The sequence below is a fragment of the Arthrobacter sp. ISL-72 genome (assembly GCF_018613755.1).
Lineage (GTDB): Bacteria > Actinomycetota > Actinomycetes > Actinomycetales > Micrococcaceae > Arthrobacter.
In genome coordinates this window covers 400545-458215 of sequence record NZ_JAGGPP010000008.1, presented here as the reverse complement: position 1 = coordinate 458215, position 57671 = coordinate 400545, and the positions used below count along the sequence as shown (strand labels likewise).

The following is a 57671-nucleotide window of genomic DNA, read 5'->3' as shown; positions in this document are numbered from 1 at the left end:
TCCAGGTCCAGGTGCGCGTCGTCGAGCAGGAGCGGGCCAAGGGTGACGCTGCGGACCAGGACACCATCCACCGTGCCCTGGAGACCATCGAAATCACCGCCACCAACGCCAGGGACATGATCAAGTCCTCCGGTGGTGCCGACGAGCCCGTCAGCGGAACCATCATCGACTAGAGTGGAGCGGGTGAGCTCGGCATTGAAGAAGGACCACCTTCGCATCGCATCAGTCAACGTGAACGGCCTCCGTGCCGCCTACAAGAACGGTATGGCGGAGTGGCTTGAACCCCGCGAGGTGGACATCCTCTGCCTGCAGGAGGTCCGGGCTCCCGACGCGATTGTCCGTCAGCTCCTGGGCGACGGCTGGTTTATCCTGCACGAGGAAGCCGAAGCCAAAGGGCGTGCGGGCGTGGCCATTGCCTCCCGCGAAGAGCCGCTGGCCACGCGGTCACATATCGGCGATGACTACTTCGCCACCGCCGGCCGCTGGGTCGAGGCGGACTTCCGGGTCAGGGACTCCGCCGGTGCCGCAGCCCAGCTGACTGTGGCAAGCGCCTATGTCCACTCCGGCGAGGCCGGAACCCCGAAGCAGGACGACAAGTTCCGCTTCCTGGACGTTATGGCCACCCGCCTCCCGGAGCTGTCGAAACACAGCGACCACGCCCTGGTGGTGGGCGACCTGAACGTCGGCCACACGGAACTGGATATCAAGAACTGGAAGGGCAACGTCAAGCGTGCCGGCTTCCTGCCCGAGGAACGTGCGTACTTTGACCGGTTCTTCGGCGAAGAAATCGGATGGAGGGATGTCCACAGGGGCCTGGCCGGAAACGTCAACGGCCCCTACACCTGGTGGTCCCAGCGCGGCAAGGCCTTCGACACCGACACAGGCTGGCGCATCGACTACCACATGGCCACCCCGGCACTCGCCTCCGCCGCCATTTCGGCCGTGGTGGACCGGGCACCGTCATGGGACACCCGCTTCTCCGACCACGCACCGCTGGTAGTGGACTACCAGCTCTAGATTTAAGGTTTCCACGAATGACTTCCTCTTCAACCGTGACTGACGCCGGCGTGTCAGCCGCTGCCTCCGTTTCCGCAGTCGTCGGGACAACGGAGGGCGCCCGCCACCGGGTCCTCTCCGGCATGCAGCCCTCCGCGGACTCGCTCCACCTCGGCAACTACCTGGGCGCCCTGGTGAACTGGGTGAAGATGCAGGAAGAATACGACGCCGTCTTCTTCATCCCGGACCTGCACGCCATCACGGTCCCACAGGATCCCGCCGAGCTCGCACGGCGCACCAGGATCACAGCCGCCCAGTACATTGCCGGTGGCGTCGACGTCGAAAAGTGCACCCTGTTCGTGCAGTCCCAGGTGCCGGAACATGCGCAGCTGGCCTGGGTGCTGAACTGCATCACCGGGTTCGGCGAGGCATCACGCATGACCCAGTTCAAGGACAAATCCCTCCGCCACGGTTCCGACCAGGCAAGCGTCGGGCTGTTCACGTACCCGATCCTGCAGGCGGCGGACATCCTGCTGTACCAGCCGCAGGGCGTTCCCGTGGGCGAGGACCAGCGCCAGCACGTTGAACTCAGCCGTGACCTCGCAAACCGGTTCAATTCGCGCTTTGGCCACACCTTCACGGTTCCGGAGCCCTTCATCCAGAAGAGCGCCGCCAAGATTTACGACCTGCAGAACCCGACGGCCAAGATGTCGAAATCCGCAGAGTCGCCGGCCGGGCTGATCAACCTACTGGACGACCCGAAGCAGATAGCCAAGCGGATCAAGTCGGCCGTGACGGACGCCGAGACGGAAATCCGGTTCGACCGCGAATCCAAGCCCGGCGTTTCGAACCTCCTGACCATCTACTCGGCGATCACCGGCCAGACGGTCGAAGCGATCGTCGCCGCTTATGAGGGCAAGATGTACGGTCACCTCAAGGTTGATCTGGCAGAGGTGGTCACCGAGCGGCTGACCCCGATCCGGGACCGCGCCAACGAGCTTCTGGCCGACCCCGCCGAATTGGACAGGCTCCTCGCACACGGTGCGGACAAGGCGCGCGATATTGCCTCCGCCACCCTGCGGGACGTGTACGCAAAGGTGGGGTTCCTTCCCTACGCCGGCAGCCAGGGAGTCCACTAGCCCTATGTCATCCGTCAGCAAAGTCACCGACAATGAAAACGTCCGCTCCGCCTACCGCGGCGGGGGAACCTTCGTTGAGGCCGATGACGCTGCCGTGGGCCGCGGTACCGCCCCAAGCGACCGGCAGGTCCGCACTGACGGAATGAGCGTCGGCGTCATCCTGGGATTCCCGCCGGACATTGCCGCGGAGCTGCAGCGCTGGCGGGCATCGTTCGGCGACCCCATGGCCGGTGTCATCCCCGCACACATCACCCTGGTGACCACCACGCCCACCTTGGACTGGGAAGCCACGCGCAGCCACGTCCGCGAAGTGGCCCGCCGGCAGGAGCCGTTCACGGTGACCATCTCCGGGACCGGCTCCTTCCGGCCGGTCTCGCCGGTGGTCTTCCTCAACGTCGAAGAGGGCTTTGAACACTGCGTGAACCTCCACGAACAGCTGCAGACTGGGCCCCTTGAACGGGACCTGCCGTTTGCGTACCACCCGCATGTCACCATTGCCCACGACGTGGCACCGGAAAGCCTGGACGAGGCCGAAACGGTGCTGAAGGATTACCGCGTCACGTTCCCGGTGGTTAGCATGGGGCTGTACGAGCACGACATCAACGGCATTTGGCAGCTACGGGAAGAGCTCGATTTTGGCATCGAAACTGACCACGAGCGAGGCACGTCCGGCGACGGGGACTGAACCTCCGCTTCCCACTGAGCGCGACCGGCTAAAGCTGGAAGTAAGCCGGAAGAAGGTCGAGTGGAGCAAGGTCCGCCGCTCCGGCGGCGGCGCCGTGCCCGGGCTTCTGGCCATGTTCCAGTGGCTTCTTGCCCGCGTGAATGCCTTCCGTCCCGTGCGGGCGTTCCAGCACTACAACCTGCAACACGGGCCGCTAATGGCCGCCGGCATCGGCTTCAACATGTTCTTCTCCATCACCGGCCTGCTGACCACCGGCTTTTCGGTGGCGGGGCTGCTGCTGCGCGGGCAGCCGTCGCTCCTTGACCGGATCGTCAGCAGTGTCGCGGCAAATGCTCCGGGGCTGGTGCAGGTGGACGGCGGCGAAGGCCTGGTCAATCCGCAGGACCTGCTGAACCCCGACGGCCTCGGCTGGACCGCGGTAATTGCCGCCGTGGTCACCGTTGTGACCTCCCTGCGCTGGATGGCCGGCGTCCGCGAAGGCCTTCGGGGCGTGCAGCGGGTTGGCCCGCTGAGGATGAACCCGGTGGTCCAGAAACTCCGCGACGCCGGGACGTTGCTGCTGCTGGGCGTTGCGCTGGTGCTCAGCGCCGGCGCCTCCCTGATTTTCGGTACCGCGGCCGGGTGGGTCACAGAGCAGCTGCAGCTGGACCCCGTGGTGGCCTGGCCGCTGACAACCTCCATCAAGGTGGGCGTGCCGCTGGCGCTGGGCTGGATGACCGCCTTCATCATGTTCCGGCTCGCAGCCGGACTGAAACTTACCCGGCAGGCCCTGCTGGAGGGAACCATCCTGTCCGCAGTGGGAACCACCGTGTTGCAGATCTTCAGCACGGAGCTGCTCGCCAACGCCGGCCGCAACCCGATCCTGGCGCCGTTCGCGATCATCATCGGGCTGCTCATCTGGTTTAACCTCGTCAGCCAGGTCTACCTGGTTGCAGGGGCCTGGTCCGCAGTCCGGGAGGAAGACCTGAAGAACGCCCCGGCCGCCAAGGTGACCGGCTGGGGCGCCCGCCAGGTCCAGCCCGGAAAGACGCCGGTGGAACGGGACCGGACGTCCGCTACCGTCCGGCGTCGAGGTACTGATCGGCCCACGCGGAAATAATCAGCGCCGCGCGGGCGGCCTGGCCCTTGCCGGTCAGCAGGTGGTCGCTGCCTTCCAGCGAGACGAAGCTGCGCGGGTGCCGCGCCGTCTGGAAGATGGTGCTGGCGTTCTCGATCCCCACCGTGTTGTCCGTGGGGGAGTGCAGCACCATCAGCGGTTTGTGCAGCTGTTTGATGCAGTCGGTGAGGTCTGCATTCTCCAGGTCCTCGACGAAATGGCGGCGGATTTCCACGCGCTTGCCCCCCAGGTCCACCTCCGCGCTGCCTTCGCTGAGGATCCGGTCCAGCGCCGAGTCAAAGACATGGGCCACGTGCTTGGGCGAGAACGGCGCTCCCACGGTGGCAACGGCGTCGAGCTCGGGGATGTGCCGGGCCGCGGCCAGGACAGCCGCACCGCCGAACGAATGCCCCACCAGCAGGGACACCGCCTTGCCTTCGGCCCGCATGAACTCCGCAGCCTTCACAGTGTCGGCCACCTTGTGGCTGAATGAGCCCTCGGACCACTGCCCTCCGGAGTCACCGAGGCCCACATTGTCAAAGCGCAGCATGCCCACGCCGTTGTCCGCCAGCGCCTTGCACATCCGGGACGCGGCGGGGCCGTCCTTGCCCAGGGTGAACCCGTGCGAAAAGACACCCCAGCCCTTCACTGTGCCTTCCGGGACGTCGATGATGCCGGAGAGGAGCTCGCCGGTGGATCCTTCGAATCTGACTTTTTCGGAGCGGGACAATTGCGTCCCCTTTCGTTGTGGCCATCAGTTTGTTAAACAACGACGGCGCCGCTCACCGTACGTTCCCGTACGTGGTGAGTGACGCCGTCGGCCGTTACGTCCGTTGGTGAACGGTAACTAGATCTTGCGGGAGAGGATTGCCTGCTTGACCTCGGCGATTGCCTGGGTCACCTGGATGCCGCGGGGGCATGCTTCGGAGCAGTTGAAGGTGGTGCGGCAGCGCCACACGCCTTCCTTGTCATTGAGGATCTCCAGGCGCATGTCGCCGGCGTCATCACGGGAATCGAAGATGAAGCGGTGGGCGTTCACGATCGCTGCCGGGCCGAAGTACTGGCCGTCGGTCCAGAAAACCGGGCAGGAGGACGTGCATGCAGCGCAGAGGATGCACTTGGTGGTGTCGTCGAAGCGCTCACGGTCCTCGGCGGACTGCAGGCGTTCCTTGGTGGGCTCGTGGCCCTTGTTGATCAGGAACGGCATGACCTCGCGGAAGGACTGGAAGAACGGCTCCATGTCCACGATCAGGTCCTTCTCCACCGGCAGGCCCTTGATGGGCTCAACGGTGATGGGCTTGGACGTGTCCAGGTCCTTCAGCAGGGTCTTGCAGGCGAGGCGGTTGCGGCCGTTGATGCGCATGGCATCGGAGCCGCAGACGCCGTGGGCGCACGAGCGGCGGAAGGAGACACTGCCGTCGATTTCCCACTTGACCTTGTGCAGGGCGTCCAGCACGCGGTCGGTGCCGTACATGGTCAGTTTGTAGTCGTCCCAGGTGGCCTCTTCCGAGATCTCCGGGTTGTAGCGGCGCACGCGCAGGGTGACGTCGAACGTGGGGATCTCCCCGCCGCCGCCGACGCCGGCGGGCAGCTCGATCTTGGAGGCTGGTTCAGCGATTTCAGCGCTCATCTTAGTACTTCCTCACCATCGGCTCGTAGCGGGTAAAGACAACCGGTTTGGTGGCCAGGCGGATGCCGGCAACTGATTCAGCCGATCCGTCAGCAGGGGCGTGGTCATCCTTGTACGCCATGGAGTGCTTCATGAATTTTTCGTCGTCGCGGTCCGGGAAGTCCTCGCGGAAGTGGCCGCCGCGGGATTCCTCACGGTGCAGGGCTGCAACCGTCATGACCTTTGCCAGTTCCAGCAGGAAGCCGAGTTCAACGGCCTCGAGCAGGTCCAGGTTGAACCGCTTGCCCTTGTCCTGGACGCTGATGTTCTTGTAACGCGCCTCGAAGGACTCGATGTCCCGCAGGACCTGGTTCAGGGTTTCGGCCGTGCGGAACACCTGCATGTTGGCGTCCATGGTGTCCTGCAGTTCCTTGCGGATCTGGGCCACCTTTTCGGTGCCGGTGCCGTTGCGGGCAATGTCCAGCAGCTCGATCGTGTACGCCTCGGGGTTCTCCGGGAGCTCCACGAAGTTAGCCGTCTTGGCGTATTCCGCGGCTGCGATGCCGGCGCGCTTGCCGAACACGTTGATGTCCAGCAGGGAGTTGGTGCCCAGGCGGTTGGAGCCGTGCACCGAAACGCAGGCAACCTCACCGGCGGCGTACAGCCCCGGCACCACGGTGTCGTTGTCCTGCAGGACCTCGGTGGTGATGTTCGTGGGGATGCCGCCCATGGCGTAGTGCGCCGTCGGGAACACCGGAACAGGCTCCGTGTACGGCTCCACACCCAGGTAGGTGCGGGCGAACTCGGTGATGTCCGGCAGCTTGGCGTCAATGTGCGCCGGCTCAAGGTGGGTCAGGTCAAGAAGGACGTAGTCCTTGTTCGGGCCGCAGCCGCGGCCTTCACGGACTTCGTTGGCCATCGAGCGGGCCACGATGTCGCGGGGCGCGAGGTCCTTGATGGTGGGGGCGTAGCGCTCCATGAAGCGCTCACCTTCCGAGTTGCGGAGGATGGCGCCTTCACCGCGTGCGGCCTCGGAGAGGAGGATGCCGAGGCCGGCCAGGCCGGTCGGGTGGAACTGGAAGAACTCCATGTCCTCCAGCGGAATGCCGCGGCGGAACGCGATGCCCATGCCGTCACCGGTCAGGGTGTGGGCGTTGGACGTGGTCTTGAAGACCTTGCCGGCGCCGCCGGAGGCGAACACTACGGACTTGGCCTGGAACACGTGCAGTTCACCGGACGCGAGGTCGTAGGAGACGACGCCGGCAACACGCTTCTGCTTGTACGGGGTGCCGTCTTCGCGGACGGCGTCTTCCTCGACCGTCAGGAGGTCAAGGACGTAGTACTCGTTGTAGAACTCCACGTTGTGCTTGACGCAGTTTTGGTACAGCGTCTGCAGGATCATGTGGCCCGTGCGGTCCGCTGCATAGCAGGCCCGGCGGACCGGGGCCTTGCCGTGGTCGCGGGTGTGGCCGCCGAAGCGGCGCTGGTCAATGCGTCCTTCCGGCGTGCGGTTGAACGGCAGACCCATCTTTTCGAGGTCGAGAACCGCGTCGATGGCTTCCTTCGCCATAACTTCGGCTGCATCCTGGTCCACCAGGTAGTCGCCACCCTTAATGGTGTCGAAGGTGTGCCACTCCCAGTTGTCTTCCTCGACATTGGCCAGTGCCGCACACATGCCACCCTGCGCCGCACCGGTGTGCGAGCGGGTGGGGTAGAGCTTGGTCAGTACTGCTGTGCGCGCGCGCTGACCGGATTCGATCGCGGCGCGCATGCCAGCGCCACCGGCACCGACGATGACGACGTCGTACTTATGGACCTGCATACCAGACGCTCTTTCTCTCAAAATTCGCTATAAAACCACGGGCGGGCGGAGCCCGCACCGTAAAACCGTTGCCCGGCACAGAGTGCGGGCGCAGCTGATCCCCTCGGGGAAAGGAGCCGCTTAGGCTGCGGGGCAGAAGCCGCCGGGCAGCGGTATGCCGTTGACGTCCAGCGGGCAGGGGTTGAAGGTGAAGATCACCAGGGTGCCCAGGATGATGATGACGGCGGTTGCGGCGTAAAGCACGATCTTCAGCCAGAAGCGGGTGGAGTCCTTCTCGGCGTAGTCGTTAATGATGGTGCGGACGCCGTTGGTGCCGTGCAGCATGGCGAGCCAGAGCATGGCCAGGTCCCAGAACTGCCAGAACGGATCGGCCCACTTGCCGGCCACAAAGCCGAAGTCGATGGCGTGGATGCCCTCGCCCACCAGGAGGTTGACGAAGAGGTGTCCGAAGATCAGGACTACCAGGACAACGCCGGACAGCCGCATGAACAGCCAGGCAGCCATTTCGAAGTTGCCCTTCGACGCGCCGCTGCGGCGGTACTTCGGGGCGATCAGTCCCGCGCCGGGCCTGCCGTTGCCGTCTTTTCCACTGCGCGGGCTCTGAATCTGGGTAGCAGTCATGGCTTAGTGACCTCCGAGGGCAAGGGAAAGGTGGCGGATGGAGAAGCCCACCATGACGATGACCCAGAGCACCAGGACCGTCCACAGCATCTGGCGCTGGTACTTCGCGCCCTTCTTCCAGAAGTCGACGGCGATGATCCGCAGGCCGTTAAAGGCGTGGAAGACGATCGCTGCGACAAGGCCCGTTTCCCCCAGGGCCATGAGGGGGTTCTTGTAGGCGCCGATGACGGCGGTGTATGCCTCTGGGGACACGCGCACCAATGAGGTGTCCAGCACATGGACCAACAAGAAGAAGAAAATCACAACACCGGTAATGCGGTGTCCAACCCAAGACCACATGCCTTCACGGCCGCGGTACAAGGTGCCAGCTGGTTTTGTCGGCACTGAATAAACCTCCCTGCAACACAGCGGCGCTGGCATGGGATCCACGCGGGGGGAACGCCTGCTGCGAGAGCACTCGTAAGCTCAAGCCTAAATCTAGGCTTCGCTCACAGCTTATTCAATTTAGGAACTCCTTGGTGTCCCGTGCCTGCGCGGTTTTTGTCCATTTTTGAGACGAACGCCACATCGGTGCTGCCGCGCGGGCGGTTCGGAGGCCTCAACTGCCCTGATGCGGGCAGCTGTCAGCTAAAGTAGGCCCTGATGACTACAGACATAGTGACAAGCCGGGATTCACCGCTGGACCGCTTTATTGCGGTAATTCCTGCAGGCGGAGTGGGGACCCGCCTCTGGCCCCTGTCACGTGCAGCAGCCCCCAAATTCCTTCACGATCTCACGGGTTCCGGCAGCACGCTGCTGCGGGCAACCTATGACCGCCTGGAACCGCTCGCCGGACGAGGCATGCTGGTGGTTACCGGCGTGGCCCACCGGAACGCCGTGTGCAGCCAGCTCCCCGAAATCGGTGAAGCGGATCTGGTGCTCGAAAGCGAGCCCAAGGACTCCGGTGCAGCGATTGGCCTCGCAGCAGCCATCCTGTACCAGCGGGACCCGGAAATCATCATGGGTTCGTTCGCCGCGGATCAGGTGATCAGCCCGGACGAGCTGTTCCAGGACGCCGTTCGGGAAGCAATCCACACGGCAGCGGCGGGCAAGATCGTCACCATCGGCATTAAGCCCACTCACCCCTCCACCGGTTTCGGATACATCCGCTCGGGGGAGAACCTTGCCATTGCCAAGGCCCCGAGCGCGCAGTCGGTGGTTGAGTTCGTCGAGAAGCCCAGCGAGGACGTTGCCCAGCAGTACGTGGACAGCGGGGAGTACGTCTGGAACGCAGGCATGTTCGTGGCGCCCGTGTCATTGATGCTGAAGCACCTCGAAGCGAACCAGCCTGAACTCTTCAAGGGGCTCACGGAGATCGCCGAGGCATGGGACACTCCGGAGCGTGACGAGGTCACCGCCCGGCTCTGGCCCACGCTGCCGAAGATCGCCATCGACTACGCGGTGGCGGAGCCTGCCGCCGCGGCCGGGGACGTCGCCGTCGTGCCCGGCACCTTCCGCTGGGACGACGTCGGGGACTTTGCGTCCGTGGGCCGGCTCAACAGCGCCAGGGAAGTGGACGACGTCACCGTCCTCGGCGAGGGTGCCCGCGTGTTCACCGAGAACGCCAGCGGCGTGGTGGTCACGGACACCAAGCGCGTCATTGCGCTGATCGGCATCAAAGATGTGGTTATCGTGGACACTCCCGATGCCCTGCTGGTGACCACCATGGCGAACTCGCAGCGGGTCAAGGCCGCCGTCGATGCCCTCAAGGCCAGCGGCGACACCGACGTCCTCTAAACCTGACGTGCCCTGACTCAGCCCAGGCTTCCGGCTTCCGCCGGACAGCCTGGGCTGAGCTGTTTCAGGCGGAGGCCGGCTCCCGGATCCGTAACCCGCAGACCCTGATGCGGGTATTCCCGGCACCGTCGCTAGAGTTGGATAGTGCGCAATTACACTACTGAAGCCGAGCCAACCGCCCTGGTGGCGCCGTGGCTGGAGCCGCTGCTGCCGGAACTGATCGATTTCCGCCGTGACCTGCATGCGCATCCGGAGCTGTCCTTCAAGGAGTTCCGGACCACCAACAAACTGGCGGAGCGGCTCGAAGCGGCCGGGCTGAAACCGCGGCGGCTCGAAGGCACCGGGCTGACTGTCGACGTCGGTGCGGGCCCCATTGCCACGGCCCTCCGCGGCGATATCGACGCCCTTCCCATCATTGAGGAAACAGGGCTCCCGTTCGCGTCCAAGAACCACGGCGTCACGCACGCGTGCGGCCACGATGTCCACACCACCACCATGCTGGGCATCGCCCTGGTGCTGCACGGCATGCATGAGGAGTCCCCGCTCGGCGGCACGGTCCGCATCATTTTCCAGCCGGCCGAGGAAACCATGCCGGGCGGAGCGCACTCCTGCATCGAGCAGGGCGTGCTGGAGGGGGTGCCGCGCATCCTGGCCCTGCACTGCGATCCGCGCATCGAGGTGGGCAAGATCGGCACCCGGATCGGTGCCATCACCTCGGCTTCGGACACCATCAGGATCGAGCTTTCCGGCCGTGGCGGCCACACCTCCAGGCCGCACCTCACCGAGGACCTCGTCTTCGCGCTGGCGCAGATCGCCGTCAACGTGCCGGCCGTCCTGTCCCGGCGCGTGGATGTGCGCAGCGGCGTCTCCGTGGTCTGGGGCCACATCTCCGCGGGCTCGGCGCCCAACGCCATTCCGGGCACGGGGTACATGGCCGGGACCATGCGGTGCCTGGACCGCGACGCCTGGCACAGCGCCGGTGAACTCCTGGACGAAGTGGTGCACCAGGTTGCCGAGCCGTATAACGTGGACGTCCGGCTGGAGCACACGCGCGGCGTTCCCCCTGTAGTCAACTCCGAACACGAGACCGCGCTCATCGAGGCGGCCGCGCGTGCCGAGATCGCCGAAAGCGCCGTTGTCCTCACGCCCCAGTCCATGGGAGGCGAGGATTTCGCCTGGTTCCTGGCCGAGCTGCCCGGAGCGATGATGCGCCTCGGCACCAAGACTCCCGGCGGCGAGGAGTACGACCTGCACCGAGGCGACTATATCCTCGACGAGCGTGCGCTGGGCTACGGCATCCAGGTCCTGACCGCGGCAGCACTCCGCACCATCCGCGACCTCTAAGAAGCGCACCCCTTCAGCGCGAACGAACACTTAAGCCCTGCTCTTTAGCGCGAACGGACAGTTGGGGCCCCGAAATCGGGGCCCCAACTGTCCGTTCGCGCTTCTTGCGGGGCCCCATGTGTCCGTTCGCGCTCTTTATTGCGTGGATGAGTTGTGCACAATCTAATTGTGCGATATCGTTTTTCCCATGCCCGAAGCCCCCAGACTCAACGCCCCCCGCCTCGACAGGCAGGTGTGCTTCGCGCTGTACTCCGCGTCCAAGGCGGCCACCGCCGTGTACCGGCCCCTGCTGGACGAGCTGGGCCTGACCTACCCGCAGTACCTCGTCATGCTGGTGCTCTGGGAGGACCAGCCCCGCAGCGTGCGTGAACTGGGGGAGGAGCTGGGCCTGGACTCGGGCACGCTCTCCCCGCTGCTGAAGAGGCTCGAATCCCTGGGCCTGGTGGAGCGGAGGCGTTCGGCCGAGGATGAGCGCCGGGTCGAGGTCTACCTGACGGACTCCGGCACGGCCCTCAGCGCCAAGTCCAGCGCCATTCCCCAGCAGCTCGCAGACGCGGCCGGCCTCTCCGCGGCGGAACTCGACCAGCTCCGGGAGACCCTCGCCCGGCTGACCGCCGCCCTGCACTCCGTCCGCTAGGCGAAACCGGTTTTACACAGACTTTCCATTAAACAGAACGGAACCACGTGAAGACTCTCTACACTGCAGAAGCACTGGCCTCAGGCGAGGGCCGGGACGGCAACGCCCGGACCAAGGACGGCAAGCTCGATGTGACGCTGGCAAGCCCGGTGGAACTGGGTGGCAACGGCCAGGGCACCAACCCGGAACAGCTGTTCGCTGCGGGCTACGCCGCGTGCTTCCACTCCGCCCTGCGCCTCGTGGGCCGCAAGGAGAAAGCGGACCTGACCGATTCCGCCGTGGCAGCCAAAATCCACTTTGGCGCCCTCGAAGACGGCGTGGGCTATGGCCTGGCCGCTGAGCTCGAAATCGCGCTGCCGGCCCTGGACCTCGCCACCGCTGAGGCCCTCGTGGCCAAGGCGCACCAGATCTGCCCGTACTCCAATGCCACCCGCGGCAACATCAATGTAGACATCAAGATCCTGGAGGTTGCCGCATGAGCACCCGCACGGAAACCATCACACTCCCCACCGCCACGCGCGAGATCCAGCTGGCCTCCCGTCCCCACGGCCGGCCGGTACCGGAGAATTTCCGCCTCGCCGAATCGGAGCTCCCGGAACTGCAGGACGGCCAGGTGCTGGTCCGCAACCACTTCATCTCCGTGGACCCCTACATGCGCGGCCGTATGAATGACGTCAAGTCGTATTCAGCGCCGTTTGCGCTGAATAAAGCGCTCGACGGCGGCGCCGTCGGTGAGGTGATCGCGTCCAGGTCGGACGAACGCAAGGTGGGGGACGTCGTCGTGCATTCCCTCGGCTGGCGCGAATACGCGGTGCTTGATGCCGCCGCCGCCGCCCCGGCCCGAACCGATCATGCGCCGGCGTCGGCGTTCCTTGGCGCACTGGGCATGACCGGTCTGACGGCGTACGCCGGGCTGCTCAAAGTCGCCGCCTTCAAACCGGGCGAGGTGGTGTTCATTTCCGGAGCCGCCGGTGCAGTGGGTTCCCTCGTCGGCCAGCTCGCCAAGGCGATGGGTGCCTCCCGTGTCATCGGCAGCGCGGGTTCCGCGGACAAAGTGGCTCGCCTGCTGGAGCTGGGTTTCGATGGCGCTTTCAACTACAACGATGCCCCGGTGGGCGAACAGCTGGCGGCAGCAGCCGGTGAACGCGGAATCGACGTGTACTTTGACAACGTCGGCGGTGAGCATCTTGAAGCGGCTCTGGCTGCGCTGACCGTCGGTGGCCGCGTGGCCATGTGCGGTGCCATCGCCCAGTACAACTCCACTGAACCTACGCCTGCTCCCCGGAACCTCATGCAGGCCATCGGCAAGCAGCTGACGCTCAAGGGCTTCCTGGTCGGCAGCTACTGGCAGTACATGGGGGAGTTCATTGAAACGGTGTCCCCGTGGCTGGCTGACGGCACCGTCCGCTACGACGAAACGGTGGTGGACGGCTTGGAGAACGCCCCGCAGGCCTTCATGGACCTCCTCGACGGCGCCAACACCGGAAAGATGCTAGTCCGGATTTAGGGATCTGGACATGGCTTGCGGTGGCGGCTACCGATAGGTAACAAGTTCTCAACAATCTTCCGCCGCGGGTGCCGGCCCGGTATCAGGACGTGTTCTAGGCCACTACAGTAGCTGTCATCAGTGCGCCTCGGCGCAGTGCTGCGAAACCATCAGTGAAAACAGAATTTCAGTGGCAATTCGAAACGGACACTCATTGACTCCCGTCGTAGCGCCTATCTCTTTGTTCCTGGAGGAAAATTGAAGAACTCACTGCGTGCAACCCTCAAGCGCGGTTCAATGGCCGGCGTCGCCACCGCGGGCACGGCCGCTCTCCTGCTGACCGGCTGCGGGGCCGCACCGGAAGCCGGCAGCACCGCCAGCGCCACCGCAAGCGACTACACGGGCTGCATCGTGTCCGACTCGGGCGGATTCGACGACCAGTCGTTCAACCAGTCCTCCTACGAAGGTCTGAAGAAAACCGAGAAGGACCTTGGAATCAAGGTTAACCAGGTCGAGTCCAAGACCAACAATGACTTCGAACCGAACCTCCGGGCCATGGTCACCGCGGGCTGTGACCTGACCATCACCGTCGGCTTCTTGCTCGGCGATGCCACGAAGGTCCAGGCCACTGCCAACCCGGACAAGCACTTCGCCATCATCGACTTCGGCTACGAGACGCCCGTCACCAACGTCAAGTCGATCATCTATGACACGGCCCAGGCTGCCTTCATGGCGGGCTACCTGGCAGCGGGCACCACCAAGACCGGAACCGTGGCAACCTTCGGCGGCATCAAGATCCCCGCGGTCACTATTTTTATGGACGGCTACGCGGACGGCGTGAAGTACTACAACGAGAAGAAGGGCAAGGACGTCAAGGTCCTTGGCTGGGACAAGGCCAAGCAGGACGGCAGCTTCACCGGCGACTTCGAAAAGCAGGACAAGGGCAAGCAGCTGACCCAGAACTTCCTGGACCAGGGCGCAGACATCGTGATGCCCGTTGCCGGCCCAGTGGGCAAGGGCGCCGGCGCGGCTCTCAAGGAAGCCAAGGCTGCGGGCAAGGACGTGAAGCTCATCTGGGTGGACTCGGACGGCTTCCTCGCCGCTCCTGACTACAAGGACATCATGCTCTCCTCCGTCATGAAGCAGATGGGCGAAGCAGTCGAGACCGTGGTGAAGGAAGACAAGGACGGCAAGTTCACCAACACGCCGTACATCGGCACCCTGGCGAACGACGGCGTGCAGCTGGCCCCGTTCCACGAGCTGGACTCGCAGGTCCCCGCGGAACTGAAGACCGAACTTGAGCAGATCAAGAAGGACATCGTCGACGGCAAGTTGAAGGTCGAGTCGGCAGCAAGCCCGAAGGCCTGACTTCCTCCGCACAAGCGCCACCACCCGATTGGTCATTGACTTCCGGGCGGTGGCGCTTTTCGTTGCGCGTCCGTTTTCCTAACGGCATTGCTTTTCCGACGGGCTTAGCCCGCTTCGCCAAAGGCTGCAGGCACTAGGCTGGTGCTGCAGCCACATATCCCGTCCGGGCACATTTTCCGGACGCTTCGAGATTGGTCAGAGTTTTGAAACTTGAACTCAGAGGGATCACCAAACGCTTCGGCTCCCTAGTTGCCAACGATCACATCGATGTGGTTGTTGAACCCGGGCAAATTCATTGCCTGCTTGGTGAAAACGGCGCCGGCAAGTCCACGCTGATGAATGTCCTCTATGGACTGTACGAGCCCAGTGAGGGCGAAATCCTGGTGAACGGCAAGGCTGTTACCTTCCGCGGCCCGGGCGACGCGATGGCTGCAGGCATCGGCATGGTGCACCAGCACTTCATGCTGGTCCCGGTGTTTACCGTCGCGGAGAACGTGGCGCTCGGCGCCGAAACCACCAAGGCGGGCGGCTTCCTCAACCTGGACGACACCCGCCGGAAGATCAAGGAGATCTCCGACAAGTACGGTTTCGACGTCGACCCGGACGCCCTGATCGAGGACCTCCCCGTGGGTGTCCAGCAGCGCGTGGAAATCATCAAGGCCCTGGTCCGCGACGCCAAGGTGCTTATCCTGGACGAACCCACCGCCGTGCTCACGCCGCAGGACACCGACGAGCTCCTGGACATCATGCGCCAGCTGAAAAGCAACGGCACCTCGATCGTTTTCATCTCGCACAAACTCCGCGAAGTGAAGGAAGTATCCGACACCATCACGGTGATCCGGCGCGGCAAAGTGGTGGGGACTGCCCATCCCGGTGCGTCCACCACCGAGCTTGCCTCGATGATGGTGGGGCGGGCAGTCAGCCTGACGCTGGACAAGGCTCCGGCCAAGCCGCAGGAAACCACATTCCAGGTCAAGGACGTTACGGTGATCGCCCCGACCGGGCAGCACGTCGTGGACGGCATCAGCTTCGATATCGCCCGAGGAGAGATCCTTGCCGTGGCCGGTGTGCAGGGCAACGGCCAGACGGAGCTTGCGGAAGCCATCCTCGGCCTCCAGGAACGCTGCGAAGGATCAATCCTCCTGGACGGCGAGGAGCTCGTGGGCCGCAGCGTCAAGGAAGTGCTCAGGGCCGGCGTCGGCTTTGTTCCTGAAGACCGGACCGTCGACGGCCTCATCGGCACGTTCTCCATCGCGGAGAACCTGGTGCTGGACCTCTACGACCAGCCGCCGTTCGCCAAGGGCATCAGCATGAGCCCCGCAAAGATCCTGGAGAACGCCAAGTCCCGGATCGGCGAATTCGATGTCCGGACCCCGTCAGGGTCACTGGCTGCGGGAACGCTCTCCGGCGGTAACCAGCAGAAAGTGGTCATGGCCAGGGAGCTGTCCCGGCCGCTGCGTCTGTTCATCGCCTCCCAGCCCACCCGCGGTGTGGACGTGGGTTCCATCGAGTTCCTGCACAAACGCATTGTGGCTGAACGGGACCAGGGCACGCCAGTGATGATCGTGTCCACCGAACTCGACGAAGTGATCGAACTCGCGGACCGGATCGCCGTCCTCTACAAGGGCAAGCTGGTGGGGATCGTTCCGGCAGGTACCGGACGCGACGTCCTGGGCCTGATGATGGCCGGCCTGCCACCGGAAACCGCGCAGGCAGACGCCGCCCACGCCGGTACAGCCCGCGCGAGTGCCGACACGACCGGCGGACAGCCTGCCCGGACTTCCACCTCCGGTGCCGAAGGAGGCGACCATGACTGAACAGGACAGGCCCAAGCACGTGGCTGACGAAAATGCGGTGGAAGACCGCGAAAACCAGGCCCCGGCCGAAGACGCCGCGGCAACCACCGCGCTGGACACGGCCGGCGGCGCCATGCAGCCCTCGGCCGTCCCCGTCTCGGCACAGAGCGGCACGGTCCCCGGCGGGCCTGAGACCCTGGTCCGCCGGATTTTCACCGGCAGCGGCATGGTCTCCGTCCTGGCGGTCCTGCTCGCACTGATCCTTGGCGGCCTCCTCATCGCCAGCACGGACAAGCAGGTCGGGACCACGGCAGGCTACCTTTTTGCCCGGCCCTCGGACTTCTTCTCGGCCGTCTGGACCGCGGCGACGCGTTCCTATGTCGCGCTGTTCCAAGGCTCGGTGTTCAACACCCGCGGCTCGAGCGTTGCGGTGCAGTTTGCTCCGCTCATGGAGACGCTCACCATCGCCACCCCGCTGATCACGGCCGGCCTGGGCGTGGGCCTGGCTTTCCGCGCCGGCCTATTCAACATCGGCGCCCAGGGCCAGATCATCATGGCGGGCATCCTCGCCGCCTGGGTCGGCTTCGCGCTGCACCTGCCGCTTGGCCTGCACCTGCTGCTGGCCCTCGTCGCCGGCATCGTGGGCGGTGCGGTCTGGGGCGGGCTGGTGGGCCTGCTGAAGGCCCGGACCGGGGCGCACGAGGTCATCCTGACCATCATGTTCAACTACATCGCGCTGTACTTCCTGCGGTACCTGCTGAACACGCCGGCATTCCAGCGGCCGGGGGAGTCCAACCCCATCTCGCCGATCCTGGATCCCACGGCCGTGTATCCGCAGATTTTCGGGACCCAGTACAGGCTCCACCTTGGTTTTGTCCTGGCCATCGCCGCCACCGTCTTTGTCTGGTGGCTGCTTAACCGCTCCACCGTTGGGTTCGAATTCCGGGCGGTCGGCGCCAACCCCAAGGCCGCGCTGACCGCAGGCATCAACGTCCCCCGGGCCACCGTCCTGGTCATGGCCATCGCGGGTGCCTTGGCCGGCATGTCCGGCGTGGCGCAGGTGGCGGGAACCGAAAAGGTCCTGACCGACGGCGTCGCCGCCACCTACGGTTTCGACGCCATCACCGTTGCGCTGCTGGGACGCTCGACGCCGTGGGGCACCTTCGCGGCCGGCCTGCTGTTCGGCGCCTTCCGCGCCGGAGCGGTGCAGATGCAGATCCAGACCGGAACCCCGATCGACATTGTGCTGGTGGTCCAGTCCTTGATCGTTCTGTTCATCGCGGCGCCGCCGCTGGTGCGCGCCCTCTTCGGGCTCAATCCGCGCAAGAAGAAGGCCGCAACGGCCGGCATGTCCAAGAAGGCAGCCACCACCGGAGGTGCAGCATGAGCACAACAGCAACATCGCCCGTTCCGGGAAAGCCGCAGCCTGGAAAACCGCAGCCGGACACGCAAGGGGCCACCGAAAAGGCCCCCGTCCTGTCAGCGAAGCCGGTGACCTGGAAGGTGCCGGTCCTGCTGACCGTCCTCGGCGTCGTCGCATTTATCTTCTTCGGCGTCATGGGACCTAACCAGACTGCAAAGTTCGGGATCTCCTCGAGCGGTGATTTCTTCCAGCTGCCGGCCATCGAAGTGCCCGCTTTCCTGGGCGGAATAATCCTGTCGGTCCTGATGCTGGGCCTCGCCGCCTACGCGCTGTACCTCAAGACCCGGAATGAACCTTCTCCCGGCTGGGTGCCCGTCGTCTTCATCGTCCTGTTCGTGGCAGCCTTCCTGATCTGGGTGGTCGGCGGCGCGCGGACGCCCAGCATTTCGCTGGCCGGGCTCATCGCCGGGTCCGTCACGCTGGCCGTGCCGCTCGTTTTCGGTTCCTTGTCCGGTGTGCTCTGCGAACGCGTCGGCGTCGTGAACATCGCCATCGAGGGCCAGCTGCTGGGCGGTGCGTTCACCGCCGCCATGGTGGCCACCCTCACCAAGAGCCCCTTCATCGGGCTGCTGGCAGCGGCAGTGGCGGGCGCCGTCGTCTCCATGGTCCTTGCCGTCTTCAGCATCAAGTACCTCGTCAACCAGATCATCGTCGGCGTGGTCCTCAACGTCCTCGTCTCGGGGCTGACCGGCTTCCTGTTCAGCACCGTGATGCAGGCCGACAAGGCCCGGTTCAACTCACCGGGCCGGCTGCCCATTATCGACATCCCCGTGCTGTCCAGCATTCCGGTGATCGGTCCCATCCTCTTCAAGCAGTCCGTGGTGGGTTACCTGATGTACATCGCGGTGATCGTCGTGTGGATCGGCCTCTTCAAGACCAAATGGGGCCTCCGCGTCCGGGCAGTCGGCGAACACCCGCAGGCCGCCGACACCATGGGCATCAAGGTCAACGCCACGCGCTTCTGGAATGTCACGCTCGGCGGCGCCGTTGCCGGCATCGGCGGCTCCTTCTTCACCCTGGTGGCCATCGACAGTTTCACCAAGGAGATCTCGGGCGGACGCGGCTTCATTGCCCTGGCTGCGCTGATCTTCGGCCGCTGGAACCCGATCGGCGCATTCTTCGCGGCCCTGCTGTTCGGTTTCGCGGACAACCTGCAGAGCATCGTGACCATCATCGGCACCCCGGTTCCGAGCCAGTTCATGGCCATGCTTCCGTACCTGGTGACGGTGCTCGCCGTCGCCGGACTGGTGGGACGCTCCAGGCCGCCGGCGGCCAGCGGCATCCCCTACGTCAAGGGATGACGGCCGTGGACGATGTTTCACCAGGGCCGGCCGTCGACTGGGCGGCCCTTGAAGCCGCAGCCGTTTCGGCCATGAAGAACGCCTACGCGCCGTATTCAAAGTTCGCGGTGGGGGCAGCGGCCCTCACCGCTGACGGGCGGATTGTGAGCGGCTGCAACGTCGAAAACGCCAGCTACGGCCTGACCCTGTGTGCTGAGTGCGCCCTGGTGGGCAACCTGCACATGACCGGAGGCGGCCGGCTTCGCGCGTTCTACTGCGTGGACGCCGGAGGGAGGATCCTCATGCCGTGCGGGCGCTGCCGGCAGCTGCTGTACGAATTCCGGGCGCCGGACATGGAGCTCATGACCACGCAGGGAATCAAAACCATGGACCAGGTCCTACCCGACGCCTTTGGTCCCCAACACCTGGAGGAACCCCGGTGACAGAAACCGCAAACAGCACTGAACCGTTCGACGCCGTCGACATCATCCGCATCAAGCGCGACAAGGGCGTCCTGACCCCGGTCCAGATCGACTGGACCATCGACGCCTACACCCGCGGCGCGATTGCCGACGAGCAGATGGCGGCCCTGAACATGGCCATCCTGCTCAATGGCATGGACCGCGCGGAGATCGCGCGCTGGACCGCTGCCATGATCGCGTCCGGTGAACGGATGGACTTCTCGGGTCTAAGAAGGTCCGACGGCGGCGTGAAGCCTACGTCGGACAAGCACTCCACCGGGGGAGTGGGGGACAAGATCACGCTCCCGCTGGCACCGCTGGTCGCGGTGTTCGGCGTGGCCGTGCCGCAGCTCTCCGGCCGCGGCCTCGGCCACACCGGGGGCACCTTGGACAAGCTGGAATCCATCCCGGGGTGGCGCGCAGCGTTGAGCAACGAGGAAATGATGGCCCAGCTGCAGGACGTCGGGGCCGTGATTTGCGCCGCCGGGGCGGGGCTGGCCCCTGCGGACAAGAAGCTCTATGCCCTGCGCGACGTCACGGGAACCGTGGAGGCGATCCCGCTCATTGCATCCTCCATCATGAGCAAGAAGATCGCCGAGGGCACCGGCTCGCTGGTCCTGGACGTCAAGGTGGGAAGCGGTGCCTTTATGAAGGATGAGGCGCGCGCCAGGGAACTGGCCGAGACCATGGTGGCGCTGGGCAAGGACGCCAGGGTCAACACGGTGGCCCTGCTGACCAACATGAATACGCCACTGGGCCTCACCGCTGGAAACGCCATCGAGGTGGAGGAATCGGTGGAGGTGCTGGCCGGCGGCGGCCCGGAAGACGTCGTCGAGCTGACCGTGCGCCTGGCGGAGGAAATGCTGGCCTGCGCGGGCGTGCACGACGCCGACCCGCGTGCTGCGCTCAAGGACGGCCGGGCCATGGACGTGTGGAACCGGATGATCGAGGCGCAGGGCGGGGATCCGCGGGCCAAGCTGCCTGTTGCCAAGGAAAACGAAGTTGTCTACGCACCGGCCGACGGCGTCCTGGTGGAGCTGGATGCCCTGGCAGTGGGTGTGGCTGCCTGGCGGCTGGGCGCCGGCCGGGCACGCAAGGAAGACCAGGTCCAGGCAGGCGCAGGCGTGAGGCTGCACGCCAAGCCGGGGGCCGTGGTGCGGGCAGGCGAACCGCTGATGACGCTGCTGACCGACACTCCGGAGAAGTTCGCGCGCGCCAAGGAAGCCCTCGAAGGTGCCGTTGTGGTGGCGCCGGAGGGCTCCCGGCCCGCGCAGAAACTCATCATCGACCGCATCGCCTGACCGCGCGATTCTCCGGCCACCCAACTGCGGGCCGCTCCCACAGGCGGCCCGCCGCGTGGACGGGGAGAAAAAGGGTGGCCCCGGCCGTTAGGAAACTGTGCAGGCTATCAACGATTTCATACTTGCGGCGGCCGGGCAGCCCTGGGTCCTCCTACTGGTACTGGCCTGCTGCGTGATCGACGGGTTCTTTCCGCCGGTTCCGAGCGAGTCTGTTGTTGTGGGCCTGGCTGCGGTGGCCGCCACCGCTGACGTCCCCAACCCGGGGATGCTCATGCTGATTGCCGCCCTCGGAGCTTTCGGGGGTGACAACATCGCCTATCTGATCGGCCGCAGGGTGGGCACCCGGCGGTGGCGCTGGATGCGGGGACCGAGAATGCAGACCGCGTTCCACTGGGCCGGGAATGAACTCAGGAAGCGGCCGGCGTCCCTGGTGCTGGTTGCCAGGTTTGTTCCGATTGGCCGGGTTGCGGTCAACCTGACAGCCGGCGCCACCCATTTTCCGCACCTGCGTTTCGTATGGCTGACTGTGCTGTCCGCGGCGCTATGGTCTTCTTATTCAGTAGCGATCGGGCTGTTTTTCGGGCAGTGGTTCGAGGACAACCATCTGCTCGGCGCGGTCATTGCCATCGTCTGCGCCATTATGCTCGGGATCTTTGTTGACATCCTGATCAGCCGGGTGCGGGGGAGGCTTCCGGAGGAGCCTGCGGAAGAGTCCGCCTCGGGTCCTTAGCCTGGGCTCCAACCGGGGTTCACGGCCGGGGTCCTGTGCCCCGTGCAGGAAGACTCCAATGACTAGTTTTTCCCCGCGTGAACGTAGCGAATAAAGCTTCTGACATGCGACACTAATAGCGATTTCCGTCACTTAAGTAGGAGCAGGGCCCGCGTGGACTTTATCAATGAGGCAGTGCTCCATGCGGCAGGTCAATGGTGGATTTATCCCATCCTGCTGGTGTTCTTTTTTGTCGACGGTTTTGCCATGGTGGTACCCAGCGAAACGCTCATCGTGGCCCTGGCAGCGTTTTCGCGTCAGAGCGGTGAGCCCAACCTCTGGATCCTTGGGACCACGGCGCTGGTGGGTGCCATGGCCGGAGACAACATGGCGTACATGCTCGGGCGCAAGATCGGGCTCGAACGCTGGCGCTGGATGCGCAAACCGAAGGTGCAGAAGGTCTTCGCCTGGGCCCACTATGAGCTGGAGAAACGCGGCGCCGTCCTGATCTTTACGGCCCGGTACATCCCGTGGGGCAGGGTTGCGGTCAACTACGTTGCCGGCACCACGGCTTTCCCGCACCGCAGGTTCTTCGTCCTTGATGCCTTTGCCTGTTTCACGTGGGTGGGCTACTCGATCGGAATCGGCCTGTTCGCGAGTTCCTTCCCTTGGCTGCATGACAACCCGCTGCTAGGCGCCGGTATAGCCGTGGTGTTCGCAATCATCCTGGGCATCGTCATTGACCACCTGCTGCGCTGGTGGCACAAGCGGCTGGGACGCCACGATGACGTTGTCCCGGCCAACGGGGAAGGCGCGCCCGAACAGGACGCGCATTCCGAGCGCGAGGCCGTGGTCGAGGCCGCTCCGGTGGCCCTTCCCATCGTCGCCGAACTGGAATCGGGCCGCTGAAGCACGGCAGCGCCTTCCGGGTGGCGCCTGACGCCGTCCGACCCTAAGGTTGGAACGTGACTGAGCCTATTCTTGACGCTGCCCCTGCCATCGATTTCGACCTCAAGAGCCTCCCCAAGGTATCCCTGCACGACCACTTGGACGGCGGCCTGCGCCCGGCCACCATCATCGAACTGGCGGAAGCGGTCGGACACACCCTGCCCTCCACTGATCCGGTGGCGCTGGGGGAGTGGTTCCGTGAATCGGCCGACTCCGGCTCCCTGGTCCGCTACCTCGAGACCTTCGACCACACCATCGCCGTGATGCAGACCAAAGAGGGTCTCTTCCGCGTGGCCAAGGAATTCGTGGAAGACCTTGCCGACGACGGCGTGGTGTACGGCGAAGTGCGCTGGGCACCTGAGCAGCACCTGCAGAAGGGCCTGACGCTCGACGAAGTGGTCGAGGCGATCCAGGAAGGCCTGGACGCTGGCGTCGACGCCGTCGCTGAAACCGGCCGGGAGATCCAGGTGGGCCAGCTCATCACCGCCATGCGCCACGCGGACCGCGGCCAGGAAATCGCCGAACTGGCCGTCCGCCACCGCAACAACGGGGCAGTGGGCTTCGACATCGCCGGAGCCGAGGACGGGTTCCTGCCCGCGCGCTTCCGCGATGCCTTCACTTACCTGGCGCAGCACAACTTCCCCGCCACCGTGCACGCCGGCGAAGCCGCGGGCCTGGAAAGCATCCAGTCCGCCCTGGTGGACGGCCGCGCCCTGCGGCTCGGCCACGGCGTGCGCATCGCCGAGGACATCACCATCGAATTCGACGACGCCTCGGAAGGTGACGACGCCGACGACAACATCGGCATGGTGACCCTCGGCGAGCTCGCCAACTGGGTCCGCGACCGCGGCATCGCCCTCGAGATCTGCCCCTCCTCCAACCTGCAGACGGGCGCCATCGCAGGGTTCGGCGAAGGCATTGAAAGCCACCCTCTGGACATGCTCTACCAGATCGGCTTCAACGTTACGATCAACACCGACAACCGCCTGATGAGCGGCGTGACCCTCACCGACGAATTCGAATTGCTGGTGGAGACGTTCGACTACGACCTCGATGACCTCCTTGAACTGACACTCAATGCTGCCGAAGCCGCGTTCCTGCCGCTGGAGGAAAAGGAAGCCCTCGTTGAGTACATCAACGACGCCTACGCCAACCTTGCCTGACGACAATCTGGCTAAGCACAGTCCGGAGCCCGTGGAGACCTTGGTCGCCGCGGTAGCCGCCCTCCGGGAGCACTGCCCCTGGATGGGTGCGCTGACCCACGCGTCCCTGGTGGAGTACCTCCTTGAGGAGGCCTTTGAGGTGGCCGAAACCATTGAAACCGGCGCCGACGAGGCCGAACTCCGCGGGGAGCTGGGCGACGTCCTGCTCCAGGTGGTACTACACGCCCGCCTGGCCGAGGAACGGGGAAGCTTCGGCTTCGACGACGTCGTCCAGGGCCTCACGGCGAAGCTGGTCGGCCGGAACCCGCACGTGTTCCGGCCGGACGGCTCGCTGCAGGACACCTTCCCGGCCAGCGTGGACGAGATTGTCCGGAAGTGGGATTCCATCAAGCGGGCCGAGAAACCGGAGCGCGGTGACCCGTTCGAGGGAATTCCGCTGGCCCTTCCGGCCCTCGCCCGGGCGCAAAAGTCGCTGGACCGCGCCGAGCGGGCCGGCGTCGGGATGGCCGACCCGGAACCTGCGGCTGGCGACCTCGTGGGCGCGCTGGCAACTGAGGATGAGCTCGGAGAGCTCCTGTTCGGGCTCGTCGCCGCCGCCCGGACCCGGGATTTCGACGCCGAACGCGCCCTCCGCGGGGCCGTCCGGCGCTATCAGGCCGGCCACCGCCCTGCCAAGGCTGATCCGCCGCTGGCGGGATCATGACGTCCGGGTGCTGGATAGGTTTCCGTAACGCGCACCACTCTCGACTACGCTAGTCCCTGACGAGGACGTCGAATTTTTTCTGCAACATCCCCCCGTTAATCGCCCATAAGGAGCATATTCATGGCGCTTATCGATGCCATCCACGCCCGCGAGATTCTCGATTCCCGTGGCAACCCGACCGTAGAAGTTGAAGTTCTGCTGTCCGACGGCCAGATCGGCCGCGCAGCAGTGCCCTCCGGCGCATCAACCGGCGAGCACGAAGCGGTTGAACTCCGTGACGGCGACAAGGGCCGCTACCTTGGCAAGGGCGTCCAGAAGGCGGTGGACGCAGTCATCGACCAGATCGCACCGGCGCTGACCGGCTTCGACGCCACTGACCAGCGCAGCATTGACCAGGCCATGATCGACCTGGACGGCACCCCCAACAAGGGCAAGCTCGGCGCCAACGCCATCCTGGGTGTTTCGCTGGCCGTTGCCAACGCTGCTGCCGCGTCCGCTGACCTGCCCCTGTACAAGTACCTCGGCGGCCCCAACGCGCACGTCCTCCCCGTTCCGCTGCTGAACATCCTCAACGGCGGCTCGCACGCCGACTCCGATGTGGACATCCAGGAATTCATGATCGCCCCGATCGGCGCCGAGACCTTCTCCGAGGGCCTCCGCTGGGGTGTTGAGGTCTACCACAACCTCAAGTCCGTCCTGCAGGCCAAGGGCCTCTCCACCGGCCTGGGCGACGAGGGCGGCTTTGCTCCGAACCTGCCGTCCAACCGCGCCGCACTGGACCTGATCCAGGAAGCCATCACGAACGCCGGCTACACCCCGGGCAAGGACATCGCCCTGGCACTGGACGTCGCCTCTTCCGAGTTCTACAAGGACGGCGCCTACCAGTTCGAGGGCAAGGCACTCTCCGCCACCGAGATGAGCGCCTACTACGCCGAACTCGTGGCCGACTACCCGCTGGTTTCCATCGAGGACCCGCTGGATGAAAACGACTGGGAAGGCTGGAAGACCCTCACCGACGCCATCGGTGACAAGGTCCAGCTCGTCGGTGATGACCTCTTCGTCACCAACCCGTCCATCCTGCAGCGCGGCATCGACACGGCCACGGCCAACTCCCTGCTGGTCAAGGTGAACCAGATCGGTTCGCTGACTGAAACCCTGGACGCCGTTTCGCTGGCCCAGCGCGCCGGTTACACCACCATCACCTCGCACCGCTCCGGCGAAACCGAGGACACCACCATTGCTGACATCGCCGTTGCCACCAACGCGGGCCAGATCAAGACCGGTGCCCCGGCACGCTCCGAGCGCGTTGCCAAGTACAACCAGCTGCTGCGCATCGAAGAGGAACTCGACGACGCCGCACGCTACGCCGGACGCAGCGCCTTCCCGCGTTTCAAGGGCTAGCATCCAATAAAACAGCTGACCGGTGGCTATGGTTGAAAGACCATGGCCACCGGTTCTGTTTGTGCCAAGGACCGGTCCGCGGCCAGAGCTGGGCAAGCACCAGCAGAGTAAATGGGCACAGCACCGTTCATTACAGGAGTGTCATGGCCACCCGCCGTCCCAAGGTTCCCCGGGCTACGCCCGCGGTGCGTCAATCCAAGGACCCCGACGACGGCGCTGAGGTCATCCGCGCCGATTTCGGCGCCACGCGGCACCTGCCCGCCTCCGCGGAGGCCAGGAAACCGGAAGCGCCCGGAAAATCCACCGGCGGCCGGTCGGGCGACTCGGTTAAAGCCGGAGCCGCCACCGGGAAGCAGGCAACCGGCCGCCCCACCGACGGCAGGGCAACCAGCACCAGGGCACCCGGCAGCAGGTCAGCCAGCCCCAAGGCGCCGGGAAAAACCGACGGGGCCACCGGGAAGAACGCCGGAAAGAACGCCGGGAACAACACCGGGGAGAACCAGGATCCGGTACCGGCCAAGGCGTTTTCCGGCCGGATGCTGGCCCTCGCCGTCGTCATGATTGCCATCACCATCATGCTGGCGCCCACTGTCAAGATCTTCATCGACAAACGGGCCGAGATCGCCGCCCTGGAGGCGGACATCGCCGCACGGCAGGCTGAGCAGGCAAACCTGAAACTGCAGGTGTCCCGCTGGCAGGACCCGAACTACGTGAAACAGCAGGCCCGCGACCGCATTAACATGGTTATGCCGGGAGAAACCGGCTACTGGGTGTTTGGCAGCGATCTGCCGGCCGGGACCGCCAGTGGCCTGGGCGGCACTGGAACAGCAGAGGACCCGGCCAACCTGCCATGGGTGGATTCACTTTGGGAGTCCATCAGGCGTTCGGCAACAGACTAGAGGCGGTGCCCACCGCCGGCTGTCCCAAGGGGCAGCCTCCAAGGGCAGGAAGGCGGCCGCGCCAGTGGACCAGAATGCAGTAGGCGAGAACGCCCCGGGCGGAAAACCCGCGGAGGCAGAGACCGCTCCCGCGCCGTCGTACAGCCATCCCTCCGCCCGGGACCTGGACGTCCTGAGCCGCCAGTTGGGGCGGCCGGTACGGGACGTCGTCGAAATCCCTGCCCGCTGCGTCTGCGGCAATCCGCTCGTCGCAGCCACGTCGCCGCGGCTCAGCAACGGAACACCGTTCCCCACCACGTTCTACCTGACCCACCCCGTCATCACCTCGGCGGTTTCGCGGCTCGAGGCCGCCGGCCTCATGAACCACATGAACGAGCGCCTGGCCGAAGACGCCGGCCTCGCAGCCGCATACCGGGCTGCCCATGATGCGTACCTCGCGTCCCGGGCGGAGATCGGTGCGCGGTCCGGCATCGGCGCCGTCCCCGAAATCGACGGCATTTCCGCCGGCGGAATGCCCACCCGGGTGAAGTGCCTGCATGTCCTTGTGGGCCAATCCCTGGCTGCCGGTCCCGGCGTCAACCCGCTGGGTGATGAAGCAATCGCAGCCATCAGCGAATGGTGGTCGGTGGACCGTTGCTATTGCGACGGCGCCTGGGACACCGGGGGAGAGGCGCCGTCAAGGGACCTCAGCCGGCACGGACCGCAGGGGCTCCCCGACATCGTGGGACGCCCGGCGCCGGTCCGCAAGACCCAGCGGAACGCTGAAGAAAACACTGAGAACTCCACGGAGGCCGCCCAATGACCCGAGTTGCCGCCATCGACTGCGGAACCAATTCAATCCGCCTCCTCATCGCGGACGTGGACGGAAGCGCCTCCGGGCTCACCGACGTCGTGCGCGAAATGCGCGTGGTCCGGCTCGGCCAGGGCGTGGACGCAACCGGTGAACTCGCGCAGGAGGCCCTGGACCGAACCTTTGCGGCTACGTCCGACTACGCCGACCTCATCCGTGAGCACGGCGCCGGCAAGGTCCGTTTCGTTGCCACTTCCGCCACCCGCGACGCCCGCAACCGGAAGGTCTTCGTGGACGGCATCCGCGAGATCCTCGGAGTGGAACCCGAAGTGATCACCGGGGACGAGGAGGCCGCACTTTCCTTCGCCGGGGCCAGCAGTGTCCTGCCGTCCCGAGGCACCGACCCCTTGCTGGTGGTGGATCTCGGTGGCGGAAGCACCGAGTTCGTTCTCGGCGACGCCAGCGGCGTCATCGCCGCCAAGTCCGTCGACGTCGGGTGCGTCCGCATGACCGAACGGCACCTTCGCAACGACCCGCCCTCACCTCAGCAGATCGCCGCTGCGGAGGCCGACGTCGATGCCGCCATCAGTGCAGCGGGACTGACCGTTCCGCTGGACCGTACCACCGCCGTCGTCGGCGTGGCGGGTTCGGTCACCACGATCACTGCCCACGCACTCCGGCTGCCGGAATACTCGCCGGTTGCGATCCACGGCGCGGAACTTCCGCTGGGCACCGTCAGCGAGGCCTGCACTGATCTTCTGGAGATGTCCAAGGCCGAACGCGCCGGGCTTCCGTACATGCACCCGGGCCGGGTGGACGTCATCGGCGCCGGCGGGCTGGTCTGGCGCCGTGTGTTGGAACGGCTGGCGGAAGCGACCGGGGGCCGGATCACGTCGGCGGTCGCCAGCGAGCACGATATTCTCGACGGAATTGCCCTGAGCATCAGCTGATGAACACGCCCCAGGCGGATGCCGCATGCCGCCTGTGCCAAGCGCCCGCAGCCTGCCTCCGCGCTGCACCATCAGCCGCAGACCCGATTGGACCCGAATGACCAGAGCAACAACCCGCTGGGGCCGCCTGGCCTCCGCCGTGACCGCGGTGGCCTTTGCCGCCGGCAGCCTGGCCACAGGGCTGATTGCTGCACCGGAAGCCCGGGCCGATTCCTGGCGGGACAAAGAGTACTGGCTGGCGGAATCCGGCATTACCAAGGCCTGGGAGGTCTCCAAGGGCGCCAACGTCAAAGTGGCTGTCATCGACAGCGGCGTCGATGCCAAGCACCCCGACCTGAAGGGCGCCGTAGTCGGGGGAAGCGACGCCTCCGGAGCCGGAAGCGCGGACGGGCAGAAGAGCATCGGTTCCAAGCCTGAACACGGCACGCTGGTGGCCACCATGCTGGCCGGCCGCGGCCACCAGCCGCCCAAGTCCACCGCTGGTCCCACCCCCGGTGCCTCAACGGCACCCGGCCCGGACGGAATAGTCGGGGTCGCCCCGGAAGCCCAGATCCTTTCAGTGTCCACATGGCTTGGATCCGTGAATCCCGGCGGGAAGAGCGATCAGGAACAGATTCCCGCTGCCGTCCGCTGGGCCGTGGACAACGGCGCACGCGTCATCAACATTTCGCTGGGCAGCACCTCGCCGGAATGGCCGCAGAGCTGGGACGCGGCGTTCCTCTACGCCGAACAAAAGGACGTTGTCATCGTGGCCGCGGCAGGGAACCGGGTGGGTGGAAACGTGCAGGTCGGAGCGCCGGCAACCATCCCTGGCGTCCTGACCGTGGCAGGCCTGGACCGCAAGGGCGCCGCCAGCATCGATTCCTCTTCCCAGGGCATCAGCATCGGCGTGGCCGCACCGGCGGAGAACCTCATCGGCGGCATGCCCGGCGACGGCTACGCGGAATGGGCCGGCACGTCAGGGGCAACACCGATTGTGTCCGGCGTTGCGGCGCTGATCCGCTCCAAGTGGCCTGAGATGACGGCCAGTCAGGTCATCAACAGGATTGTCACTACCGCCAAAGACGCCGGGGCGCCGGGCAAGGATCCCATCTACGGCTTCGGTGTCCTCAATGCGGAGGCCGCACTTAGGGACGATGTGCCTGAAACGAGGGTGAATCCCTTGGGCACCGTCTCGGACTGGATCAGGATCCACCGCCGCGGCGAGGCAGCGGAGACCGTTCCCGCGGCCGAGCCGGGGGAGAGCCCCACCAGCGCTCCGCCCACGCTGCCCGTCGCGACGATACCGGTGGCGGAGGCCCCGTCCCAGCTGGACGCAGCCGTGCCCGCCGTGGTGGTGATCGGCTTCGGAATGCTGTTCGCAGCCATCATCGGCGGCGGCATATTTCAGCTTAGAAGAGCATCCAGAAATCCCGGAAATGCGGGCGAAGAACCGGAGAGCGGCGTGCTGGACAAAGTGGACACAAACGGAACGTAAGAGCGCGGGCCAATAGTTAGTGAAGATTTTCACAAAGTACTGTATTCTTGAATCATGGCAACAACCCCACAGCTCCAGGACCGTCCCAGGGTACTCGTCGTCGGCGGCGGGTACGTCGGCCTGTACGTAGCCCTCAAACTGCAGAACAAGATCGCGAATGCCGGTGGCATCGTCACCGTCGTTGATCCGCTGCCTTACATGACGTACCAGCCCTTCCTGCCGGAAGTTGCCGGCGGAAACATCGAGGCGCGCCACGCTGTCGTCTCGCACCGACAGCACCTGAAGCAGACGGAACTCATCCAGGGCCGTGTCACCTCCATCGACCACGCGAACCGCACCGCCGTGGTTGCCCCGTCCGATGGCGGACCCACCTTTGAGTTGCCCTACTTCGACGTCGTCCTGGCCGCCGGCGCCATTACCCGCACCTTCCCCATCAAGGGCCTGGCGGACAAGGGCATTGGCCTGAAGACCATCGAGGAGGCCGTTGCACTGCGCAACAAGGTCCTCGAGCGGATCGAAGCCGGTTCCACCATCACGGATCCCGCCGAGCGGGCCCGCGCACTCACCTTCGTGGTGGTTGGCGGCGGCTTCGCCGGCATCGAGTGCATCACCGAGATGGAAGACCTTGCCCGCGCGGCAGTCAAGAACAACCCCCGCGTCAAGCAGGAGGAAGTCCGCTTCGTCCTGGTTGAAGCCATGGGACGGATCATGCCCGAGGTCACGGCCAAGCAGGCCGACTGGGTTGTGGAGCACCTGCGCAGCCGCGGCATCGAAGTCCTGCTGAACACCTCGCTGGACAACGCAGAGGACGCCCTGAAGCTCATCAACCTGCCGGACAAGACCCCCGCCCAGGAATTCGAGGCGGACACCCTCGTCTGGACCGCCGGCGTGCAGGCCAACCCGATGGTCCGCTCCACCGACTTCCCGCTCGAGCCCCGCGGACGCGTCCGCGTTCTTCCGGACCTACGCGTGGCAGGCGATGAAGGCATCATCGAGAACGCCTGGGCCGCCGGCGACATCGCGGCCGTGCCGGACCTCACCGGCAGCGGCCTGCCGGACGGTACCTGCGTGCCGAACGCGCAGCACGCCCTGCGCCAGGCCAAGCGCCTGGCGAAGAACCTGTGGGCCTCCCGCTGGGACAAGCAGCTCAAGGACTACAAGCACAAGAACCTGGGCGCGGTTGCCGGCTTCGGCGAGTGGAAGGGTGTTGCCAACATCAACCTCCTGGGCCGCATTGGCCTGAAGGGGCCCCTGGCCTGGCTGGCCCACCGCGGTTACCACGGCCTGGCCATGCCGACGGTTGAGCGCAAGATCCGTGTCATCTTCGGCTGGATCCTCGCGTTCTTCATGGGCCGCGACACGACCCAGCTGATCGACCTGGACAACCCGCGCGGTGCGTTCGTAGCCGCCGCCACTCCGGCCCCGAAGCCTGCTGCCGCGTCTGTCGCGCCGGCGGCTGGCAAGCCGGCCGAGTCCGGCAGCAGCAGCCCGCAGAAGCAGACCGTGTCGGCCGACACCAAGTAGCCTGCAACGCCGTCGACGGCGGCCGTTCCCTCCGGGGAGCGGCCGCCGTTGTTGTTTAATGGCTCAATGACTGGTGAAAAGGACATCCTGACCCTCTTGGCGTCAATCCACCCCGTGCAGCGCGAGGGCGAGTATGTGTACGTGCTCTGGCCGTACGGCAGGCCGCTGGCCGGTGGCATCGAAGCAGCCGTGCGGGAGGCGGAAGGGCTTACGGTGGTGCTGCCACGCGCCGAAGCGGACCAGCTGGACCTTCGCTACGACTTCGTTGCCGCATGGATCACGCTGCAGGTCCATTCATCGCTCGAAGCCGTCGGACTCACTGCTGCCGTCAGTGCAGCGCTCACCGATGCCCGCATCAGCTGCAACGTCCTCGCCGGATTCCACCACGACCATCTTCTGGTGCCGGTGGCCGACGCGGACCGCGCCATGGAAATACTGCACGAACTTTCCGCCCAAAGCTCCGACCAGCCCGCGCCCCAACTGATTCTCCGCACGGAACGGCCGGAGGACAGGCCCGCGATCCTGGAGCTGACGGCGGCTGCTTTCTCGGTATCGCCCGCCACCGGGCTTCCCGTCGACGGCGAACCCGCCGAAGTCGGATTGTTGAAGGAGCTCTTCGACTGCGACGAGTACCTGCCGGAGTTCAGCATCGTTGCCGAACAAAACGGCGAAGTAGTGGGACACGTCATCAGCACCCGCGCCTGGGTGGGGGACCATGAGCTGCTGGGGCTGGGGCCGATTGGAGTTGTGCCGCGGCTGCAGCGGCACGGAATCGGTTCCGCGCTGATGCAGGAATCCGTGGCGCGGGGCAATGCCGCGGGGGAGAGGGGAATCGCCTTGCTGGGAAGCCCGGAGTATTACTCCCGTTTCGGCTTCGTGCCGTCGGTCTCCCTGGGCATCGAGCCGCCCCATGCCGAGTGGGGGGACTTCTTCCAGCTGCTGCCGCTCGCCGTCTGGCCGGGAGGCATTCATGGGACGTTTCGGTATGCAGGGCCCTTTGAGCGGCTCTGACGGGATACCATTGACCGGGCGCCCCAGTAGCCCAATTGGCAGAGGCAGCGGACTTAAAATCCGCGTGTTGTGGGTTCGAGTCCCACCTGGGGTACTTTTCTTCCAGCCGTGTCGCGTTGACGGCGCCGTTCGGGGCGCCCTCCGCCGGCCCGGATTCTTCCGCTTTTCACCGCCTGCAGGCCGTGGTTTCTCATATGCAACGACTGTTATAAGGATGTGACCATAGTCACTTATGTTCGCGGAAAAATTGCACTAGCTTGAAATCAAATCAGGAACACCTGGTATTCGCATCAAAGGCCGTTCGCACCTTTCGATCGAGGAGACTTAAAAAATGATTTCACTCCCCCATGCGGCGCCGCGGATCGCTAAGCTGACAGCGCTTAGCATCGGCGTCGCCTTTTTGGCTACGGCTTGTGGTGGCTCGTCCACCCCGGGCGCCACAGAATCCACTGCCCCGGCAGCGTCCGGCATCGCCTGCCCGGCACCTAGCGCCACCGGCAGCAGCACCACTGAAGCAGGCGGCGGCGGCGGCGCGGTTCCCCCCTCCGCCACCACAACCGACACGCCACTCAAGATTGGATCGCTCCTGCCGACAACGGGGTCGCTGGCGTTCCTTGGCCCGCCCGAAATTGCCGGTGTCAACCTTGGCATCAAGGAAGTCAATGACGCAGGCGGCGTATTGGGCAAGCCCGTTGAGGTGATCCACCGCGATTCCGGCGACACCAAGACCGACATCGCTACGCAGTCCACTACGGCACTGCTTGGAAGTGGCGTCAGCGCGGTCGTCGGTGCTGCTTCATCCGGCGTTTCCAAGACCGTCATCAACCAAATCACGGGTGCCGGCGTCATCCAGTTCTCTCCCGCGAACACGTCCCCCGACTTCACCACCTGGGATGACAAGGGACTCTACTGGCGCACGGCTCCTTCGGATGTGCTGCAGGGCAAGGTCCTCGGCAACTACATGGCCACCTGTGGTGCACAGACCGTTGGCATGATCGTGCTGAACGACGCCTACGGCACGGGCCTTGCCAAGAACGTCAAGGAAGCTTTCCAAGCCGCCGGCGGCAAGGTGGTTGCAGAGGAGCTCTTTAATGAGGGCGATTCACAGTTCAGCAGCCAGGTTGACAAGGTCATTGCCGCCAAGCCCGACGCGATCGCCCTGATCACCTTTGACCAGGCCAAGAGCATCGTTCCGCTGATGACCGGCAAGGGCGTCAAGGCAACCCAGATGTTCATGGTGGACGGCAACACGTCGGACTACAGCAAGGACTTCCAGGCCGGCACGCTGAAGGGCGCCCAGGGCACCATCCCGGGAACGTTTGCCAAGGAGGACTTCAAGAAGAAGCTGCTTGCGATTGACCCGGCGCTGAAGGATTACAGCTACGCAGGCGAGTCCTACGACGCTGTCAACCTGATCGCACTGGCATCCGAGGCCGCCAAGAGCACCAAGGGCACTGACATCGCCCAGCAGCTTAAGGCAGTCTCCGAAACCGGCGAGAAGTGCAACAACTTCGCATCCTGCGTCACGCTGCTCCGCGACGGCAAGGACATCGACTACGACGGCCAGTCCGGTCCGGTGTCCTTCTCCGACGCCGGCGACCCGACGGAGGCCTACATCGGCATCTACGAGTACCAGGATGACAACACCTACAAGCCGTCCAAGGAAGAATTCGGCAAGCTGTAAAGCCGACTCCTGAACCAGCACGAAAGCCCCTGTCCATATTCGGACGGGGGCTTTCTGCTGCCTGGGGAGGGGAACCGCCGGGGACACAGAAGGGCCGCCACCAAGCGGTGGCGGCCCTTCTGGCCCTCGTGGTCTTTCTGAGGACGCTGCCTGGACTTAGACGTCGTCCGCCAACGTGCCGAGGTAGAGCTGGATCACCTTGGGATCCTTCATGAGTTCTCGCCCGGTGCCGGTATATGCGTCCTTGCCCTGGTCCAGCACGTAGGCGCGGTCACAGATCTGCAGGCAGCGGCGGGCGTTCTGCTCGACCATGATCACCGAAACGCCGGCCCGGTTGATCTCGTGGACCCGCAGGAAAGTCTCATCCTGCTTGACGGGGGAGAGGCCTGCCGATGGCTCATCGAGCAGCAGGACGGCGGGCTCCATCATCAGGGCACGTCCCATGGCCACCATCTGGCGTTCACCGCCGGACAGCGACCCGGCACGCTGGGCGCGGCGCTTACCGAGCTCGGGGAACAGGCTGGTGACGAAGTCGAACCGTTGGGCAAAGTCCTTGGGCCGCTGGAACATGCCCATCTGCATGTTCTCTTCGATCGTCAGGGTGGCGAACACGTTGTTGTTCTGCGGGACGAATCCCACGCCCTTGGTCACCAGTTTGTTGGCCTTGAGCCCGGTAATGTCCTGGCCCCGGACCACAACGGAGCCGGAGTGCACCTTCACCAGGCCGAACATCGCCTTCAACAGCGTGGACTTGCCCGCGCCGTTGGGTCCGATGATTCCGATCAGTTCACCTTTGCGGGCCTCGATGCTGCAGCCGTTGAGGATGTTGACACCGGGGATGTAGCCGGCCACCAGGTTGGTGACCGTGACCACAGCGTGGTCCGCGGCGGTCGGTGTGGCGGCCGCTGCTGTACTGGCTGTACTCATTCGATGTCCTTCTTCCTTGCCTGGGGCTCGTCCGGTTCAGTGGCGACAACGTCGGCCGCGATGATCCCGGCGTCCTCGGTGCCCACGATTGACTCCTTGTCAGCCACGAGCTCTGCTGCCAGCTCTTTGATGCCTTCGGCGTCACCCAGGTCGACGTCGTGGTGCGCGCCCAGGTAGGCGTCGATCACGGCGGGGTTCTTCATGACTTCCTGCGGCGGACCTTCGGCAACGATCTTGCCTTCGGCCATTACGACCACCCAGTCGGCAATGTGCCGCACCATGTTCATGTCGTGCTCGACGAAAAGCACGGTCATGCCTTCCGCCTTGAGGTTCTTGATGTGGTCGAGGAGGGATTGGGTCAGTGCGGGGTTGACGCCGGCCATGGGCTCGTCCAGCATCACTAGCTTGGGCCTGACCATCAGGGACCGGGCCATCTCCAGGAGCTTGCGCTGGCCGCCGGACAGTGACGCCGCGTAATCGTCCTTCTTCGCGTCCAGCTTGAACTTCTCCAGCAGGACGTTGGCCTGGGCGGTAATCTCCTTTTCGCGGCCGCCCCACATTCCCTTGAACAATGCCTTGGAGAGCCGCTCGCCGGGCTGCTCCGAGCCGCCCAGCCGCATGTTTTCCATGACAGTGAGCTTGCCCATCACCTTGGTCAGCTGGAACGTCCGCACCATGCCCATCCTGGCCACCTTGTAAGGGGAGACGCCCGCAAGGCTGTTGCCTTCGAACTGCCACTTGCCGGAGTTCGGCGTATCGAAGCCCGTCAGCAGGTTGAAGAGCGTGGTTTTGCCGGCTCCGTTGGGGCCGATCAGGGCGGTGATCTTGTGACGCGGGATCTCGAGGTATTCGACGTCGACGGCGTTAATGCCGCCGAAGCTGCGGGTCACGTTCTCCGCGACCACGATCGGGTCCCTTTTCTTGCAGCCCGGCGCGGTCTCGTCGGCGGCGATCGGCCGTGTGTCCGTCATGTAATCAATGTTCTCGGCGCCCATGGGCACGTTGCGTTGCTCAGTCATGCGAATGCCAGCTCCTTCTTGTTGCCGAAGACACCCTGCGGCCGGAAGATCATCAGCAGCATCAATGCCACACCCACCAGGATGTAGCGAAGCTGACCGGCTTGGACGGTGTTCAGCCAGGTCACGGCGTCGGATTCAATTAGGCCGTAGAGGATGCCTTGGGTAAGTGACAGGACCACCCAGAAAATCATGGCGCCCACCACGGGGCCGAGGACTGTCCCGAGACCGCCCAGCAGCAGGCAGGTGTAGAGGAAAAACGTCAGTTCGGTGCCGTAGTTGGCAGGCTGGACAGCACCGCGGGGCAGGGTGAAGACCATGCCTGCGAGGGCGCCGAGGACGCCACCGATCACGAGGGCCTGCATCTTGTAGGCGTACACGTTCTTGCCGAGCGACCGGACGGCGTTTTCGTCCTCCCGGATGCCCTTGAGCACGCGGCCCCACGGGCTCCGCATCAGGAGCCACACGAGCGTGCAGCAGATAATCACAAGTCCCCAACCCACTACGCGAATAAAGAAGTCCCTGTTGTTCATGCCGAAGTAGGAACCTTCGGGGAACGGGTTCATGGAATAGAACCCTGCTTCGAACGCGGCCAGGCCGTTGGCGGAACCGGTTACGGACGTCAGCTGGTTGGTGGTAACGATGTAGCGGACGATTTCCGCGGCCGCGATCGTGACGATGGCGAGGTAGTCGGCGCGCAGGCGCAGGGTTGGAATACCCAGCAGCAGCGCGAAGATCGCCGAGCAGACAACGGCGATGAGCAGGCCGATAAAGAACGGTACCCCGAAGGTCAGCGTCGAAATGGCGAAGCCATAGGCGCCCACCGCCATGAAGCCGGCCTGGCCGAAGTTCAGCAGGCCGGAGTAGCCGAAGTGAACGGCGAGGCCGAGCGCGGCAAGCGCGTACGCCGCCGTCGTCGGGCTGAACAGTTCTCCGGCAGCGCTGGAAAAAATGAATCCCAAGTCCATGGCTGTCTCCTAACCCACGCGCTCGCGACGGCCCAGGATGCCCTGCGGCCGGAACAAGAGGACAACAATCATGATGAACAGTGCTCCCACATATTTGAGGTCGGCGGCGAGGCCGAACACGGTGGTCAGCTCCACGAAGATGCCGACGATGACGGATCCGATCAGTGCGCCAAAGACGGTGCCCAGCCCGCCCAGGGTCACGCCCGCGAAGATCAGCAGCAGGATTTGTGAACCCATGTCGAACGTCACGCCGGGCCGGTAGTACGCCCAGAGGATGCCGCCCAGGGACGCCAGCATGCCGCCGGCAACCCAGACAATGCGGATCACGTTGTCCACGTCGATGCCTGAGGCCGCCGCAAGGGCCGGGTTATCGGCCACTGCACGTGTTGCCTTGCCGAGCCGGGTCTTGAGCAGGATGATCCCGATCAGGGCGATCACAATGGCACTGATGATGAGGGACCAAAGATTGTTGGGCGAGATGGAGACCGGCCCGATCTGGATTTCAGCGCTTTGTGCGTACGGCAGCTGCTGGGTGGCTCCGCCGAAGTAGAACTGGATGACGTAGCGGACTGCCAGTGCGAGCCCGATGCTGACGATCATCATCGGGACCAAGCCGGTCCCGCGCCGCCGCAACGGCTTCCAGAGGCCGGCGTCCTGGACGTAGCCGAAGAGGCCGCCGCCCAGCAGGGCCAGGACAATCGCCAGCCAGAACGGAAGGCTCATGGCATTGAAGACGAAGACCAGGACCGCGCCGAACGTCACCATTTCGCCGTGGGCAAAGTTGGTGAGCCCGGTGGTTCCGAAGATGAGCGAGAGTCCGACGGACGCGAGCGCCAGGAGCAGGCCGAAGCTGAGGCCGGCTACGAGCCTGTTGAGAAGGTTCTGGCCGAAGTCCTGTTGCTGGACAACGATGCCTTTGCCGAAGGCGAAGATCACCGAGAGATTGGAGGTCTGGCTGAAGGTGACGGTGCGTGGGTTTTCTTGGCCTTCGGCCAGCTTGATTCCTTCGGGAAGGGTGGATTCGTCCAGCTCCACCTCATAGGTGCCCTGGACCGGAACTCCGATGGTCCACGAGCCGTTGGCGCCTGATTTTGCGGTCCCGGTGAAATCACCGCTTTTGGCGGTGATCGTAACGTCAGCGATGGGTGCGCGTGCATCGTCACGGAGGAAGCCGCTGATGCTGTTTTGGAACTGCTGGTTCGACGGGGATGGTGTCGGCGAAGGAGTAGTGGCCTGCGATGCCGGGGCAACAACGAGCAGAATTGCGACAACGGCGGCAAAGACAGCCCCCAGCGTCTTCAGCAATCCGCCGCGCCGTCTGTGCGACAGGCCTCTCGGTGTACTTCTCAAATTGATAACCTCCACATGGGGGTGGTGTGGGTTGCGCCTTTACAACCTCTGCGAACGGAACAGGAGACCGATCGTGGCGCCAAATACGCGGTAGACAAACCGAGCATCTTGTGATGTTGGTCACCCTGCTTGGCTTATGTTACAGCCAGCCGACACCAAAGAAGCGCTGTGTAGCGGCGCCTAAGATAGCGATCGGATAACAACCATGTAGCGGTGCCTGAGAAACAATTCAGTTCAGCTAAAGAAAACTTTTGTTGAGTGTGCGTGTTCCTTAACATTCCGTTCGCCCATGCTCCTTCCAGCCATGGCGCGCGTGTTCCCGCCCATGTCACGGTTGGGTCTCGGGTGGCTCCGTGGGGGAACTATCCCTGCCCACCGAGCGTGAGAATTGGTAGCTTGAACTATAAGGATCACCACCCACCCCCTTTATTTGGAGGACACCCGCAATGGCACTTGGCGGAAACCCGATCTTCAACGGAAAGAATTTCCGTGGAGCCACCCAGGCACCGCCTGTTCCGCAGGCGCAATATGGCCAGAACCCTTACGGCCAGAATCCGTACGGCCAAGTTCCGGGACGCGCCCCCGGGCAGGTCATGGACGCGCAGGGCGGCTGGATGGCCCAGCAGCAGAACATGACCCACGACCAGCTGCAGCAGATGTACAACCGTCCCGCAGCCGGCCCGGTCGAAACCGGGCGGATGACGTTCGACGACGTCATCATGAAGACCGCGGCCTGCCTCGGCGTTCTGATGGCCGGCGCGGCAGTCACGCTCTTTATAAGCATGTCGCTGGCCTCACTTCTAATGATCGTCGGCGCGCTGGGCGGCTTCGTGCTCGCCCTCGTCAACACGTTCAAGAAGCAGCCCTCGCCGGCGCTGATCCTGGCCTATGCCGGCTTGGAAGGACTCTTCCTCGGCGGGCTGACCCGCGTCCTCGACGGGCTTTACCCGGGCGTCGGACTCCAGGCCGTCATCGGCACGCTGTCCGTGTTCGGTGTGACACTGCTGCTCTTCAAGAGCGGGAAGGTCCGGGCCACCCCGAAGGCGATGCGCTTCTTCATGATCGCGATTATCGGCTACGCGGTCTTCTCGCTGATCAACATGGTGATGGTGATGACCGGCGCGGTACAGGAGCCGTTCGGCCTGCGCACCAGTTTTGAAATCTTCGGAATACCGCTCGGCGTCTTTATCGGCCTGCTGGCGATCGGCCTGGCCGCCTTCTCGCTGATCATGGACTTCACCAGCATCGAAGCCGGTGTCCGCAGCGGCGCCCCGGAGCGCTTCTCCTGGACCGCCGCGTTCGGCCTGACCGTGACGCTCGTGTGGCTGTACGTGGAGATCATCCGCCTGCTGGCCATCCTCCGCGGCGACGACTAGCACGCAAAGCCGGCCGACGCCGTCGTGAACTAACGCAAGAAGGCCCCGCCAACCGGCGGGGCCTTCTTTGTCTGTCTGCTTCCGCTACTCAAACCTCCCGAGTTTTTGGCCACTTCAAGGGACTTCCGGGCCGTTTTGGGGCGATTATCTGGACAAAAACTCGATTGGCAGGGCGGACGGGCGCCCGCGGGAAGTGTGCCCCGGGGTTTAGCTGAGCCGCTCGAAGACGATTGCCATTCCCTGGCCGCCGCCCACGCACAGTGTCGCCAGGCCCAGCGTTGCGTCGCGCTCCCGGAGCCCGTTCAGCAGGGTGGTGGTCATGCGGGCGCCGGTCATGCCGAACGGATGGCCCAGCGCGATCGCCCCGCCGTGAACATTGAGCCGTGAGGGGTCGATGCCGAGTTCCCTGGCACTGGCCACGACCTGCACCGCGAACGCCTCGTTCAGTTCCACCAGGTCGATGTCCCCGATGCCCAGCCCGGCCCGGGCCAGGGCCTGGCGGGTTGCCTCGACCGGCCCCATGCCCATCAGTTCCGGGGAAAGCGCCGTGGCTGCCGTCGACACAATCCGTGCCAGCGGTTCCAGTCCCAGGTCGCGCGCGCGGTCGTCGCTCATCACCACGACGGCGGCGGCCCCGTCGTTGAGCGGACACGCATTGCCGGCGGTCACGGTTCCTTCGCTGCGGAACACCGGCTGGAGTGCGGCAACCCCCTCGAAGGTCACTCCGGGGCGGGGGCAGTCGTCCCGTTCCACCAACGTGCCGTCGCGCCTGGTATACGGGGTGATTTCGCGGGCAAAGAATCCTGAGGCGATGGCCGCTTCCGCCCGGTTCTGGCTGAGGACGGCCCACTCATCCTGCTCGGTCCGGCCGATGCCGTACGTGGTGGCCACGTTTTCCGCGGTCTGTCCCATCGCGATGTAGATATCCGGCATCCGTCCGCCGAGCCGCGGGTCCGTCCACGGCGTGTTGGACGCGGCGCGCGCCTCGGTCCGCCGCCGCGCGGCTTCGAAGAGCGGATTGTGCGTGCCGGCGTCGGTTTCTCCTGCCCCGGCCCAGTTGGGGTACCGCGACACGGACTCGACGCCGGCAGCCACGAACGCGGCACCCTCGCCGGCCTTGATGGCGTGGAACGCCATGCGGATGGTCTGGAGGCTGGAGGCGCAGAACCTGTTGATGGTGGCGCCGGGAACATTGTCCAGCCCGGTCAGGATAGTGACGACCCTGGCCATGTTGGAACCAGCTTCACCGCTCGGCTCGGCACAGCCCAGGTAGAGGTCGTCCAGGCCCGTGCCGTCCGCGCGGCGGGGGTCGAAGGACGGGATCTTGTCCAGGGCGGCCGTGACCATCGCGGCGGCAAGGTCATCCGGCCGCTCGTCCTTCAGGGACCCTTTGAAGGCGCGTCCGATTGGGCTTCTGGCAGTGGAAACAATGACTGCTTCTGACATGCGCCCAGCCTACGCCCGCGCTACACCAGCCGCATCGCCCCGGCGGCCGGGGTGACGGTGAAGATGTCAGGTTTCCGGTATCCCGCGCCGGCAAAGGCCAGCTCGACGGCGGTGCGCACCTGCTGCTCCGCCGACAGGGGAGTGAGGGCGATCGCGGCGCCGCCAAAACCGCCGCCCGTCATGCGGGCTCCGAGGGCTCCGCTGGCACGGGAGGTGTCGACAGCCAGGTCCAGCTCGGGACAGGAGATCTCGAAGTCGTCGCGCATGGAACGGTGGCTCGCGTCGAGGAGGGATCCAATGGCGCCGGGTCCCCCCGAGCCGAGGAGCTCCACGGTCTGCAGGACGCGGTCGTTTTCCGTGACGACGTGCCGGACCCTGCGGAACGTGACCTCATCCAGGAGGCCGCTGGCTTCGTCCAGGTCGTCCACGCCGACGTCGCGGAGCGCCTTGACCCCCAGCACCTCGGCGCCGAGCTCGCACGAGGCGCGGCGCGAGGCATAACCGCCGTCGGCGTGCGAATGGGACAGTTTGGTGTCGATCACCAGCAGGACCAGCCCGGCCGGCTCCGTCTCGAACGGGACGAGGCGCACACTCTGGTCCCGGCAGTCGAGGAAGACAGCCTTGCCCTTGGCCCCGCGCAGCGAAGCCGATTGGTCCATGATGCCGGTGGGGGCTCCGACGAAGTCGTTCTCGGCACGCTGGGTAGCCAGCACCATTTCCTCGGCCTTGAGCCCCGCCCCGGTCAGCTCGTTGAGGGCCGAGATGACGGCGCACTCAATGGCGTGGGACGAGGAAAGGCCCGCGCCGAGCGGAACGTTGGAATCCAGCAGCAGGTCAAGCCCCGGCACCTCAATGCCCCGCTCCTGCAGCGCCCAGATGACGCCAAGGGGGTACTTGGTCCAGCCTTTGGCCTGTCCTCCGTCCAGCGCCGCGGTGTCCGCCGTCGTCATGCCCTGGTCGCCGTAGGTGGACAGCAGCCGGAGCGTCGAGTCGGGGCGGACCCGGACCGCCACCCGGGCTGTCTTGTCAATGGCGAACGGGAGCACGAAGCCGTCGTTATAGTCAGTGTGCTCGCCGATCAGGTTCACGCGTCCCGGTGCCTGCCAGATACCGTCCGGGGCGGAGCCGAAGGCGTCCTGGAACCGGGCTTCGAGGTCGGCGTTGCCGAGGGGGGTGCCTGTTGGGGCGGTCATGCGTGTGCACCTTCCGGGATTGCTTTAAGTGCTGATGCTGGAACCGTGACGTTGCGCAGCCGCTCCGCCACCTGCTCCGGGGTGGTGTCGTTAATAAAAGCACCCATTGCCGCTTCGGAGCCGGCCAGATATTTGAGCTTATCCGCCGCACGGCGGGGGGAGGTCAGCTGGAGGTGAAGGTAGCCGGCCGGCCGGAGTATGGCATCGAGCGGGGCCTGGTGCCAGGCGGAGATATAAGGCGTAGGCGTCGGATAAAGGGCATCGAGCCGCTTGAGCAGGTCCAGGTACACATGTGCCAGTTCGTCCTTCTCCTCGCCGCTGAGTGCCGCGAGGTCCGGCACCTGCCGGTGGGGCACCAGATGCACTTCCAGCGGCCAGCGGGCCGCGAACGGGACGTAGGCGCTGAAGTTCTCGCCTTCAAGGACCATGCGGCTGCCGTCTTCGCGTTCCGACCCCAGGAGGGAACCGGTCAGCGTCTGCCGGCCGTCGGCGTCGTCGAAGAACTTCCGGGCCGCTGCCCCCATCACCGCAGCGCGCGGCGTGACGTACGGGTAGGCATAGATTTGGCCGTGCGGATGGTGAAGGGTCACCCCGATGTCCGCACCGCGGTTCTCGAAGGGGAAGACCTGCCGGATGCCCGGCAGTGCGTTGAGGGCACCGGTGCGGTGGGCCCAGGCCTCCACCACGGTCCGGGCCCGGACTTCACTGAGGCCACTGAACGCTCCGGTGTGCTCCGGCGTGAAGGACACAACCTCGCAGCGCCCGAAGGCATTCCCCGTGGTTCCCCACCCGGCCGTTTCCGGCACCGTTCCAAGCGCCGGTCCGAGCGACGGAAAGCGGTTCTCAAAGACGACGACGTCGTAGTCCGGCGCCGGGATCTCGGAGGGGTTGGCGGTGGTCGTCGGGCAGATGGGGCACTGGTCCGCCGGAGGAAGGTGCGTGCGGCTCTGGCGGTGCGCGGCCACGGCGACCCACTCACCGGTGAGGGCGTCAAACCTGACTTCGCCCGGTTCGCTCCTGGCCGGCAGTTCGCGGCGGTCGGGGAAGTCCTCGGGCCTGCGGATGCCCTTCACGGTGGCACCTTCGACCGGTGCACCATCAACCGTGCCGCCTTCGACCGGGGCACCATTGCTCGTGGCGTCATCAAAATAAAGCAGCTCCCGGCCGTCGGCAAGGGTGGTGCTGGAGATGTGTGTCATGCGTGTTGTCCTTTGCGGGGCGTCGGCCATCTGAGCCCAGCCCTCGACGGGCCGAACGGCTGGCAGGTCAATTCTCCCACAAACCGATCAAAAAGAAAGACTTTCGAACAAAAGTTAACATTGCGTCCTGTGCCTCTCGGGTGTGGGTCTGGACGCAGGCTGAACAGGTACCGTTGTGCCCATGACTCCTAGCACGCCGCATGGCCCGCGCCGCTATGCCTCCGGCCGGCAGTACGAACTCCGTCGCGGCGATGCACTGGCCGTTGTCACAGAGCTGGCCGCCGGCCTTCGGCTCTACGAGAGAGGCGGCGTTCAGCTGACGGAAACATACGGCGATGCTTCCATCCCGCCGGGCGCCACGGGCATCACCCTGGCGCCCTGGGCCAACCGGGTGGAAGACGGAGTCTGGTACCTGGAAGGCAAGAAGCAGCAGCTGGACATCACCGAAGTATCCCGCAACAACGCAAGCCATGGCCTGCTGCGCAACGCCTCCTATGAGCTCGTGGACGAGTCAGAGTTTTCAGTCACGCTCGAAGCCGCCATCTTCCCGCAGCACGGCTACCCGTTCCTGCTCCGGCACCGCGTTCAATATGTCCTGGCCGACGACCTGGGGCTCGTCGTCCGCCAGACCGTGGTCAACGATTCCCAGGCGCCCGCCCCCTTCGTTCTCGGTGCGCACCCTTATCTCAGGCTGGGCGAAGTGCCTGACGGGGATCTGGTCCTTACCGTGCACGCCGGCAGCCGCCTTGTGGCTGATGAACGGCTCATACCCCGCAGCTCCGAACCGGTCAGTGGTGATGCGGACCTCCGCGGCGGCCGGACGGTTTCCGAACTGGACATCGACGTCGCCTTCACAGACCTGGTGTTCGACGGCGGTGTTGCCCGCCAGACGCTCAAGGCGTCCGACGGCCGCAGCGTCAGCCTTTGGCAGGACGAGGGCTGCGGCTATGTCCACGTCTTCGTCACCGACCGGTACCCCGGCAGGGCAAAAGCTGTTGCCATTGAACCCATGACCGGCGCGGCGAACGCGTTCAACAGCGGGGACGGCCTGCGCTGGCTCCCCGCGGGGGAGTCGTTCACCATGACGTGGGGCATCAGCGCCTCGCTTTAGCTTTGTGCCCAGGCATGTGGCGCCCGGCGGCCGGGTTTCCCATCGGGGCCGGGCTGGGGAAGTATTAGGCTATGACGCCAGCTAAGGACGCCGCACCAGACCCTAGACCCGACGCGCGCAACGACGGCCGCGCCGGAGCCGCGCTGCCTCCAACGGGAGTTGACCTGCCTGCCGCCGCGTTGCCTGCCGCGGCGTTGCCGGCCTCCGGAGCTGCCGCGGCTGCACCGGCCGGCCCCTTGCGCGTGCTTACTGACCGTGAACTGGACCAGGACATCCCCTATGGAGTGCGGATTGCCGCCTCGTGGGCGTGGCGTCTTGGCCTAATTCTCCTGGTCAGTGCGGCGCTGATCTGGCTGCTGAGCAAGATCAGCTTTCTGATAATCCCCGTGATGGTGGCCGCGTTGCTCGCCGGCCTGCTGAGTCCCATTACACGCTGGCTCAGGGCTCACAGCCTGCCCAACGGCGCTGCCGTGGCCATTACAGTGCTGGGATTCATCGGCCTCATAGCCGGCGCCCTGGCCCTCGTGGGACGGCAGCTCGTCCGCGGATTCAGCGAACTGTGGAGTGAGGCCCTGACCGGCATCCAGCAGATCCAGGGCTGGCTGGCGGAAGGTCCGCTTCACCTGACAGCAGCCCAGATGGACCAGTACCTGAAGGAGGCAACGGCCGCACTCCAGAACAACAGCAGCAGCATCCTCAGCGGCGCCCTCTCGTTCGGCAGCACTGCGGGACACTTTGCCGCGGGACTGATCCTCTCGTTATTTGTCCTGATTTTCTTCCTGCTCGAAGGCGGCCGGATCTGGGGTTTCCTGGTCCGGCTGCTGCCGCGCAAGGCGCAGGCCGCCACGAACGGTGCAGGCCGCAGGGGCTGGGCGTCCATGGTCAGCTATGCGCGCATCCAGATGTTCGTGGCCTTCGTGGACGCCGTGGGAATCGGCGCGGGTGCAGCCATCATCGGCGTTCCGCTTGCCCTGCCATTGGGAGTTTTGGTTTTTATCGGATCCTTTATTCCGATCGTGGGTGCCCTGGTGACCGGGGCCGTGGCCGTGCTCCTGGCCCTGGTGGCCAACGGTTGGGTCAACGCATTGTTCATGCTGGGGATCGTGCTGCTGGTCCAGCAGCTGGAAAGCCACATCCTGCAGCCGCTCGTTATGGGCAAGGCCGTGGCACTGCATCCGGTGGCCGTTATTCTGTCCGTGGCAGCCGGTTCCTACCTCGCCGGCATCCCCGGAGCCCTCTTCTCGGTGCCCATCCTGGCCGTAGCAAACTCGGCGATTCGATATATAGCTGCCAGAACGTGGGAATATGAAGGGGTGCCGGCGACGGCGGGCCCGGATGCCACCGGGGACCCCGGACCCGGCCAGGACAACACCTTCAAGGATGTCTATCTTCCCGGTGCGATTCCGGGACGCGGCAAGGGCGCCGCACAGTCAACGGGAACTCCCGCCGGACATTCCGGCCCGGACGCCCCAGCCGAATTTCCCAAAGGAGACTAGTTCGTGAAAACCCTCAATAGCCTGCCCGTCACGTTGGACAATGTCCTGGAGGCGCAGAAGCTGCTTGAGGGGATTATTACCCGGACCCCGGTGGAATCCTCGCGTGCGTTGGGCGCCATGGTGGGCGGCGACGTCTTCTTCAAATGCGAAAACCTCCAGCGCGCGGGCTCCTTCAAGGTCCGCGGCGCGTATGTCCGCATGGCCAAGCTATCGGCCGACGAGAAAAAGCGCGGCGTCGTCGCGGCTTCCGCCGGAAACCACGCCCAGGGCGTCGCGGTGGCAGCGAAGAGCCTGGGTATCAAGGCGCGCATCTACATGCCGCTGGGGGTGGCGCTGCCCAAGCTCGCCGCCACCCGCAGCCACGGGGCCGAAGTGATCCTGCACGGGCACAACGTCGACGAAGCTCTAGCCGAAGCCCAGCGCTACGCTGATGAAACCGGCGCCGTTTTTGTCCACCCCTTCGATAACGTGGACGTGGTGGCCGGCCAGGGCACCGTGGGGCTGGAGATCCTGGAACAGGTGCCCCACGTTGACACCATCCTGATGGGTGTCGGCGGCGGCGGTCTCCTTGCAGGCGTGGCCGTTGCGGTAAAGGCGAGGGCCCGGGAGCTGGGCCGGGACATCCGGATCATCGGCGTCCAGGCCGAGAACGCCGCAGCCTACCCGCCGTCCCTCGCTGCTGACGCCTTGGTGCCCTTGAAGAAGGTCTCCACCATGGCGGACGGCATCGCCGTGGGCCGTCCGGGGCAGCTGCCGTTCAGCATCATTCGGGAACTCGTGGACGACGTGGTGACCGTCAGCGAGGATTCGCTCGCCCGGGCCCTGATTTTCCTGCTCGAACGCGCCAAGATGGTGGTGGAGCCCGCCGGTGCCGTCGGCGTCGCCGCCCTGATGGACGGCAAGATCGAGAATCCCGGGACCACGGCTGTCATCCTTTCCGGCGGCAACATCGATCCGATGCTGATGCTGAAGGTGATCCAGCGGGGTCTCTCCGCGGCAGGCCGCTACATGACAGTCCGCATGATGCTGGACGACCGCCCCGGTTCGCTGGCCACCATCGCCCGGATCATCGCAGAGAACGACGCCAACGTCACGGGCCTGGACCACACCCGGGTGGGCGGTTCCATCAGCATGGGTGACGTCTCCATCACGGTGAACCTGGAAACCAAAGGCCACGAGCACTGCGAGAAGGTCCTCGGAGCGCTCCGTGCCGAAGGTTTCCAGCCGATCGTGGTCCACTAGGGCTCACGATGCTGGACGTTCCGGGGGGCCGACCGCAAACAAGGCAAACGCCTGCCGCCCGTGCGCAGGGCGGGCTGCTGGTCACGGGGCTGTTCGTCGTTCTCCTGTTCGGGATCGAGCTGGTCAATGCAGCCACCTTCCATGCCCTGAACAGGACGTTCGGCCTCCGGCCGCGGAGCGCGGATGGACTACTGGACATCCTCACGTTTCCCCTGTTCCACGCGAACCTGGGCCACGTGGCGTCCAACGCGCTGCCGCTGATCGTCTTTGGCTTCCTGGTTTTTATGTCCGGTCTCAGGGTTTTCCTGACGGCGGTGGCCCTCAGCTGGTTCGGCTCCGGCCTGGCGGTGTGGCTGATCGGCGGCTGGGGCATCACTGTGGGCGCTTCGGGCCTGGTCTTCGGCCTTTTCGCCTTCCTGCTGGTCCGCGGCTTCTTCAACCGCAACTGGTGGCACGTGGCACTTTCAGTTGTCCTGTTCCTCAGCTATGGCGGAATCCTGTTCGGCATCCTCCCCAGCGTCGCAGGTTTCGTTTCCTGGCAGGCACACCTGGGCGGCGCGCTGGGCGGCGTCGCCGCCGCGATGCTGCTGAAGCGCCGCGGGCTTCCGCAGCAGCGCGGGGCGGCGGAGAGATAAGGCACAACGCACGACGCCGACCGTCCCCGCGGAGGGGACTGCCGGCGTCGTGCGTTAACGTCTTTGCAGTGGTTCCGGAGCAGCGGCGCCGGAGTCCCGCTTCTAGCCTGCGTACGGCTTGGCAGAGATGATCTCCACCGAGATGTCCTTGCCGTTCGGGGCAGTGTAGCTGAGCTTGTCGCCCTCCTTGTGGCCCACGATGGCGGAGCCAAGGGGGGACTTTTCGCTGAAGACATCAAGATCCGAGTCGCCCGCGATCTCGCGGGAGCCGAGCAGGAAGGTCTCCTCGTCGCCGGCGATCTTCGCGACGACGATCATCCCGGGCTCGACGATCCCGTCGTCAGCCGGCGACTCGCCGACGTGGGCATCCCGGAGCAGGACAGTGAGCTGGCGGATCCGGGCTTCGATCTTGCCCTGCTCCTCTTTGGCGGCGTGGTAGCCGCCGTTTTCCTTGAGGTCGCCTTCCTGGCGTGCAGCTTCGATCTTCTGGACGATTTCCGCCCGGCCGGCGCCGGAGAGGTGGTCCAGCTCTGCCTTCAGGCGGTCAAAAGCTTCCTGGGTAAGCCAAGCTGCAGTTGCGCTGTTGGTGGTAGACACGGACTTCTCCTTTTTGGTGGTCTAACAAGTTTGCGGTCAAACAAGCAAAGACCCCGCCACGGTGGCCACTTGTGGGACTCAGTAACCAGCTCAGCGGGGTGAAGGTATTGGTCCATTGTAGTCAATGCAGTGGACAAACCAAAGAAGGCTTGCGGTGTGGGTCACAGGCGGGTGTCACAGCGGGCGGCCCGATCCCTGGCGGAAACTGCGGCCGGCTACTTGTTCGCTTCCGGAATCCAGCAGCTGTCCACGACGCCGGAAACAGAGAGGGACTCAGTGCGCACCACGGCACGATGGGCTGTGGTGCGGCCTCCGTCGGCGGTGGCATCCGCGGGATTCGGACCAATGTCCAGAACTTTCCAGCCGACCACGGCGAACTTGGAATCAAGGGCCTTGACCGCACATTTGACGGCGGTTCCCGGCTCCTTGGTGACCTGGAAATCGATCTCCGCCTGGGTTGCGTCCGTGGTGCTGTAGCCGATGTCCTTGAACGTTACGGTCTCGGTGTTCAGGGACGCTGAAATCCACGCCATGAAACCGATCCCGGTAGCGAGTGCAGCGATTCCGGTGATCCGCCTGGCTTTGGGGGAGAGGGCGCGCTTTTGGCCCCCGTAACGATTGGCTAGGGTGGTAGGTACCGGCGCCGAAGTGGCCGGCTGATCCTCGGATGTCACCATTCCAGTTTAGTGTGGATCCGAGCGGGATAATTCCGCTTCCCCGCCGCCGTGGAACCGCAACCTAAAATCGAAGAAAGCGAGCCGTTTCAGATGACAGCGTCCGCAAGCCAGTCGCAACCGCTCCGCCTGCTGGCCGTCCACGCTCACCCTGATGACGAATCGAGCAAGGGCGCCGCCACCATGGCCATGTACGCCGCTGCGGGCGTCGATGTGATGGTGGCCACCTGCACTGACGGATCGCGGGGCGACATCCAGAACCCCGCAGTGGAGAACGAACCGCACCCCAAGCGGGACATGGCCGGTGCCCGCCGCATTGAAATGGACAACGCAGCCCGGGTGTTGGGAATCCGTCAGCGCTGGCTCGGCTTCGTGGACTCCGGGCTGCCCGAGGGCGACCCGCTTCCGCCGCTCCCGCCGGGCTCGTTCGCCCTCCAGCCGCTGGAACTGGCAGCGGCTCCGCTGGTCAGGCTGGTGCGCAACTTCAAGCCCCAGGTGATCCTCAGCTACGACGAAAACGGCGGCTATCCCCATCCCGACCACATCATGGCCCACCGCGTGGCAGTGGAAGCCTTCGAAGCGGCCGGCGATCCCGAGCGGTATCAGGGTATCGGCGAGCCCTGGACGCCCAGCAAGCTGTACTACGACCGTGCATTCAGCCCTGAACGGTTCCGGGCTCTCCACTTTGCGCTCGAGGAGGCGGGCCTGCAGTCGCCCTACGCCGAACGGCTGGCAGCATGGCTCGAGGCTGATGCCGAAGGCCACACTCCGCCGCTTCCGACGCACCCCACCACCACGCAGATCGACTGCGGGGACTATTTCGAAACCCGGGATAACGCGCTCCGCGCCCACCGCACCCAGGTGGATCCGTTGGGCTTCTTCTTTGCCGTGTCCCCGGACATGCAGCGACGCGCCTGGCCCTGGGAGGACTACACCCTGGTCCAGTCCCGGGTGCCTTCGGAACTGCCGGAAAAGGACCTGTTCGCAGGGCTAAGATAGAGACAGGCCTACTTCTATGTCCCGTAGAAGTCGAGGCCCTCAATACGCTCCACAGAAGGTTTAACCGTGCATCACTTGCTCATTGCTCTCGCGACGACCCCGGCACCCAGCCCCACGCCGTCGCTGCGCCCTGGCCTCTCCGAAGACCAGGTGACTCCGGGCATGTGGGGCTTCATCATGACGGCCTTCTTCGTGCTGGCCACCACGCTGCTGATCGTTGACATGGTGCGGCGCATCCGCCGGGTCCGCTACCGCGCGCAGGTCGAGGAAGAACGTCTGGCCACGTTGCAGGCCGAAGAGCAGGCGCGGCAGGAGCTGCCGGGCAGCAGCGCCCCCGGCACGCAGACTTCCGGCGCGCAGGGGTCCGGCTCTCAGGGCGGACCGGACACCCAGGGAGCCCACGACGGCGGCGCCGACGTCCGGACGGAATCCAACGGTGATGAAGGCCCCGGACGGCGCTGACGGCGGAGTCGGCCAGAGGCGGGCGGGCACAGTCCGGCCCGGGGCAGGCAATGCCCTGGGTGGGGAACCGTCCGCCTACCTGAGGCAGCACGCGGACAATCCGGTGCACTGGCGGCCCTTCGGTGACGAAGCATTCCGCCTCGCCGCGGAGCGCGACGTGCCCGTATTCCTGTCCATTGGCTACGCCGCGTGCCACTGGTGCCACGTGATGGCACACGAATCTTTCGAAGACCAGGAAACAGCCGACTACCTCAACGCGAACTTCGTGGCCATCAAGGTTGACCGGGAAGAGCGTCCCGACGTCGATGCCGTCTACATGGCTGCGACCCAGGCGATCAGCGGCGAAGGCGGCTGGCCGATGTCCGTATTCCTGACACCGGATGGCCGCGCCTTCCATGCCGGAACCTACTTCCCGCCCCGGCCCATGCCCGGCCGGCCCTCGTTCCGCCAGCTCCTCAAGGCGGTCCGCGAAGCCTGGCTGGAACGCCGTGAGGGCGTAGAACACAACGCCGAGTTGCTGGCCAGCGGGATGGCTGAAACCCAGCTTGCGGCAGCAGTTCAACTGACCGGCCGGCCGGACCCTGTGGACGCGGGACTGCTCTCCGAAGCGGTCCGCGTGCTTGCCCGCTCCGAAGACCCGCAGGACGCCGGGTTCGGCACCGCACCCAAGTTCCCGCCGTCGCCCGTACTGGAATTCCTGATCCGGCATTCGGCAGCGGCATCGGAGACCGCCCGTGCGGCCCGCGACATGGCGGGCCGGGCGCTGGCCGCCATGTCCCGGTCTGCGCTGTTTGATCAGCTGGACGGCGGCTTTGCCCGCTACTCCGTCACACGGGACTGGTCCGTGCCGCACTTCGAAAAGATGCTCTACGACAACGCCCAGTTACTGCGGGCCTACGTCCACTGGGTCCGGCTCGGCGGCGACGAAGTGTACCCCGCGGAGGAAGCCGCGGACATTGCCTCCCGCACTGCGGACTGGATGCTGGCATCGCTGGGTCTTTCCGCCCCAGATGACGCCGGCGGCCCTGCCGAGGCTTTTGCCTCGTCGCTGGACGCCGACACTGTGGTGGACGGGAAGCACCACGAGGGCGCGAGCTACCTCTGGACCCCGGCGGAGCTGAAGGAAATCCTGGGGCCCGACGACGGCCAGGCTGTAGCAGCGCTGATGAACGTCCGGGCCGAGGGCACCGTAACGGCCACGGCCTCACCGCTTCATCCGGGCCGCAGGCTCGACGACGCCGAGGCCCTCCTCTGGGAGCGTGTGCGGCCGCGCCTGCTGGAGGCGCGTACCGCGCGTCCCCAGCCCGCCCGGGACGACAAGGTGGTGGCCGGCTGGAACGGGCTGGCCGTTGCCGCGCTGGCTGAGGCGGGGGCGGTTCTGGACCGGCCGGAGCTGGTGGCCGCAGCCGATCGGACGGCCGCATACCTTGAGCGGGTCCACTGGCAGGATTCCGATCCCGGCGCTGAACCCGGCCCCGAACCCGGCGCGCAACCAGTCGGCGGGCCCGGCACGCTGGTGCGTGTTTCGCATGCCGGCCAGGCCCGGGGGATCGGCGGCCTGCTGGAAGACTATGCCTTCAGCGCTGATGGGTTCCTGACCCTTTACGGGGTAACAGGGGCCGAGCGGTGGTACCTGCTCGCCGAAGAGGTGCTGCGGGCCGCGTGCCTGCGGTTTGCGGCCGACGGGACGCTGGTGGACACCGCGGGTGAATCATCGCAGGTGTTCAACGCCCAGGGGCGGCGGGCCGGCCTGGAGCCCTTCGACAATGCCACCCCCAGCGGCGCGGCCGCGTTCGCCGGAGCACTCTTGAGCTATTCAGCGCTCTCCGGTTCAACCGGGCACCGGATCATGGCCGGCAATATCATGTCGCTGCTGCCGGCCCTGGCGACGCGGGCGCCCCGGGCGGCCGGCTGGCTGCTGGCCACGGCACAGGCGGCGCTGGCGGGCCCGGTGGAGGCCGCCGTCGTCGGACCTGATGGTCCGGAGCGAACCGAACTCCACCACGCACTGATGCTGTCCGCCAGTCCCGGGCTGGTGGTTGCGATGGCGTCTCAGGCAACGCCGTCCGGGGCAAGGCCGTCCGACGGCGGCACCCCCGTCGCCGGCGGCGCCGCCGCCTCAGTGCCGCTGCTGGAAGGCAGGACAGCCGCGCCCGACGGCTCGCCGCAGGTGTTCCTCTGCCGGGGCATGGTGTGCGAACGACCGGTGGGCTCCGTGCCTGAACTGCTGGAGCGACTCGCTGCGGTGACAGGCTGATTCATTCCCGCACGCGGCGTTGGTGTTCCCGGCCGGTCTTCCCGGCCGCGCTGCGCTGCCTTAAGCCGGCCGGCTGAGGACAGCGATGGCGATGGCGATGAAGTGTGCGGCGAAGGCGAACACGGTGAAGGCGTGGAAGAGCTCGTGGAATCCAAAGTGCCGGTAGCTGAAGTTCGGCTTTTTGAGCGCGTAAAAAACGGCTCCCGCTATGTAGAGCGCCCCGCCAACGCAGATCAGGACTGCGGAGGCAATGCTGGCCGAGAAAAAGTCCGGCAGGTAGAAGAGGGCACCGCACCCCAGGGCGATGTAGATGGGAACGTAGAGCCAGCGCGGCGCGTGGGTCCACAGCACCCGGAACAGCACGCCCAGAATGGCGCCGGACCAGATGACCCACAGCAGCACCACTGCCTTGGGCCGTTCCAGCAGCGCCCACGCGAGCGGCGTGTAGCTGCCGGCGATCACCAGCATGATGTTCGTGTGGTCGAGGCGTTTGAGGACGATCTTGACGCGGGGCGACCAGTTCCCCCGGTGGTACACGGCGCTGACCCCGAACAGCAGTACGCCCGTAACGGCGTAGACCGCGGAGGCGATTTTAAGGTCGGCAGTGGGTGCCAACAGGATCAGGACCAGCCCGGCGGCTAGTGCCAGCGGCGCGGTGACGGTGTGGATCCAGCCGCGCCATTTGGGCTTGATTGTCAGCAGCTCCGCGATGCGGACTGCTGCATCGTCCATCGGGCTCGATTTCCGGCCGCGGCCTGCTTCCGGCGCCGGTTGGGGAGGATTGCTTTGCATGGCTCCAGAATAAACTACGTTCCAGTAAGTTACTTATGAGTAACGGCGGGGCCCCGAATTGTGGAATCCCGGTGCACCGTGTCCCGGTTGCGGGCGGGTAGCCTAGGAATGCACTGCCGTCACACATAAGGAAGTCAGGTGAGCCTCCCGATGGAGTTGCCCGGGATCCTCTACGGCTTCTATGAACGCAGGCTCCTGCGCTCGCTGGACAAGGACCGCATCCCCAAACACATCGGAGTAATGGTGGACGGCAACCGCCGCTGGGCCAGGCAGTTCAATGCACCCACCAGCCAGGGACACCAGGCGGGCGCCGACAAGATCCATGAATTCCTCGGATGGTGCCAGGAACTGGGCATCAAGGTGGTCACGCTCTACATGCTCTCCACCGATAACATGAGCCGCTCCGGTGAAGAGCTGGACCTGCTGATGGGAATCATCGCGAACACCTTGGACCGGCTGGACGAAGATGAGGACGTCTCGGTACACGCCATGGGGGCGCCGGAACTGCTTCCGGACTATCTGGCGGAGCGGCTCAACAAGCTGACAGCACGTACGCCGGTGCAAGAAAAAATCCACGTCAACGTCGCTGTGGGCTACGGCGGGCGCCGTGAAATCGTGGATGCTGTCCGGGAACTGCTCCATGACGCCGTGGACCGGGGCGAGGACATCGGGCAGCTTGCCGATGAGCTCACCGTCGATGACATCTCACGGTTCCTCTACACCCGCGGCCAGCCGGATCCGGACCTCGTGATCCGCACTTCCGGCGAGCAGCGGCTGTCCGGATTCCTGATGTGGCAGAGCGCCTACAGCGAGTTCTATTTCTGTGAAGCACTCTGGCCCGCCTTCCGCAAGGTCGATTTCCTCCGGGCACTGCGTGACTACGCCGGCAGGCAGCGACGCTTCGGTTCCTGATGCCGGGCCCCGGCGCAGGCCAGGTCCGTTCATGCGGAGTTCACGCGAACGCAACACGAATCGCCGAAGAAATAGTCTGGGAAACAAAGCCGCGGGGAATTACGTTGATTTCATTAGCAGGCAAACTGCCGGCTGATCGGGGAGGCCAGTACATGGAGCGGATTCTCGCACCGGATGTATGGGAGGCCGGAACCGGCCTCGTGGCCGATCCGCCTCACCTATAAAAATCCGGGCGTGCGCCCCGGGGCTGGAGTCGATGTGGCTATTTCTGAACAACTGCCCGACGTCCTTTCTGACCAGGGAGAGAAAGCTACCTCTCGCGCCAAGCGAGCAACCTCACAGACCGGTGCGGCGAAATATGACGCTGTGGCCGGTCTTGCTGTATCCGGCGAAAATGCCGCGACAGAAGACACTGTGTGGAGCTTTGTCATCGACACCTCGGTTTTGCTCTCCGACCCCCGCGCCCTGCTTCGGTTCGCAGAGCACGAAGTCATTGTGCCGATCGTGGTTATTACGGAACTTGAGGGCAAGCGGCATGACCCCGAGCTGGGTTACTTCGCACGCAAGGCGCTGCGGCTCCTGGATGACCTCAGGGTCCAGCACGGCGGGCTCGACCGTCCGATTCCCCTCGGGGATGATGGCGGCACGCTCATGGTGGAAATGAACCATATCTCCACCGAGGTGCTCCCCGCGGGTTTCCGCGGGGCGGACAACGACAGCCGCATCCTCGCCGTCGCGAAGAACCTCGCCAACGAGGGCCGCAACGTCACGGTGGTCTCCAAGGACCTGCCGATGCGGGTCAAGGCTTCGGCAATGGGACTGCTCGCGGACGAGTATCGCAACGAACTGGTGAAGGACTCGGGCTGGACAGGGGTGGCTGAGGTCGAAGCCAGCGAGGAGGACGTTTCCACCCTCTACGGCCACGAGCCGGTCTTTATTGCGGCGGCGGCGGAGATGCCCGTCAACACCGGCCTGGTGCTGCTCTCCAACCGGGGTTCCGCGCTGGGACGCGTGGGTGCGGACAAGCAGGTCCGGCTGGTCAAGGGGGACCGTGACGTCTTCGGACTGCACGGCCGTTCCGCGGAGCAGCGGCTGGCGATCGACATGCTGATGGATCCGTCCGTCGGCATCGTGTCGATCGGCGGGCGGGCAGGCACCGGCAAGTCGGCGCTGGCGCTCTGTGCCGGTCTCGAGGCCGTGCTGGAACGCCGCGAACACCGCAAGGTCATCGTCTTCCGGCCGCTCTACGCAGTGGGCGGGCAGGAGCTCGGCTACCTGCCCGGTTCCGAGGCGGAGAAAATGAACCCCTGGGCGCAGGCAGTCTTTGACACCCTCGGGGCGCTGGTCAGCCAGGAGGTCGTGGAGGAAGTCATGGACCGGGGCATGCTGGAGGTCATGCCGCTGACCCACATCCGCGGCCGCTCGCTCCATGACGCGTTCGTGATCGTGGATGAGGCGCAGTCGCTCGAAAAGAACGTCCTCCTGACCGTGATGAGCCGGATCGGCCAGAACTCCAAGATCGTCCTGACCCACGACGTCGCCCAGCGCGACAACCTGCGGGTCGGGCGGCACGACGGCGTAGCCGCCGTCGTCGAAACCCTCAAGGGGCACCCGCTCTTCGGACATATCACCCTGACCCGGTCGGAGCGGTCGCCGATCGCGGCCTTGGTGACGGAACTGCTTGAAGGGGCCGAAATCTAACGATCGGGGGCCGTGGCCGGATTAGCCGGCCACGGACCTTCAGATCCCGAGGAATTTCGCTGTGGCCTCGTGGCCCTGGACTTTCAGTGTCCAAGTCGGGCGTTTGAATGACTCCGGGGTCACCCTGACCTTCTGGACGTCCTGCATCTTGCCGCCCCAAGCGGCCCTGGTGACGCCGTTCAGGTCATAGCCCAGCGAACGGGATACGCCGAGGGACTTTTCGTTCCAGAAAGCTGCCTCGGATTCGGCCACTTCCGCTTCTAAATGATCGAAGGCGTAACTGACGACGGCGGCCCTCATCTCCTTGCCGAGGCCCCGGCCCTGGGCGGACTTCCGGAGCCAGGAGCCTGTGGTGACCGTCTTGAGAACCGCGAAGTCCTTCGCCTCAAGGTCCTGGCAGCCGATGAATTCACCGCCGTGCCAGATGCCGAGGGGGAGTGTCCAGCCCTCCGGCGAGACTCCGGCCCGGCAGCGCCAATACCACTGCGCCATGTTTGGGCCCGGGTTTTCTGCCGGCACGTCATTCCAAGGTATGCCAAAAGGATTGCGGCCAGGCTCACTGATGCCCGAGAGCGCCGCGTCGACAGCCGCCGGGATGTCATCGTCGCAGATCGGCCTGAGGACAAGCCGGGGTGTGGTCAGCGTGAGGCCTAGAGGCGGCCAGATGGCGGAGAGCTCGGTCATCAGCGAAGCTTAGCCAGCCCGGCAGTCTTGCGGCCAGTCATACGCCGCGGGAAATGTCCCAGCTGATGTGCCGGCGGACGTCGGTCAGGTTCATGGACTCGGCGAGGAATAGGTCATCGAGCATGTATTCGTCCACTGCCAGGATCCTGATCCAGTGTCCATGACTCTTCCATTCGTCCTCCAGGGGGCGGCTGGAAACGCAGACCCCTGTGCCGGCGTCGACCCGAATCAGGTTCCGCCCCGGGCGGCACAGCGGTGCTTCGGGATCCGACGGCCTGTATGCAGCGTTGGGAATCACGATGGTCTCGAACGCGGGGCGGCCCGCGTGGTCCACCTCAGTGAGGGGGCCGAGCTCCACCGCATTCGTGTTCGGGAATTCGATGGGCACTGGGGCGTTCCCGGCCAGCTCCACGGGGTCCAGCGCTGCGGCAAAGCGGCCGTTCCCGAAACAGGGCTCACCATAGGCTGCCTCCGGGCGCCGCCGGACCAGCCCGCCGTCGTCATACACGGGCGTGACCAGCTGCGGCGGCAGGAG

At 65.2% G+C, this 57671-nt stretch carries 55 protein-coding genes and 1 tRNA gene (2 of these 56 cut by a window edge); 39 read left to right on the top strand and 17 right to left on the bottom strand.

The features are described from left to right. From J7I92_RS10100 to J7I92_RS10080, 5 genes are all read left to right on the top strand, one after another. On the top strand, positions 1 to 173 hold the final stretch of the coding sequence (locus J7I92_RS10100) for a hypothetical protein (protein ID WP_214840024.1). It extends 391 nt beyond the left edge of the window; 173 of the gene's 564 nt are visible here — the last part of the coding sequence; its start codon lies beyond the left edge, outside the window; it ends in the stop codon at positions 171 to 173. 10 nt (positions 174 to 183) lie between these two features. After that, a complete protein-coding gene (locus tag J7I92_RS10095; protein WP_214840022.1) occupies positions 184 to 1017 on the top strand; it encodes an exodeoxyribonuclease III in 834 nt (277 codons plus the stop codon). A 17-nt stretch (positions 1018 to 1034) separates the two neighbouring features. Further along, positions 1035 to 2135: a tryptophan--tRNA ligase gene (gene trpS, locus J7I92_RS10090; protein ID WP_214840019.1), complete on the top strand. Its 1101-nt coding sequence runs from the start codon at positions 1035 to 1037 to the stop codon at positions 2133 to 2135. Positions 2136 to 2277: 142 nt separating this feature from the next. Beyond that, a complete protein-coding gene (locus J7I92_RS10085) occupies positions 2278 to 2820 on the top strand; it encodes a 2'-5' RNA ligase family protein (protein WP_251039773.1) in 543 nt (180 codons plus the stop codon). Beyond that, on the top strand, positions 2771 to 3919 hold the full coding sequence (locus J7I92_RS10080) for a YihY/virulence factor BrkB family protein (protein WP_214840016.1): 1149 nt from the start codon (positions 2771 to 2773) through the stop codon (positions 3917 to 3919). Before J7I92_RS10085 ends, J7I92_RS10080 begins: the two co-directional genes overlap by 50 nt. Here the strand turns inward: J7I92_RS10080 and J7I92_RS10075 are convergent. The 5 genes from J7I92_RS10075 to sdhC form a co-directional block, all read right to left on the bottom strand. Then, a complete protein-coding gene (locus tag J7I92_RS10075; protein WP_214840014.1) occupies positions 3876 to 4646 on the bottom strand; it encodes a S9 family peptidase in 771 nt (256 codons plus the stop codon). The genes J7I92_RS10080 and J7I92_RS10075 overlap by 44 nt on opposite strands. A 117-nt stretch (positions 4647 to 4763) precedes the next feature. Further along, on the bottom strand, positions 4764 to 5546 hold the full coding sequence (locus J7I92_RS10070) for a succinate dehydrogenase iron-sulfur subunit (RefSeq protein WP_214840012.1): 783 nt from the start codon (positions 5544 to 5546) through the stop codon (positions 4764 to 4766). A gap of 1 nt (position 5547) precedes the next feature. After that, positions 5548 to 7347: a succinate dehydrogenase flavoprotein subunit gene (sdhA, locus tag J7I92_RS10065; protein WP_214840010.1), complete on the bottom strand. Its 1800-nt coding sequence runs from the start codon at positions 7345 to 7347 to the stop codon at positions 5548 to 5550. A 120-nt stretch (positions 7348 to 7467) separates the two neighbouring features. Continuing rightward, positions 7468 to 7968 (bottom strand): succinate dehydrogenase hydrophobic membrane anchor subunit, encoded by a 501-nt coding sequence (locus J7I92_RS10060; protein ID WP_214840008.1) that lies wholly within the window; start codon positions 7966 to 7968, stop codon positions 7468 to 7470. Between the two features lie 3 nt (positions 7969 to 7971). Continuing rightward, entirely contained in the window at positions 7972 to 8352 is a 381-nt protein-coding gene (gene sdhC, locus J7I92_RS10055; RefSeq protein ID WP_214840006.1) for a succinate dehydrogenase, cytochrome b556 subunit, read from the bottom strand. A 258-nt stretch (positions 8353 to 8610) separates the two neighbouring features. Between sdhC and J7I92_RS10050 the strand changes: the two genes are divergently transcribed. The 24 genes from J7I92_RS10050 (at position 8611) to J7I92_RS09935 (ending at position 34099) form a co-directional block, all read left to right on the top strand. Beyond that, positions 8611 to 9744, top strand: a complete 1134-nt coding sequence (locus J7I92_RS10050) for a mannose-1-phosphate guanylyltransferase (protein WP_214840004.1) — start codon at positions 8611 to 8613, stop codon at positions 9742 to 9744. Positions 9745 to 9888: 144 nt separating this feature from the next. Beyond that, a complete protein-coding gene (locus J7I92_RS10045) occupies positions 9889 to 11088 on the top strand; it encodes an amidohydrolase (RefSeq protein ID WP_214840002.1) in 1200 nt (399 codons plus the stop codon). 187 nt (positions 11089 to 11275) lie between these two features. Further along, complete coding sequence (locus J7I92_RS10040) at positions 11276 to 11725, top strand: MarR family winged helix-turn-helix transcriptional regulator (protein ID WP_214840000.1); 450 nt, start codon at positions 11276 to 11278, stop codon at positions 11723 to 11725. Between the two features lie 47 nt (positions 11726 to 11772). Next, entirely contained in the window at positions 11773 to 12204 is a 432-nt protein-coding gene (locus J7I92_RS10035) for an organic hydroperoxide resistance protein (protein WP_214839998.1), read from the top strand. Then, positions 12201 to 13232: an NADP-dependent oxidoreductase gene (locus J7I92_RS10030; RefSeq protein WP_214839996.1), complete on the top strand. Its 1032-nt coding sequence runs from the start codon at positions 12201 to 12203 to the stop codon at positions 13230 to 13232. Before J7I92_RS10035 ends, J7I92_RS10030 begins: the two co-directional genes overlap by 4 nt. A gap of 276 nt (positions 13233 to 13508) precedes the next feature. Next, entirely contained in the window at positions 13509 to 14579 is a 1071-nt protein-coding gene (locus tag J7I92_RS10025; RefSeq protein WP_214840198.1) for a BMP family protein, read from the top strand. Positions 14580 to 14782: 203 nt separating this feature from the next. After that, on the top strand, positions 14783 to 16396 hold the full coding sequence (locus tag J7I92_RS10020; protein ID WP_214839993.1) for an ABC transporter ATP-binding protein: 1614 nt from the start codon (positions 14783 to 14785) through the stop codon (positions 16394 to 16396). Beyond that, the gene (locus J7I92_RS10015) at positions 16389 to 17762 is read left to right on the top strand and encodes an ABC transporter permease (protein WP_214839992.1); all 1374 of its coding nucleotides are present in this window, start codon (positions 16389 to 16391) and stop codon (positions 17760 to 17762) included. Before J7I92_RS10020 ends, J7I92_RS10015 begins: the two co-directional genes overlap by 8 nt. Next, positions 17759 to 19099 (top strand): ABC transporter permease, encoded by a 1341-nt coding sequence (locus tag J7I92_RS10010; RefSeq protein ID WP_214839985.1) that lies wholly within the window; start codon positions 17759 to 17761, stop codon positions 19097 to 19099. The genes J7I92_RS10015 and J7I92_RS10010 overlap by 4 nt, the downstream gene beginning before the upstream one ends. Further along, complete coding sequence (locus J7I92_RS10005) at positions 19096 to 19521, top strand: cytidine deaminase (RefSeq protein WP_214839983.1); 426 nt, start codon at positions 19096 to 19098, stop codon at positions 19519 to 19521. Before J7I92_RS10010 ends, J7I92_RS10005 begins: the two co-directional genes overlap by 4 nt. Continuing rightward, positions 19518 to 20840, top strand: a complete 1323-nt coding sequence (locus tag J7I92_RS10000) for a thymidine phosphorylase (RefSeq protein WP_214839981.1) — start codon at positions 19518 to 19520, stop codon at positions 20838 to 20840. Before J7I92_RS10005 ends, J7I92_RS10000 begins: the two co-directional genes overlap by 4 nt. Before the next feature lie 97 nt (positions 20841 to 20937). Next, positions 20938 to 21570, top strand: a complete 633-nt coding sequence (locus J7I92_RS09995) for a DedA family protein (RefSeq protein WP_214839979.1) — start codon at positions 20938 to 20940, stop codon at positions 21568 to 21570. Positions 21571 to 21723: 153 nt separating this feature from the next. Beyond that, positions 21724 to 22458, top strand: a complete 735-nt coding sequence (locus J7I92_RS09990; protein ID WP_214839977.1) for a DedA family protein — start codon at positions 21724 to 21726, stop codon at positions 22456 to 22458. A 56-nt stretch (positions 22459 to 22514) separates the two neighbouring features. After that, positions 22515 to 23660: an adenosine deaminase gene (locus tag J7I92_RS09985; protein WP_214839975.1), complete on the top strand. Its 1146-nt coding sequence runs from the start codon at positions 22515 to 22517 to the stop codon at positions 23658 to 23660. A gap of 82 nt (positions 23661 to 23742) precedes the next feature. Then, positions 23743 to 24363, top strand: coding sequence for a MazG nucleotide pyrophosphohydrolase domain-containing protein (locus J7I92_RS09980; protein WP_214840196.1), 621 nt, complete (start codon positions 23743 to 23745; stop codon positions 24361 to 24363). A 120-nt stretch (positions 24364 to 24483) separates the two neighbouring features. Then, a complete protein-coding gene (eno, locus tag J7I92_RS09975) occupies positions 24484 to 25764 on the top strand; it encodes a phosphopyruvate hydratase (protein WP_214839973.1) in 1281 nt (426 codons plus the stop codon). Between the two features lie 143 nt (positions 25765 to 25907). Next, on the top strand, positions 25908 to 26663 hold the full coding sequence (locus J7I92_RS09970; RefSeq protein WP_214839971.1) for a septum formation initiator family protein: 756 nt from the start codon (positions 25908 to 25910) through the stop codon (positions 26661 to 26663). Between the two features lie 64 nt (positions 26664 to 26727). Next, a complete protein-coding gene (locus tag J7I92_RS09965) occupies positions 26728 to 27465 on the top strand; it encodes a DUF501 domain-containing protein (RefSeq protein ID WP_396020366.1) in 738 nt (245 codons plus the stop codon). Continuing rightward, a complete protein-coding gene (locus tag J7I92_RS09960) occupies positions 27462 to 28403 on the top strand; it encodes a Ppx/GppA phosphatase family protein (RefSeq protein ID WP_214839970.1) in 942 nt (313 codons plus the stop codon). The genes J7I92_RS09965 and J7I92_RS09960 overlap by 4 nt, the downstream gene beginning before the upstream one ends. Before the next feature lie 97 nt (positions 28404 to 28500). Then, positions 28501 to 29880: a S8 family serine peptidase gene (locus tag J7I92_RS09955; RefSeq protein WP_214839969.1), complete on the top strand. Its 1380-nt coding sequence runs from the start codon at positions 28501 to 28503 to the stop codon at positions 29878 to 29880. Positions 29881 to 29934: 54 nt separating this feature from the next. Next, positions 29935 to 31404 (top strand): NAD(P)/FAD-dependent oxidoreductase, encoded by a 1470-nt coding sequence (locus J7I92_RS09950; RefSeq protein ID WP_214839968.1) that lies wholly within the window; start codon positions 29935 to 29937, stop codon positions 31402 to 31404. A gap of 66 nt (positions 31405 to 31470) precedes the next feature. Next, positions 31471 to 32415 (top strand): N-acetyltransferase, encoded by a 945-nt coding sequence (locus J7I92_RS09945; protein ID WP_214839967.1) that lies wholly within the window; start codon positions 31471 to 31473, stop codon positions 32413 to 32415. A gap of 20 nt (positions 32416 to 32435) precedes the next feature. Beyond that, a tRNA-Leu gene (locus J7I92_RS09940) sits at positions 32436 to 32509 on the top strand. Positions 32510 to 32746: 237 nt separating this feature from the next. Next, the gene (locus J7I92_RS09935) at positions 32747 to 34099 is read left to right on the top strand and encodes an ABC transporter substrate-binding protein (RefSeq protein WP_214839966.1); all 1353 of its coding nucleotides are present in this window, start codon (positions 32747 to 32749) and stop codon (positions 34097 to 34099) included. A 156-nt stretch (positions 34100 to 34255) separates the two neighbouring features. On the opposite strand, the gene J7I92_RS09930 is transcribed toward J7I92_RS09935, so the two are convergent. The 4 genes from J7I92_RS09930 to J7I92_RS09915 are packed head-to-tail and all read right to left on the bottom strand — an operon-like array spanning position 34256 to position 38315. Further along, complete coding sequence (locus J7I92_RS09930) at positions 34256 to 35026, bottom strand: ABC transporter ATP-binding protein (RefSeq protein ID WP_214839965.1); 771 nt, start codon at positions 35024 to 35026, stop codon at positions 34256 to 34258. Next, positions 35023 to 36045 carry an ABC transporter ATP-binding protein gene (locus J7I92_RS09925; RefSeq protein ID WP_214839964.1) on the bottom strand — a complete coding sequence of 341 codons (1023 nt, stop codon included), beginning with the start codon at positions 36043 to 36045 and terminating at the stop codon, positions 35023 to 35025. Before J7I92_RS09925 ends, J7I92_RS09930 begins: the two co-directional genes overlap by 4 nt. After that, positions 36042 to 37010 (bottom strand): branched-chain amino acid ABC transporter permease, encoded by a 969-nt coding sequence (locus J7I92_RS09920; RefSeq protein WP_214839962.1) that lies wholly within the window; start codon positions 37008 to 37010, stop codon positions 36042 to 36044. Before J7I92_RS09920 ends, J7I92_RS09925 begins: the two co-directional genes overlap by 4 nt. Before the next feature lie 9 nt (positions 37011 to 37019). Next, entirely contained in the window at positions 37020 to 38315 is a 1296-nt protein-coding gene (locus J7I92_RS09915; RefSeq protein ID WP_251039682.1) for a branched-chain amino acid ABC transporter permease, read from the bottom strand. A gap of 491 nt (positions 38316 to 38806) precedes the next feature. On the opposite strand from J7I92_RS09915, the gene J7I92_RS09910 reads away from it, so the two are divergent. After that, positions 38807 to 39736, top strand: a complete 930-nt coding sequence (locus tag J7I92_RS09910) for a Bax inhibitor-1/YccA family protein (RefSeq protein WP_214839960.1) — start codon at positions 38807 to 38809, stop codon at positions 39734 to 39736. Between the two features lie 207 nt (positions 39737 to 39943). Here the strand turns inward: J7I92_RS09910 and J7I92_RS09905 are convergent, their stop codons facing one another. Genes J7I92_RS09905 through galT form a run of 3 tightly spaced genes read right to left on the bottom strand, consistent with a single transcriptional unit; the run spans position 39944 to position 43574 of the window. Next, a complete protein-coding gene (locus J7I92_RS09905) occupies positions 39944 to 41182 on the bottom strand; it encodes an acetyl-CoA C-acetyltransferase (RefSeq protein WP_214839958.1) in 1239 nt (412 codons plus the stop codon). Between the two features lie 20 nt (positions 41183 to 41202). Next, positions 41203 to 42375, bottom strand: coding sequence for a galactokinase (gene galK / locus J7I92_RS09900; protein ID WP_214839956.1), 1173 nt, complete (start codon positions 42373 to 42375; stop codon positions 41203 to 41205). Then, positions 42372 to 43574 carry a galactose-1-phosphate uridylyltransferase gene (galT, locus tag J7I92_RS09895; protein ID WP_214839954.1) on the bottom strand — a complete coding sequence of 401 codons (1203 nt, stop codon included), beginning with the start codon at positions 43572 to 43574 and terminating at the stop codon, positions 42372 to 42374. The genes galK and galT overlap by 4 nt, the downstream gene beginning before the upstream one ends. A 181-nt stretch (positions 43575 to 43755) precedes the next feature. Between galT and J7I92_RS09890 the strand changes: the two genes are divergently transcribed. From J7I92_RS09890 to J7I92_RS09875, 4 genes are all read left to right on the top strand, one after another. Beyond that, positions 43756 to 44685 (top strand): aldose 1-epimerase family protein, encoded by a 930-nt coding sequence (locus tag J7I92_RS09890; protein WP_214839952.1) that lies wholly within the window; start codon positions 43756 to 43758, stop codon positions 44683 to 44685. A gap of 71 nt (positions 44686 to 44756) precedes the next feature. Next, positions 44757 to 46181 (top strand): AI-2E family transporter, encoded by a 1425-nt coding sequence (locus J7I92_RS09885; RefSeq protein ID WP_214839950.1) that lies wholly within the window; start codon positions 44757 to 44759, stop codon positions 46179 to 46181. A 3-nt stretch (positions 46182 to 46184) separates the two neighbouring features. Beyond that, positions 46185 to 47423 (top strand): threonine ammonia-lyase, encoded by a 1239-nt coding sequence (ilvA, locus tag J7I92_RS09880; RefSeq protein ID WP_214839949.1) that lies wholly within the window; start codon positions 46185 to 46187, stop codon positions 47421 to 47423. 8 nt (positions 47424 to 47431) lie between these two features. After that, on the top strand, positions 47432 to 48058 hold the full coding sequence (locus tag J7I92_RS09875; RefSeq protein WP_214839948.1) for a rhomboid family intramembrane serine protease: 627 nt from the start codon (positions 47432 to 47434) through the stop codon (positions 48056 to 48058). Positions 48059 to 48160: 102 nt separating this feature from the next. On the opposite strand, the gene greA is transcribed toward J7I92_RS09875, so the two are convergent. Then, the gene (greA, locus tag J7I92_RS09870) at positions 48161 to 48655 is read right to left on the bottom strand and encodes a transcription elongation factor GreA (protein ID WP_214839947.1); all 495 of its coding nucleotides are present in this window, start codon (positions 48653 to 48655) and stop codon (positions 48161 to 48163) included. Positions 48656 to 48870: 215 nt separating this feature from the next. Then, a complete protein-coding gene (locus J7I92_RS09865; RefSeq protein WP_214839946.1) occupies positions 48871 to 49329 on the bottom strand; it encodes a DUF4307 domain-containing protein in 459 nt (152 codons plus the stop codon). 93 nt (positions 49330 to 49422) lie between these two features. On the opposite strand from J7I92_RS09865, the gene mca reads away from it, so the two are divergent. From mca to J7I92_RS09850, 3 genes are all read left to right on the top strand, one after another. Further along, positions 49423 to 50328, top strand: coding sequence for a mycothiol conjugate amidase Mca (gene mca, locus J7I92_RS09860; protein ID WP_214839945.1), 906 nt, complete (start codon positions 49423 to 49425; stop codon positions 50326 to 50328). 66 nt (positions 50329 to 50394) lie between these two features. Beyond that, positions 50395 to 50790, top strand: coding sequence for a hypothetical protein (locus J7I92_RS09855; protein ID WP_214839943.1), 396 nt, complete (start codon positions 50395 to 50397; stop codon positions 50788 to 50790). Further along, complete coding sequence (locus J7I92_RS09850; RefSeq protein ID WP_214839941.1) at positions 50768 to 53047, top strand: thioredoxin domain-containing protein; 2280 nt, start codon at positions 50768 to 50770, stop codon at positions 53045 to 53047. Before J7I92_RS09855 ends, J7I92_RS09850 begins: the two co-directional genes overlap by 23 nt. A gap of 60 nt (positions 53048 to 53107) precedes the next feature. Here the strand turns inward: J7I92_RS09850 and J7I92_RS09845 are convergent, their stop codons facing one another. Then, positions 53108 to 53779 (bottom strand): hemolysin III family protein, encoded by a 672-nt coding sequence (locus J7I92_RS09845; protein ID WP_214840189.1) that lies wholly within the window; start codon positions 53777 to 53779, stop codon positions 53108 to 53110. 210 nt (positions 53780 to 53989) lie between these two features. On the opposite strand from J7I92_RS09845, the gene J7I92_RS09840 reads away from it, so the two are divergent. Together J7I92_RS09840 and J7I92_RS09835 are read left to right on the top strand one after the other, a co-directional pair. Further along, positions 53990 to 54751: an isoprenyl transferase gene (locus tag J7I92_RS09840; protein ID WP_214840182.1), complete on the top strand. Its 762-nt coding sequence runs from the start codon at positions 53990 to 53992 to the stop codon at positions 54749 to 54751. Positions 54752 to 55009: 258 nt separating this feature from the next. Then, on the top strand, positions 55010 to 56452 hold the full coding sequence (locus J7I92_RS09835) for a PhoH family protein (RefSeq protein ID WP_214839940.1): 1443 nt from the start codon (positions 55010 to 55012) through the stop codon (positions 56450 to 56452). A gap of 39 nt (positions 56453 to 56491) precedes the next feature. Here J7I92_RS09835 and J7I92_RS09830 read toward each other — a convergent pair whose 3' ends face one another. Further along, positions 56492 to 57136, bottom strand: coding sequence for a GNAT family N-acetyltransferase (locus J7I92_RS09830; RefSeq protein ID WP_214839938.1), 645 nt, complete (start codon positions 57134 to 57136; stop codon positions 56492 to 56494). A gap of 37 nt (positions 57137 to 57173) precedes the next feature. Further along, positions 57174 to 57671, bottom strand: partial view of a hypothetical protein gene (locus J7I92_RS09825; protein ID WP_214839936.1) — the 3' portion only. The gene runs 291 nt beyond the window's last position; the window shows 498 of its 789 coding nt (coding positions 292-789); its start codon lies beyond the right edge, outside the window — the gene reads right to left on this strand; the stop codon is at positions 57174 to 57176.

Bases quoted from the DNA above. Each gene is read 5' to 3' on its own strand.
- trpS (WP_214840019.1), top strand. From the start codon at position 1,035: ATGACTTCCTCTTCAACCGTGACTGACGCCGGCGTGTCAGCCGCTGCC.
- J7I92_RS10085 (WP_251039773.1), top strand. From the start codon at position 2,278: ATGAGCGTCGGCGTCATCCTGGGATTCCCGCCGGACATTGCCGCGGAG.
- J7I92_RS10070 (WP_214840012.1), bottom strand. From the start codon at position 5,546: ATGAGCGCTGAAATCGCTGAACCAGCCTCCAAGATCGAGCTGCCCGCC.
- sdhA (WP_214840010.1), bottom strand. From the start codon at position 7,347: ATGCAGGTCCATAAGTACGACGTCGTCATCGTCGGTGCCGGTGGCGCT.
- J7I92_RS10060 (WP_214840008.1), bottom strand. From the start codon at position 7,968: ATGACTGCTACCCAGATTCAGAGCCCGCGCAGTGGAAAAGACGGCAAC.
- J7I92_RS10050 (WP_214840004.1), top strand. From the start codon at position 8,611: ATGACTACAGACATAGTGACAAGCCGGGATTCACCGCTGGACCGCTTT.
- J7I92_RS10040 (WP_214840000.1), top strand. From the start codon at position 11,276: ATGCCCGAAGCCCCCAGACTCAACGCCCCCCGCCTCGACAGGCAGGTG.
- J7I92_RS10030 (WP_214839996.1), top strand. From the start codon at position 12,201: ATGAGCACCCGCACGGAAACCATCACACTCCCCACCGCCACGCGCGAG.
- J7I92_RS10025 (WP_214840198.1), top strand. From the start codon at position 13,509: ATGGCCGGCGTCGCCACCGCGGGCACGGCCGCTCTCCTGCTGACCGGC.
- J7I92_RS10015 (WP_214839992.1), top strand. From the start codon at position 16,389: ATGACTGAACAGGACAGGCCCAAGCACGTGGCTGACGAAAATGCGGTG.
- J7I92_RS10010 (WP_214839985.1), top strand. From the start codon at position 17,759: ATGAGCACAACAGCAACATCGCCCGTTCCGGGAAAGCCGCAGCCTGGA.
- J7I92_RS10005 (WP_214839983.1), top strand. From the start codon at position 19,096: ATGACGGCCGTGGACGATGTTTCACCAGGGCCGGCCGTCGACTGGGCG.
- J7I92_RS09980 (WP_214840196.1), top strand. From the start codon at position 23,743: ATGGGTGCGCTGACCCACGCGTCCCTGGTGGAGTACCTCCTTGAGGAG.
- eno (WP_214839973.1), top strand. From the start codon at position 24,484: ATGGCGCTTATCGATGCCATCCACGCCCGCGAGATTCTCGATTCCCGT.
- J7I92_RS09970 (WP_214839971.1), top strand. From the start codon at position 25,908: ATGGCCACCCGCCGTCCCAAGGTTCCCCGGGCTACGCCCGCGGTGCGT.
- J7I92_RS09960 (WP_214839970.1), top strand. From the start codon at position 27,462: ATGACCCGAGTTGCCGCCATCGACTGCGGAACCAATTCAATCCGCCTC.
- J7I92_RS09955 (WP_214839969.1), top strand. From the start codon at position 28,501: ATGACCAGAGCAACAACCCGCTGGGGCCGCCTGGCCTCCGCCGTGACC.
- J7I92_RS09950 (WP_214839968.1), top strand. From the start codon at position 29,935: ATGGCAACAACCCCACAGCTCCAGGACCGTCCCAGGGTACTCGTCGTC.
- J7I92_RS09945 (WP_214839967.1), top strand. From the start codon at position 31,471: ATGACTGGTGAAAAGGACATCCTGACCCTCTTGGCGTCAATCCACCCC.
- J7I92_RS09935 (WP_214839966.1), top strand. From the start codon at position 32,747: ATGATTTCACTCCCCCATGCGGCGCCGCGGATCGCTAAGCTGACAGCG.
- J7I92_RS09930 (WP_214839965.1), bottom strand. From the start codon at position 35,026: ATGAGTACAGCCAGTACAGCAGCGGCCGCCACACCGACCGCCGCGGAC.
- J7I92_RS09925 (WP_214839964.1), bottom strand. From the start codon at position 36,045: ATGACTGAGCAACGCAACGTGCCCATGGGCGCCGAGAACATTGATTAC.
- J7I92_RS09920 (WP_214839962.1), bottom strand. From the start codon at position 37,010: ATGGACTTGGGATTCATTTTTTCCAGCGCTGCCGGAGAACTGTTCAGC.
- J7I92_RS09910 (WP_214839960.1), top strand. From the start codon at position 38,807: ATGGCACTTGGCGGAAACCCGATCTTCAACGGAAAGAATTTCCGTGGA.
- J7I92_RS09905 (WP_214839958.1), bottom strand. From the start codon at position 41,182: ATGTCAGAAGCAGTCATTGTTTCCACTGCCAGAAGCCCAATCGGACGC.
- galK (WP_214839956.1), bottom strand. From the start codon at position 42,375: ATGACCGCCCCAACAGGCACCCCCCTCGGCAACGCCGACCTCGAAGCC.
- galT (WP_214839954.1), bottom strand. From the start codon at position 43,574: ATGACACACATCTCCAGCACCACCCTTGCCGACGGCCGGGAGCTGCTT.
- J7I92_RS09890 (WP_214839952.1), top strand. From the start codon at position 43,756: ATGACTCCTAGCACGCCGCATGGCCCGCGCCGCTATGCCTCCGGCCGG.
- J7I92_RS09885 (WP_214839950.1), top strand. From the start codon at position 44,757: ATGACGCCAGCTAAGGACGCCGCACCAGACCCTAGACCCGACGCGCGC.
- J7I92_RS09875 (WP_214839948.1), top strand. From the start codon at position 47,432: ATGCTGGACGTTCCGGGGGGCCGACCGCAAACAAGGCAAACGCCTGCC.
- mca (WP_214839945.1), top strand. From the start codon at position 49,423: ATGACAGCGTCCGCAAGCCAGTCGCAACCGCTCCGCCTGCTGGCCGTC.
- J7I92_RS09850 (WP_214839941.1), top strand. From the start codon at position 50,768: ATGAAGGCCCCGGACGGCGCTGACGGCGGAGTCGGCCAGAGGCGGGCG.
- J7I92_RS09845 (WP_214840189.1), bottom strand. From the start codon at position 53,779: ATGGACGATGCAGCAGTCCGCATCGCGGAGCTGCTGACAATCAAGCCC.
- J7I92_RS09840 (WP_214840182.1), top strand. From the start codon at position 53,990: ATGGAGTTGCCCGGGATCCTCTACGGCTTCTATGAACGCAGGCTCCTG.
- J7I92_RS09830 (WP_214839938.1), bottom strand. From the start codon at position 57,136: ATGACCGAGCTCTCCGCCATCTGGCCGCCTCTAGGCCTCACGCTGACC.